This is a genomic window from Pantoea sp. sgz302252 (assembly GCF_047713085.1).
Taxonomy (GTDB): domain Bacteria; phylum Pseudomonadota; class Gammaproteobacteria; order Enterobacterales; family Enterobacteriaceae; genus Scandinavium.
On the sequence record NZ_JBLFJW010000005.1, the window covers coordinates 115,344 to 173,014 of the forward strand.

The 57,671-nt window shown below is 53.1% G+C and carries 47 protein-coding genes, 1 pseudogene and 1 CRISPR repeat array (2 of these 49 cut by a window edge); of the genes and pseudogenes, 32 read left to right on the forward strand and 16 right to left on the reverse strand.

Annotation, left to right across the window (positions count from 1 at the left end):
- The 4 genes from syd to ACLW56_RS05735 form a co-directional block, all read left to right on the forward strand.
- A protein-coding gene (gene syd / locus ACLW56_RS05720; RefSeq protein WP_330982911.1) for a SecY-interacting protein crosses the window boundary here: on the forward strand, nt 1–218 show its end. 328 nt of this gene lie to the left of the window's left edge; the window shows 218 of its 546 coding nt (coding positions 329–546); its start codon lies beyond the left edge, outside the window; its stop codon occupies nt 216–218.
- A gap of 641 nt (nt 219–859) precedes the next feature.
- Nucleotides 860–1,189, forward strand: coding sequence for a YqcC family protein (locus tag ACLW56_RS05725; protein ID WP_330982841.1), 330 nt, complete (start codon nt 860–862; stop codon nt 1,187–1,189).
- Entirely contained in the window at nt 1,189–1,971 is a 783-nt protein-coding gene (gene truC / locus ACLW56_RS05730; protein ID WP_330982842.1) for a tRNA pseudouridine(65) synthase TruC, read from the forward strand. The genes ACLW56_RS05725 and truC overlap by 1 nt, the downstream gene beginning before the upstream one ends.
- A gap of 16 nt (nt 1,972–1,987) precedes the next feature.
- Nucleotides 1,988–2,431: a flavodoxin gene (locus tag ACLW56_RS05735; RefSeq protein WP_330982843.1), complete on the forward strand. Its 444-nt coding sequence runs from the start codon at nt 1,988–1,990 to the stop codon at nt 2,429–2,431.
- A gap of 196 nt (nt 2,432–2,627) precedes the next feature.
- Here the strand turns inward: ACLW56_RS05735 and barA are convergent, their stop codons facing one another.
- Nucleotides 2,628–5,375: a two-component sensor histidine kinase BarA gene (gene barA / locus ACLW56_RS05740; RefSeq protein ID WP_330982844.1), complete on the reverse strand. Its 2,748-nt coding sequence runs from the start codon at nt 5,373–5,375 to the stop codon at nt 2,628–2,630.
- 58 nt (nt 5,376–5,433) lie between these two features.
- Between barA and rlmD the strand changes: the two genes are divergently transcribed.
- The 7 genes from rlmD to eno all read left to right on the forward strand — a co-directional run bounded on the left by rlmD (nt 5,434) and on the right by eno (nt 14,407).
- Nucleotides 5,434–6,732: a 23S rRNA (uracil(1939)-C(5))-methyltransferase RlmD gene (gene rlmD, locus ACLW56_RS05745; protein WP_330982845.1), complete on the forward strand. Its 1,299-nt coding sequence runs from the start codon at nt 5,434–5,436 to the stop codon at nt 6,730–6,732.
- A gap of 51 nt (nt 6,733–6,783) precedes the next feature.
- Nucleotides 6,784–9,018 (forward strand): GTP diphosphokinase, encoded by a 2,235-nt coding sequence (relA, locus tag ACLW56_RS05750; protein ID WP_330982846.1) that lies wholly within the window; start codon nt 6,784–6,786, stop codon nt 9,016–9,018.
- 164 nt (nt 9,019–9,182) lie between these two features.
- Nucleotides 9,183–9,965 carry a DUF4225 domain-containing protein gene (locus tag ACLW56_RS05755; protein WP_330982847.1) on the forward strand — a complete coding sequence of 261 codons (783 nt, stop codon included), beginning with the start codon at nt 9,183–9,185 and terminating at the stop codon, nt 9,963–9,965.
- A 2-nt stretch (nt 9,966–9,967) separates the two neighbouring features.
- Nucleotides 9,968–10,291 carry a hypothetical protein gene (locus ACLW56_RS05760; protein WP_330982848.1) on the forward strand — a complete coding sequence of 108 codons (324 nt, stop codon included), beginning with the start codon at nt 9,968–9,970 and terminating at the stop codon, nt 10,289–10,291.
- A gap of 70 nt (nt 10,292–10,361) precedes the next feature.
- Complete coding sequence (gene mazG, locus ACLW56_RS05765; protein ID WP_330982849.1) at nt 10,362–11,171, forward strand: nucleoside triphosphate pyrophosphohydrolase; 810 nt, start codon at nt 10,362–10,364, stop codon at nt 11,169–11,171.
- 223 nt (nt 11,172–11,394) lie between these two features.
- On the forward strand, nt 11,395–13,032 hold the full coding sequence (pyrG, locus tag ACLW56_RS05770; RefSeq protein WP_330982850.1) for a glutamine hydrolyzing CTP synthase: 1,638 nt from the start codon (nt 11,395–11,397) through the stop codon (nt 13,030–13,032).
- Between the two features lie 79 nt (nt 13,033–13,111).
- A complete protein-coding gene (gene eno, locus ACLW56_RS05775) occupies nt 13,112–14,407 on the forward strand; it encodes a phosphopyruvate hydratase (RefSeq protein ID WP_330982851.1) in 1,296 nt (431 codons plus the stop codon).
- 168 nt (nt 14,408–14,575) lie between these two features.
- On the opposite strand, the gene ACLW56_RS05780 is transcribed toward eno, so the two are convergent.
- Entirely contained in the window at nt 14,576–15,400 is an 825-nt protein-coding gene (locus tag ACLW56_RS05780; protein ID WP_330982852.1) for a MurR/RpiR family transcriptional regulator, read from the reverse strand.
- Nucleotides 15,401–15,566: 166 nt separating this feature from the next.
- On the opposite strand from ACLW56_RS05780, the gene ACLW56_RS05785 reads away from it, so the two are divergent.
- The 3 genes from ACLW56_RS05785 (at nt 15,567) to queE (ending at nt 18,556) form a co-directional block, all read left to right on the forward strand.
- Nucleotides 15,567–17,123, forward strand: coding sequence for a PTS transporter subunit EIIC (locus ACLW56_RS05785; protein ID WP_330982853.1), 1,557 nt, complete (start codon nt 15,567–15,569; stop codon nt 17,121–17,123).
- Nucleotides 17,123–17,812, forward strand: a complete 690-nt coding sequence (locus tag ACLW56_RS05790) for an N-acetylmannosamine-6-phosphate 2-epimerase (protein WP_330982854.1) — start codon at nt 17,123–17,125, stop codon at nt 17,810–17,812. The genes ACLW56_RS05785 and ACLW56_RS05790 overlap by 1 nt, the downstream gene beginning before the upstream one ends.
- A 72-nt stretch (nt 17,813–17,884) precedes the next feature.
- Nucleotides 17,885–18,556, forward strand: a complete 672-nt coding sequence (gene queE / locus ACLW56_RS05795; protein ID WP_330982855.1) for a 7-carboxy-7-deazaguanine synthase QueE — start codon at nt 17,885–17,887, stop codon at nt 18,554–18,556.
- A 107-nt stretch (nt 18,557–18,663) separates the two neighbouring features.
- Here the strand turns inward: queE and ACLW56_RS05800 are convergent, their stop codons facing one another.
- Nucleotides 18,664–20,142: an FGGY-family carbohydrate kinase gene (locus ACLW56_RS05800; protein WP_330982856.1), complete on the reverse strand. Its 1,479-nt coding sequence runs from the start codon at nt 20,140–20,142 to the stop codon at nt 18,664–18,666.
- Between the two features lie 26 nt (nt 20,143–20,168).
- Nucleotides 20,169–21,467: an MFS transporter gene (locus tag ACLW56_RS05805; RefSeq protein WP_330982857.1), complete on the reverse strand. Its 1,299-nt coding sequence runs from the start codon at nt 21,465–21,467 to the stop codon at nt 20,169–20,171.
- A gap of 335 nt (nt 21,468–21,802) precedes the next feature.
- Between ACLW56_RS05805 and ACLW56_RS05810 the strand changes: the two genes are divergently transcribed.
- From ACLW56_RS05810 to ACLW56_RS05830, 5 genes and pseudogenes are all read left to right on the forward strand, one after another.
- Nucleotides 21,803–22,588, forward strand: coding sequence for an SDR family oxidoreductase (locus ACLW56_RS05810; protein WP_330982858.1), 786 nt, complete (start codon nt 21,803–21,805; stop codon nt 22,586–22,588).
- Nucleotides 22,589–22,668: 80 nt separating this feature from the next.
- A complete protein-coding gene (locus ACLW56_RS05815) occupies nt 22,669–24,123 on the forward strand; it encodes an FAD-binding oxidoreductase (RefSeq protein ID WP_330982859.1) in 1,455 nt (484 codons plus the stop codon).
- Between the two features lie 45 nt (nt 24,124–24,168).
- Nucleotides 24,169–25,533 (forward strand): annotated as a pseudogene (locus ACLW56_RS05820) (MFS transporter); the annotation flags it as partial.
- Nucleotides 25,511–26,293, forward strand: coding sequence for an electron transfer flavoprotein subunit beta/FixA family protein (locus tag ACLW56_RS05825; RefSeq protein WP_330982861.1), 783 nt, complete (start codon nt 25,511–25,513; stop codon nt 26,291–26,293). The pseudogene ACLW56_RS05820 and the gene ACLW56_RS05825, both read left to right, overlap by 23 nt.
- Nucleotides 26,290–27,135 (forward strand): electron transfer flavoprotein subunit alpha/FixB family protein, encoded by an 846-nt coding sequence (locus ACLW56_RS05830; RefSeq protein WP_330982862.1) that lies wholly within the window; start codon nt 26,290–26,292, stop codon nt 27,133–27,135. The genes ACLW56_RS05825 and ACLW56_RS05830 overlap by 4 nt, the downstream gene beginning before the upstream one ends.
- Here ACLW56_RS05830 and ACLW56_RS05835 read toward each other — a convergent pair.
- From ACLW56_RS05835 to queD, 4 genes are all read right to left on the reverse strand, one after another.
- A complete protein-coding gene (locus ACLW56_RS05835; protein ID WP_330982863.1) occupies nt 27,132–27,707 on the reverse strand; it encodes a glycerol-3-phosphate responsive antiterminator in 576 nt (191 codons plus the stop codon). The genes ACLW56_RS05830 and ACLW56_RS05835 overlap by 4 nt on opposite strands.
- Nucleotides 27,708–27,726: 19 nt before the next feature.
- The gene (locus ACLW56_RS05840; protein WP_330982864.1) at nt 27,727–27,999 is read right to left on the reverse strand and encodes a ferredoxin family protein; all 273 of its coding nucleotides are present in this window, start codon (nt 27,997–27,999) and stop codon (nt 27,727–27,729) included.
- Nucleotides 27,990–29,258 carry an FAD-dependent oxidoreductase gene (locus tag ACLW56_RS05845; RefSeq protein ID WP_330982865.1) on the reverse strand — a complete coding sequence of 423 codons (1,269 nt, stop codon included), beginning with the start codon at nt 29,256–29,258 and terminating at the stop codon, nt 27,990–27,992. Before ACLW56_RS05845 ends, ACLW56_RS05840 begins: the two co-directional genes overlap by 10 nt.
- Before the next feature lie 80 nt (nt 29,259–29,338).
- Nucleotides 29,339–29,704, reverse strand: a complete 366-nt coding sequence (gene queD, locus ACLW56_RS05850; RefSeq protein ID WP_330982866.1) for a 6-carboxytetrahydropterin synthase QueD — start codon at nt 29,702–29,704, stop codon at nt 29,339–29,341.
- A 304-nt stretch (nt 29,705–30,008) separates the two neighbouring features.
- Between queD and cysJ the strand changes: the two genes are divergently transcribed.
- The 11 genes from cysJ (at nt 30,009) to cas2e (ending at nt 43,748) form a co-directional block, all read left to right on the forward strand.
- A complete protein-coding gene (cysJ, locus tag ACLW56_RS05855) occupies nt 30,009–31,814 on the forward strand; it encodes an NADPH-dependent assimilatory sulfite reductase flavoprotein subunit (RefSeq protein ID WP_330982867.1) in 1,806 nt (601 codons plus the stop codon).
- Nucleotides 31,814–33,526 (forward strand): assimilatory sulfite reductase (NADPH) hemoprotein subunit, encoded by a 1,713-nt coding sequence (cysI, locus tag ACLW56_RS05860; RefSeq protein ID WP_330982868.1) that lies wholly within the window; start codon nt 31,814–31,816, stop codon nt 33,524–33,526. The genes cysJ and cysI overlap by 1 nt, the downstream gene beginning before the upstream one ends.
- A 100-nt stretch (nt 33,527–33,626) precedes the next feature.
- Nucleotides 33,627–34,361: a phosphoadenosine phosphosulfate reductase gene (gene cysH, locus ACLW56_RS05865; RefSeq protein ID WP_330982869.1), complete on the forward strand. Its 735-nt coding sequence runs from the start codon at nt 33,627–33,629 to the stop codon at nt 34,359–34,361.
- 397 nt (nt 34,362–34,758) lie between these two features.
- Nucleotides 34,759–37,452, forward strand: a complete 2,694-nt coding sequence (gene cas3, locus ACLW56_RS05870; protein ID WP_330982870.1) for a CRISPR-associated helicase Cas3' — start codon at nt 34,759–34,761, stop codon at nt 37,450–37,452.
- A gap of 423 nt (nt 37,453–37,875) precedes the next feature.
- A complete protein-coding gene (gene casA / locus ACLW56_RS05875) occupies nt 37,876–39,435 on the forward strand; it encodes a type I-E CRISPR-associated protein Cse1/CasA (RefSeq protein ID WP_330982871.1) in 1,560 nt (519 codons plus the stop codon).
- Nucleotides 39,428–40,024, forward strand: a complete 597-nt coding sequence (gene casB, locus ACLW56_RS05880; RefSeq protein WP_330982872.1) for a type I-E CRISPR-associated protein Cse2/CasB — start codon at nt 39,428–39,430, stop codon at nt 40,022–40,024. Before casA ends, casB begins: the two co-directional genes overlap by 8 nt.
- A 25-nt stretch (nt 40,025–40,049) precedes the next feature.
- A complete protein-coding gene (gene cas7e / locus ACLW56_RS05885) occupies nt 40,050–41,108 on the forward strand; it encodes a type I-E CRISPR-associated protein Cas7/Cse4/CasC (RefSeq protein WP_330982873.1) in 1,059 nt (352 codons plus the stop codon).
- Nucleotides 41,109–41,117: 9 nt separating this feature from the next.
- Nucleotides 41,118–41,843 (forward strand): type I-E CRISPR-associated protein Cas5/CasD, encoded by a 726-nt coding sequence (cas5e, locus tag ACLW56_RS05890; RefSeq protein WP_330982874.1) that lies wholly within the window; start codon nt 41,118–41,120, stop codon nt 41,841–41,843.
- Complete coding sequence (cas6e, locus tag ACLW56_RS05895) at nt 41,843–42,544, forward strand: type I-E CRISPR-associated protein Cas6/Cse3/CasE (RefSeq protein WP_330982875.1); 702 nt, start codon at nt 41,843–41,845, stop codon at nt 42,542–42,544. The genes cas5e and cas6e overlap by 1 nt, the downstream gene beginning before the upstream one ends.
- Entirely contained in the window at nt 42,544–43,461 is a 918-nt protein-coding gene (cas1e, locus tag ACLW56_RS05900) for a type I-E CRISPR-associated endonuclease Cas1e (RefSeq protein ID WP_330982876.1), read from the forward strand. Before cas6e ends, cas1e begins: the two co-directional genes overlap by 1 nt.
- 2 nt (nt 43,462–43,463) lie before the next feature.
- Complete coding sequence (cas2e, locus tag ACLW56_RS05905) at nt 43,464–43,748, forward strand: type I-E CRISPR-associated endoribonuclease Cas2e (RefSeq protein WP_330982877.1); 285 nt, start codon at nt 43,464–43,466, stop codon at nt 43,746–43,748.
- A gap of 93 nt (nt 43,749–43,841) precedes the next feature.
- Nucleotides 43,842–48,689: a CRISPR direct-repeat array (repeat unit 29 nt; unit sequence GTGTTCCCCGCGTGAGCGGGGATAAACCG).
- Nucleotides 48,690–48,871: 182 nt separating this feature from the next.
- On the opposite strand, the gene ACLW56_RS05910 is transcribed toward cas2e, so the two are convergent.
- The 8 genes from ACLW56_RS05910 to ACLW56_RS05945 form a co-directional block, all read right to left on the reverse strand.
- Nucleotides 48,872–49,705 carry a helix-turn-helix domain-containing protein gene (locus ACLW56_RS05910; RefSeq protein WP_330982878.1) on the reverse strand — a complete coding sequence of 278 codons (834 nt, stop codon included), beginning with the start codon at nt 49,703–49,705 and terminating at the stop codon, nt 48,872–48,874.
- A gap of 124 nt (nt 49,706–49,829) precedes the next feature.
- Nucleotides 49,830–50,096 (reverse strand): HPr family phosphocarrier protein, encoded by a 267-nt coding sequence (locus tag ACLW56_RS05915; RefSeq protein WP_330982879.1) that lies wholly within the window; start codon nt 50,094–50,096, stop codon nt 49,830–49,832.
- 45 nt (nt 50,097–50,141) lie between these two features.
- Nucleotides 50,142–51,197, reverse strand: a complete 1,056-nt coding sequence (locus ACLW56_RS05920) for a 2-hydroxyacid dehydrogenase (RefSeq protein ID WP_330982880.1) — start codon at nt 51,195–51,197, stop codon at nt 50,142–50,144.
- A 5-nt stretch (nt 51,198–51,202) separates the two neighbouring features.
- Nucleotides 51,203–52,618: a PTS galactitol transporter subunit IIC gene (locus ACLW56_RS05925; protein ID WP_330982881.1), complete on the reverse strand. Its 1,416-nt coding sequence runs from the start codon at nt 52,616–52,618 to the stop codon at nt 51,203–51,205.
- 176 nt (nt 52,619–52,794) lie between these two features.
- Nucleotides 52,795–53,094 carry a hypothetical protein gene (locus ACLW56_RS05930; protein ID WP_330982882.1) on the reverse strand — a complete coding sequence of 100 codons (300 nt, stop codon included), beginning with the start codon at nt 53,092–53,094 and terminating at the stop codon, nt 52,795–52,797.
- 30 nt (nt 53,095–53,124) lie between these two features.
- Entirely contained in the window at nt 53,125–53,946 is an 822-nt protein-coding gene (gene rhaD / locus ACLW56_RS05935; RefSeq protein ID WP_330982883.1) for a rhamnulose-1-phosphate aldolase, read from the reverse strand.
- Between the two features lie 9 nt (nt 53,947–53,955).
- Complete coding sequence (locus ACLW56_RS05940) at nt 53,956–54,429, reverse strand: PTS sugar transporter subunit IIA (RefSeq protein ID WP_330982884.1); 474 nt, start codon at nt 54,427–54,429, stop codon at nt 53,956–53,958.
- Between the two features lie 263 nt (nt 54,430–54,692).
- Nucleotides 54,693–55,736: an aminopeptidase gene (locus ACLW56_RS05945; RefSeq protein ID WP_330982885.1), complete on the reverse strand. Its 1,044-nt coding sequence runs from the start codon at nt 55,734–55,736 to the stop codon at nt 54,693–54,695.
- A gap of 238 nt (nt 55,737–55,974) precedes the next feature.
- Here ACLW56_RS05945 and cysG point away from each other — a divergent pair, with 238 nt between their 5' ends.
- Both cysG and cysD read left to right on the forward strand, forming a co-directional pair.
- Entirely contained in the window at nt 55,975–57,390 is a 1,416-nt protein-coding gene (gene cysG, locus ACLW56_RS05950; RefSeq protein WP_415377584.1) for a siroheme synthase CysG, read from the forward strand.
- A gap of 9 nt (nt 57,391–57,399) precedes the next feature.
- Nucleotides 57,400–57,671, forward strand: the beginning of a protein-coding gene (cysD, locus tag ACLW56_RS05955; protein ID WP_330982886.1) for a sulfate adenylyltransferase subunit CysD. 637 nt of this gene lie beyond the right edge of the window; only the first 272 of its 909 coding nucleotides appear in the window; the start codon lies at nt 57,400–57,402; its stop codon lies beyond the right edge, outside the window.

Consider the following 57,671-nt stretch of genomic DNA (forward strand, 5'->3'; position numbering starts at 1 on the left):
AGCGTGTGCAGGAAAATCTGATTGGTCATTTGGTCACGCAGAAACGCCTTAAATTATCGCCGACGTTGTTCATCGCCACGCTGGACAGCGATCTGGACATTATCTCTGTGTGTAACCTGACGGGCGAAGTGGTTCTTGAAACACTCGGCACCCGTAATCGCACCACTCTTTCTGCCTCCATTGCGAATTTCCTGACTTACCTCGAACCTGTTCTGTAATCCATATGCCTGGGGTTCTTGTGAGAGATCTCTTACACACGTTGTGAGAGATCGCCCCCGTGTAAGACTGATATTGTCGCTCCGTTTGTACATCAATCTTCATAAATCAACGAGTTATATCGAACCTTCGACGGTTTCGTATGAAGATTATCTTAACGTGTTCGCTGTAAGAGTCTTGTAAGACGATGCGGAATAGAGGACTCTATACACGTCGACAGGGAACACGACAACGAAACGAACATCAGGATGATGACGTTTCAGGCGGATACACCAGGACGGTGCGACAAGGAAGGCTTTCAGGATGAAAGCAAAAGGATAGCGTAGGACGCGCAAAGGACACCTCCAGGATGGAGAACGAGAGCCGGTCAGGATGCCCGGTGGATCAGGAAGATCAGGACACGCTTACGGATAAGTCTAATCGCATCGGGGTGGTGCGGGCAGGATGCAATGGTTTACGGATGAACAGGTCAGGAGACCGCAGGAAAAGTTGTCACGGATGAGCAGGGAGCACTAAAAGTAGCTGGATTGCTGCGAAACGAACCGGGAGCACTGTGAAAACAGTGCTCCCTTTTTTTATTTCTCGCCGCACTGGTGGTATTCTCCGCCGCAGATTTTCATTCGATGTTTCTTTCGAGGTTTCCATGACTCATCACGACAGTGTCCGCCAGCGTTTGCAGGCCATTGAAGCGCAGTTACGCGAGCATCAGCATTGGCAGGATCTTCCGCCAGACGCCAGCGTATTTGAAAGCACGCAACCTTTTTGTATGGATACTCTGGAACCGCTGGAGTGGCTGCAATGGGTGTTGATCCCTCGTATGCACCAGCTTCTCGACAGTGAACAGCTGCTTCCGCAAAGCTTCGCCGTGATGCCGTATTACGAGATTGCCCTTGAGGCCAGCCATCCTTTTCGCGCGATTATTCTGCCAGAGCTTGAGCAACTGGATGCGCTGTTTGCAGGCGTTGACGACTGATGCTCGACATCCTCTATCAGGATCAATGGCTGGTCGCCGTCAACAAACCTTCTGGCTGGCTCGTCCATCGCAGCTGGCTGGATCGTGATGAGAAAGTCGTGGTGATGCAGACTGTGCGCGACCAGATTGGTCAGCATGTTTTTACTGTTCATCGTCTTGATCGCCCGACGTCCGGCGTTTTACTGATGGGGCTGTCCAGCGAAGCGGGCCGTTTGCTGTCGCAGCAGTTTGAACAGCACCAGATCCAGAAGCGTTATCACGCCATTGTGCGTGGCTGGCTGATGGAAGAAGCCGTGCTTGATTACCCGCTGGTGGAAGAGCTCGACAAGATTGCCGATAAATTTGCCCGCGAGGATAAAGATCCGCAGCCAGCGGTGACGCAGTATCGCGGGCTTGCCACGGTTGAAATGCCGGTGGCAACCGGGCGTTACCCCACGACGCGCTATGGCCTTGTCGAACTGGAGCCGAAAACCGGCCGCAAGCACCAGCTACGCCGCCATCTTAGTCATCTTCGTCACCCGATCATCGGCGACAGTAAGCATGGCGATCTGCGTCAAAACCGAAGTGCGGCAGAGCATTTTGGCTGCGATCGGTTAATGCTGCATGCAAGCGAACTGCACCTGACGCACCCGTTCACTGGCGAGCCGCTGGTTATCCGCGCCGGGCTGGATGACGTCTGGACGCACGCATTGTCACATTTCGGCTGGCGTGGTCTTCTCCCTGCTGTTGAAAGGGTTGAGTTTCCCTCTGACAACCGTCAGGATGAGATCATAACTGAATGATTCAGGGAGAAAAGTAATGGCAGACGTAGGCATTTTTGTCGGCACCATGTACGGAAACGCACTGTTGGTGGCGGAAGAGGCGCAAACCCTTCTTAGCGCTCATGGTCACAAGGCGCAGGTGTTTGAAGATCCCGAAGTGGGCGACTGGGAAAAATATCAGGGCAGCTATGCGCTGGTCGTCACGTCCACCACGGGCCAGGGCGATTTGCCGGACAGCATTGTGCCGCTGTATCAGGGCATTCAGGATATGTACCAGCCGCATCTGCGCTACGGCATTATCGCGCTTGGCGACAGTACCTATTCCCATTTTTGCGGCGGCGGTAAACGTTTTGACGCGCTGCTGCAGGAACAAGGCGCGCAGCGCATTGGCGAAATGCTGATGATTGATGCCAGCGAAGATCCTGAGCCCGAAACTGTTTCCAACCCTTGGGTTGAACACTGGGCGACGCTGCTCAGCTAGAAGACGTTGCCCTTGCAAGAGGGCAACTCAGACTGCTGACAAAGAAGGAAAAAGCGTGGTTTTTCCTTCTTTGTGGTTATCGCCGAAAATCAATAAATTGATTTTCCTTGTTTTTTTATTCAGTACCCTATGACAAATCTCATTCGTTAGAGGTTTGTCATCACTCTCCGTTGCCCTTGCAAGAGGGCAACTCTGTTTATCCCAGCATCTTCCGCGCTTCGCGGGTCACATTGTCCATCTCATCCAGCAGTTCCAGAAATTCCGGTTCCATCTCCTCCGGAGAAATGCCGTCCCGCAGCTGCCCTTCAATAAGGTGACACAGGTTTTTCAGCCTTGGCACACCGCTGTAGCCGCAGCTCCCGTGAAGCTTATGAATGGCATCGACCAGTTTTTCAGGTTGCTCGCCGACAAGCTGCTCTTCCACTTTGTTGCGCACTTCAGGCAGGAAGGCAATCAGCATCTGCAACATATCGCGAGCAAGATCCGGCTTATTGGCTGCCTGACGTAACGCCAGTGACCAATCCAGCGTGGTATTGATATTGACCGGTGGCTGCGGTTCGGGGGTCTCCATCAACGGGGCGCTCATGCCGGGTTGATAGCGATGCAACAGATTACGCAGCTTGCTCTCTTCAATCGGTTTCGCCAGGTAGTCATTCATCCCGGCGCTCAGCAATTTCTCTTTTTGCCCCGCCATGGCGTGGGCTGTCACGGCAATCACCGGCGTCTGCTGCTGGTGAGGCAACTGACGAATCAGCTCGCAGGCGCGAATGCCGTCCATATCCGGCATCTGAATGTCCATCAGGATCAGATCGAACTGTTGCTGTTTTGCCTGTTCGATGGCGGCCTGGCCGCTGTCACACAGCTCGACGTTCTGAACCTGATCCTCCAGCAAAGCGCCTATTAGTTTCAGATTGGCAGGATTGTCGTCAACGGCCATGACCGTCATACCCAGACGATGATCGCTGCTTTCCCGGGAGACCGGCAGGTGATTGCTGCGACAATATTCGGTTAACGCCGGGAGCAAACGCGTAGACGTCAGCGGCTTGAGCAGACAGCCAGCAGCGCCGTTTTGCTTGAGCTCTTCAGCATTCACCTGCGCGTGGCAAGGCAGCGCCAGCAGCAGGAAGTCCGTCATGGTGCGTGCGCGTGCCAGTTTGTCTGAATGAATGTTCAAATCGCGCATTGAGACGGGAACGGCGATCAGCAGAATGTCGTAGTGATCGTCAGGTAAGGCCGAAAACGTCGGGCTGTAGACCACTTCCAGCGGTGTGGTTGCCAGTAAATCCATGGTGCATTGCGCCGCCGTGGCGTTGGCTTCCACGTAGGCCAGGCGTTTACCGGCCAGGCTCGTGGTCATTGGGCCTTCGGAGACCACATTCTGGTTCAAATCCAGATTGATGTAGAACCAGAAGGTCGAGCCGCGATTTGGCTGGCTGTGGAAGGAGATATCCCCACCCATCTCTTTGACCAGCTTCTGGGTGATAACGAGCCCCAACCCGGTGCCGCCGTGACGGCGTGAAATGCTGGCATCCGCCTGCCGGAAAGCCTGGAACAGCCGCGACTGATCCTGTTCCGGAATGCCAATTCCGGTATCGCGGATTTGCACTTCAATCTGCACTTTGTTGTTGCTCAAAGAGCGTTTTTCGACCAGCACGTCAATGTTGCCGTGCTCGGTAAACTTGATGGCGTTGCCGACCAGGTTGGTGATCACCTGTTGCAGACGCAGAGGATCGCCAATTACGTTGTCCGGCACGTCATTTTTAATGTTCAGCGTGAGCTCAAGCCCTTTGTCATGGGCGGAATGCGCCAGCAGCGTGACGACTTCATCAAGCGAATTGCGCAGTGGGAAAGGAATGCTTTCCAGAATCAGCTTGCCTGCTTCCAGCTTCGAGAAGTCCAGTACATCGTTAATGATGGTCAGCAGATTATTTGCTGAACGCTCAATGGTGTTGAGGTGATCGCGCTGGGTGGAATTGAGATCGGTTTTCAGCGTCAGCCGCGTAAAGCCAATCACGCCATTGAGCGGCGTGCGCAGCTCGTGTGACATGTTGGCAAGGAACTCTGATTTAATACGCGCGGCTTCCTGTGCGCGTTTCTTGGCGAGATCCAACTCGACGTTCTGGATTTCCATCTGTTCAAGCGTTTCACGCAGGTCAGACGTGGCCTGATCGACGTTGTGCTGCATCTCTTCGTGATAGGCCGCGAGCGACATCGCCATCGAGTTAATGCCGTTTTTCAGCATATCGAGTTCGCCGAGCATAAAGCCTTCCACGCGGCTATCAAGCTGCCCGCGTCGAATTCTGTCGACGGTATTCACCATGTTGCGAATCGGCCCGGTGACATCCCGCATCAGACGCCAACCGAAGATGAGCGCGATGCCGATGCAGAACAGCATCATCACGCTGGAGATAAAAATCTCTTTGTATTGCTGGAGCCGAACAGATTTGAGATCCAGCTCCAGCGCCACGTAACCCAACATATTGACCGGCGTTTTGGCTTCAGACGTGGGTGATTCATCCGGCGAATAGCTTTCAGAGATAATGGGTGTGCGTAAGATCATCAAATCGCCGCTGCGAATGACGCTCAATCGGCGTGGTAGTGGGGCATCTTTCGGCAGTTGGAGCTCGCTGGGGTCGAGATGATAGTTGGAGGTCACGAACAGCCGGTTATGCTCGTCGTACACCGAAATGGCCCGCACGATGTCAGAATGGCGGCGGTGCAGGACGCTTATCAGCTGACCGATTGACTCACGGTTTTGTAAGTTCATGCCATATTCACTGGAGACCGCAAGCGGTTCAATGATGCTGGCACCGGCGTCTTCCAGTTGGCTCTGCAGGTCGTGATAGCGGTGAACGACAAAGAAGATGCTGAGCAGCAAACCGATGAGGACGGTCGGGGCCAGAATCAGGATCATCATGCGCGCACGCAGGCTGTAGTTGGTCATGGAGGTCCGTTATGGGAGAATCAGGGTTAACACTCTACGTTTGAGAAAACTCTCTACAATGGCGCAATTCTACTCTGCAAAACGCCGCGTGACGACGCGCGAGATCATAACCGTGACGGTAAGCGACCTTGACCCTTTTGGCCAGGGGGTCGCGCGTCATCACGGTAAAACGCTTTTTATCAACGGCTTGCTGCCGGATGAGCGCGCTGAAATTAAGATTACAGAAGATAAAAAACAGTATGCTCGCGGGCAGGTAAAACGGCGTCTGAGCGACAGTTCTGAGCGTGAAAAGCCGCGTTGCCCCCATTTTGGTGTGTGCGGGGGCTGTCAGCAGCAGCATGTGAGCGTTGCTCTTCAGCAGCGCAGCAAGCAGGCGGCACTGGCCCGTTTGATGAAGCACGAAGTGGATGACGTGCTCTCGGCATCGCCTTGGGGCTACCGTCGTCGCGCTCGTCTTAGCTTGAATTATCAGCCAAAGACCCAACACTTGCAGATGGGGTTTCGTAAGGCTGGCTCCAACGATATCGTTGAGGTCACGCAATGCCCCGTTTTGGTGCCCACTCTTGAAGCATTCATTCCGGCCGTGCGTGATTGCCTGGCTTCGCTGAAAGGGGCTCGCCATTTGGGGCATGTGGAACTGGTGCAAGCGGATAATGGCCCGTTGATGGTATTACGCCACACCGCGCCGCTTTCTGCCGCCGATAAAGTAAAACTGGAACAGTTTTCGCATACTCACCAGCTTGCGCTGTGGCTGGCACCGCAAAGTGAAACGATTGAACAGGTTAGCGGCGAAGCGCCCTGCTATCACTCAGACGGGCTACGCTTAACATTCAGTCCGCGGGATTTTATTCAGGTCAATGACGGCGTGAATCAGCTGATGGTCGACACCGCGCTGGCGTGGCTTGACGTGCAGCCAGGCGATCGCGTGTTGGATTTGTTTTGCGGCATGGGCAATTTCACGCTGCCACTGGCGAAGCGGGCGGCAAGCGTAGTTGGCGTGGAAGGCGTGCCAGCGCTGGTCGAGAAGGGCCAACAGAATGCGACACTCAATGATTTACCCAATGTGACATTCTTTCATGAAAATCTGGAAGAAGATGTCACGTTGCAGGCCTGGGCAAAAAACGGGTTTGACAAAATTTTACTCGATCCTGCCAGAGCGGGCGCACCGGGTGTGATGCAACATGTCGTAAAATTGGCCCCGCAGCGGGTAGTGTATGTATCCTGTAACCCGGCAACGCTGGCGCGCGACAGCGAGGTGTTGTTGGCCGCAGGCTATCAAATTCAGCGTCTGGCAATGCTGGACATGTTCCCGCACACTGGGCACCTGGAGTCGATGGTGCTGTTTGAGCACAAATAATGAATCAAGGCTTGTCGACTTCGACAGGCCCGGTCCCTAAAGGAGAGGACAATGGTTGCGGTACGCAGTGCACATCTTAATAAAGCTGGAGAGTTTGATCCGGTCAAATGGATAGCAAGCCTGGGCATTTCCAGCCAGCCGTCGTGTGAGCGCTTAACCGGGACATGGACATATTGTCGCGAACAAACTCTCAACCATCCTGAGGCGGATATCGTGCTGTGGCGCGGTGTCGAGATGGTTGAAATTCTCTCCATGCTGAATATGGATATCGATTCACTCCGTGCCGCGCTGCTGTACCCGCTGGTGGTCAGCGAAGTGGTGACCGAAGAAAAGCTGGAAGAGACCTTTGGCAAATCGGTGGTGACGCTGATCCACGGCGTGCGGGATATGGCGGCGATCCGCCAGCTGAAAGCAACCCACACGGATTCGGTGTCGTCAGAGCAGGTGGATAACGTTCGCCGGATGCTGCTGGCGATGGTCGATGATTTCCGCTGCGTGGTTATCAAGCTCGCTGAGCGTATTGCCCATCTGCGCGAAGTGAAGGACGCGCCGGAGGACGAACGCGTCCTGGCGGCGAAAGAATGTACCAATATCTACGCGCCGTTGGCGAACCGTCTGGGCATCGGTCAGCTTAAATGGGAGCTGGAAGATTACTGCTTCCGCTACCTGCATCCGGCGGAATATAAGCGTATCGCTAAATTGCTTCACGAGCGCCGCATCGACCGTGAACACTACATCGACGAATTCGTCGGTACGCTGCGTGCCTCGATCAAAGAAGAGGGCGTTAAAGCCGAGGTTTACGGGCGTCCGAAGCACATCTACAGCATCTGGCGCAAAATGCAGAAAAAGCATCTGGCGTTTGATGAGCTGTTCGACGTGCGCGCCGTGCGTATTGTTGCTGAGCGCTTGCAGGACTGCTACGCCGCGCTTGGTATCGTCCACACCCATTTCCGCCATCTGCCGGATGAATTTGACGATTACGTCGCCAACCCGAAACCGAACGGCTATCAGTCGATTCACACCGTGGTGTTAGGCCCGGGTGGCAAAACGGTTGAAATCCAGATTCGTACGCGTCAGATGCACGAAGAGTCTGAACTGGGCGTCGCGGCGCACTGGAAATACAAAGAAGGTTCCGCATCTGGCGGCAGCCGTGGTCATGAAGACCGCATTGCGTGGCTGCGTAAGCTGATTGCCTGGCAGGAAGAGATGGCCGATTCGGGCGAAATGCTCGACGAAGTTCGCAGCCAGGTGTTTGACGATCGCGTCTACGTGTTTACGCCAAAAGGCGATGTGGTGGATTTACCCGCGGGCTCCACGCCGCTCGACTTTGCCTACCACATTCACAGTGATGTGGGGCACCGTTGCATCGGGGCGAAAATTGGTGGTCGCATCGTGCCGTTCACCTACCAGCTGCAAATGGGCGATCAGATAGAGATCATCACTCAGAAACAGCCAAACCCAAGCCGCGACTGGCTGAACCCGAACCTGGGTTACGTGACGACCAGCCGTGGACGCTCGAAGATCCACGCCTGGTTCCGTAAACAGGATCGTGACAAAAATATTCTCGCCGGGCGTCAGATCCTCGACGACGAGCTGGCTCATCTCGGGATCAGCCTGAAGGAAGCCGAAAAGCATCTGCTGCCGCGCTACAACTTCAACGAAATGGAAGAGCTGCTGGCAGCGATTGGCGGGGGCGATATCCGTCTCAACCAGATGGTTAACTTCCTGCAAGCGCAGTTCAACAAGCCGAGCGCAGCGGAGCAGGATGCCGCAGCGCTGAAACAGTTGCAGCAGAAATCCTACAACCCCCAGCAAAACCGGAAGAAAGATGACGGTCGCGTGGTGGTGGAAGGCGTGGGCAATCTGATGCATCACATCGCGCGTTGCTGCCAGCCAATCCCTGGCGATGAGATTGTTGGATTCATCACTCAGGGCCGCGGCATTTCTGTGCACCGCGCGGACTGTGATCAGCTGGTGGAACTGCAATCTCATGCGCCTGAACGTATTGTTGATGCGGTATGGGGCGAAAGCTATTCCGCAGGCTATTCGCTGGTGGTACGTGTTCAGGCCAACGACCGCAGCGGCTTGCTGCGCGATATCACCACCATTCTCGCCAACGAGAAAGTGAACGTGCTGGGCGTAGCCAGCCGCAGCGACACCAAACAGCAGCTTGCTACCATCGACATGACCATCGAAATCTACAACCTGCAGGTGCTGGGCCGCGTGCTTGGCAAACTGAACCAGGTCCCCGATGTGATTGACGCTCGTCGTTTGCACGGCGGGTAATCATTCAAAGGCCACTGTCTTGTTTGCGGTGGCCTCTCGCAGTGTCGGGCACATTTCCGAATTTTTATCTGATAACTCAAATTTGTATTCTTAAACGAGTAAACTCTCTCCGGTGTTCAGGATTGAATTAATGTCAATATTAATTAATCGCATCGGAGGCTCTTATGTTTTACGGAACGAAAGAAGAGTTTGAAAAGCAGAAGCATGAATTTATGGTTGTTGCGCAGCGATTGTGGATGACAGAACCCTTTTATTTTAAGCGTTCAGATTATTTTGACCGAGTTGTGGATGTTGTCCGACATGTTGAGATGCAAATTCAGATGAATTGCCTGTCATGGTCAGGTGGTGAGGAAATATTAAAATATAAAACAGCGGTTCTGAACTATCAGCGCTCGGTGATTTTAAATAATAAAATTTATTCTAAATGGGTAGCCGAGCAAAAATACAAACACGAACGGGCTGAAGAATTCTATAAGCTATACACTAAAATAATAGGATTCTTATCAGGCATAGGTCAGGTCACCGCAGGAGTAGGAATATGTGTATCGACAGGAGGAAGTGCAACCGTACCGGGGGCGGCAATGATTCTGCAAGGTCTGAACAATATTTATGAGAACGGATATTATCTTGCGGTTTATGAAGAGGCTTCAGGACCACTCAGAGAAGCATACCATTATACTGCGAACAAGGCGGGTTATGGTGGGAATCAGGCTGATATAGCTTACGGTACAATAGATCTTGTTCTATCAGGATATGGTATGGCCAGAAGGGTCTCTACACCGAGAGAAAAATCATGGAATTTGTTTGGGATAAAGTCGCGTCAAACAGATTATGTTCGGGGTGTGAATGACATGACGAAACCTATATTCATGCTTGAAATTATTAGCGATGAAATAACTGTATTATCGTTGATGCCAGCTTTTAATGAAAATGACTTGAGGCGCTAAAGGTGGAACAGGAACTTGTTTTATTTTCAAAGCCATGGCTGCCGGTGGTAGCATATTACTTGGCTGGGATTGCTGCTTTTATTATTTGCTGTTGTTTGTTTCGCTTAGTTAAGCTAAGTTTAAATGCAGGTTGTCGGTTTTTATTCATTATTATCACGACCCTCGTTTGTGCTGTTCACATGATTACGGGCTACTACGATGTGGTGAGTTATCATGGGTATGGTTATAACCTATTGCGGATGTACCATCTTGCTGACTATGAAACAATCCGCTACGGAGTTATTTTATTTATCACTCTGAATGGGATCTTGCTCTGTCGATTATAATATTTGGGGGATGGCAGTCATACGACAACAGGTTATGATGAGCCAAAGTGAAGATGATTAAAGAGATTGTATGACTATCGCCCGCAATAACACCCAAATTGACCGCCTGCTAGGCATCATGAAACGCCTGCGAGACCCGGAAAACGGCTGCCCGTGGGATAAAGAGCAGACGTTTGCCACCATCGCGCCTTACACCCTCGAAGAGACATACGAAGTGCTGGACGCTATCGCGCGCGAAGATTTCGACGATCTGCGCGGCGAGTTGGGGGATTTGCTGTTCCAGGTCGTGTTCTACGCTCAGATGGCGCAAGAAGAAGGGCGCTTTAACTTCGACGATATTTGTGCAGCCATCAGCGATAAGCTGGAACGCCGTCACCCGCATATTTTCGGTGATGCGACCGCTGAGAACAGCACGGAAGTGCTGGCGCGTTGGGAAGCCATCAAAAGCGCTGAACGAGCTGAAAAATCACAGCATTCCGCTCTGGATGACATTCCGCACAGCCTGCCTGCACTGATGCGCTCGCATAAAATCCAGAAGCGTGTTTCTGCTGTTGGTTTTGACTGGACGTCTTTGGGCCCGGTGCTCGACAAAGTGTATGAAGAAATCGACGAAGTGATGCACGAAGCCAAACAGGCTGTCATCGACGAAGCGAAGCTTGAAGAAGAGATGGGCGACCTGCTGTTTGCCACCGTCAATTTGTCTCGTCATTTGGGCGTGAAAGCCGAAACCGCACTGCAAAAAGCCAACCTTAAGTTCGAGCGCCGTTTCCGTGAAGTGGAGCGCATTGTTAGCGAGCGAGGCCTGGAAATGACCGGGATCGACCTCGAAGCAATGGAAAGCGTGTGGCAGGAAGTAAAACGACAGGAAACTGATCTCTAACGCTTTTTTGCGATCAAGCGCGATTTGTGTGATTTTTAAAATGACAAGCGCTTGATTTACGTCAAAAACATTTACCCAAAAGGGGCTATTTTCTCACTCCTTATCTTGCTTGAGCCTGAGAATGGAGACGGAGAATGAATGTTTGTGGCGTTCGCCGTGTTCGGGTATACTACTTTCCCGTCCTGGTTATTCCATCGTTTCACCCTAACTTCTCAGGTTCAGCATGACAACGAACTATATTTTTGTGACCGGCGGGGTCGTATCCTCTCTGGGTAAAGGCATTGCAGCCGCCTCCCTCGCAGCCATTCTTGAAGCCCGTGGCCTAAACGTGACCATGATGAAGCTGGATCCGTACATTAACGTCGACCCGGGTACCATGAGTCCTATCCAGCACGGGGAAGTGTTCGTTACTGAAGACGGCGCTGAAACCGACCTGGACCTGGGTCACTACGAGCGTTTCATTCGTACCAAAATGACGCGCCGCAACAACTTCACTACCGGCCGTATCTACTCCGACGTTTTGCGTAAAGAGCGCCGTGGCGACTACCTGGGCGCAACCGTTCAGGTTATCCCGCACATCACCAATGCGATTAAAGAGCGCGTGATTGCCGGGGCCGAAGGCCACGACGTGGTGCTGGTCGAAATCGGCGGCACCGTCGGGGATATCGAATCTCTGCCGTTCCTTGAAGCGATTCGCCAGCTGGCCGTTGAAGTGGGCCGTGAAAATACCCTGTTTATGCACCTGACGCTGGTGCCGTACATGGCCGCGGCGGGCGAAGTGAAAACCAAACCGACTCAGCACTCTGTCAAAGAACTGCTTTCTATCGGTATTCAACCGGATATTCTGATTTGTCGCTCTGACCGCGCGGTCCCGGCGAACGAACGTGCTAAAATCGCATTGTTCTGTAACGTTCCTGAAAAGGCCGTTATTTCCCTGAAAGACGTCGATTCCATTTATAAAATCCCGGGTCTGTTGAAATCTCAGGGGCTGGACGATTATATTTGTAAACGATTCAGCCTGAACTGTCCGGAAGCAAATCTGTCAGAATGGGAACAGGTTATCTACGAAGAAGCTAACCCGGCAGGTGAAGTCACGATTGGTATGGTCGGCAAGTACATTGAGCTGCCGGATGCTTACAAGTCCGTGATTGAAGCGCTGAAACACGGTGGCCTGAAGAACCGCGTGACCGTCAACATCAAGCTGATTGATTCGCAGGATGTTGAAACTCGCGGCGTCGAAATCCTGAAAGGGCTTGATGCTATTCTGATCCCGGGCGGCTTCGGCTACCGCGGTGTAGAAGGCAAAATCGCCACCGCACGCTTTGCGCGTGAAAACAATATCCCTTACTTAGGCATTTGCCTGGGTATGCAGGTTGCGTTGATCGAGTTCGCTCGTAACGTAGTCGGTATGGAAAACGCCAACTCGACGGAATTTGTGCCAGACTGTAAGTACCCGGTTGTGGCCCTTATCACCGAATGGCGTGATGAGAACGGGAATGTCGAAGTGCGTACTGAAAAGAGCGATCTTGGCGGTACGATGCGTCTGGGGGCTCAGGCCTGCCAGCTCAGCGATGACAGCCTGGTCCGCAAGATGTACGGCGAAGAGACTATCACCGAGCGTCACCGTCACCGCTACGAAGTCAACAACATGCTGTTGAAACAAATTGAAGATGCGGGTCTGCGTATTGCAGGCCGTTCCGGGGATGATCAGTTGGTCGAGATCATCGAGGTGCCGAATCATCCGTGGTTCGTTGCCTGTCAGTTCCATCCGGAGTTTACTTCCACGCCGCGTGATGGGCATCCGCTGTTTGCAGGCTTCGTAAAAGCCGCCAGCGAATACCAGAAAGGTCAGGCGAAGTAAAAAAGTTAGAACGGCAGCGCCCCAGGTTGGGGCGTTGTTTGTCTGGAGTTTTAGTTTAACTTGTACTGAGGAAAACCTAATGTCCAAAATCGTTAAAGTCATCGGTCGTGAAATCATCGACTCCCGTGGTAACCCGACTGTTGAAGCCGAAGTACACCTGGAAGGTGGTTTCGTCGGTATGGCAGCTGCTCCATCAGGTGCTTCTACTGGTTCCCGCGAAGCGCTGGAACTGCGCGATGGCGACAAATCCCGTTTCATGGGTAAAGGCGTACTGAAAGCCGTTGGCGCAGTAAACGGCCCGATCGCTCAGGCTATCCTTGGCAAAGATGCCAAAGACCAGGCTGGCATCGACAAGATCATGATCGATCTGGACGGTACTGAGAACAAATCCAACTTCGGCGCGAACGCTATCCTGGCTGTGTCTCTGGCTAACGCCAAAGCGGCTGCAGCTTCTAAAGGTCAGCCACTGTTCGAACACATCGCTGAACTGAACGGCACTCCAGGCAAATACTCCATGCCGGTTCCGATGATGAACATCATCAACGGTGGTGAGCACGCAGACAACAACGTTGATATTCAGGAATTCATGATTCAGCCAGTTGGCGCGAAATCCCTGAAAGAAGCGGTACGTATGGGTTCTGAAGTGTTCCACAACCTGGCTAAAGTTCTGAAAGCTAAAGGTATGAACACGGCTGTGGGTGACGAAGGTGGCTACGCGCCAAACCTGGGTTCCAACGCAGAAGCTCTGGCTGTTATCGCTGAAGCGGTTAAAGCAGCAGGCTACGAGCTGGGCAAAGACATCACTCTGGCGATGGACTGTGCCGCTTCTGAGTTCTACAAAGACGGTAAATACGTTCTGGCTGGCGAAGGCAACAAAGCGTTCACCTCTGAAGAGTTCACTCACTTCCTGGAAGATCTGACCAAACAGTATCCGATCGTTTCCATCGAAGATGGCCTGGACGAATCTGACTGGGCTGGTTTCGCCTACCAGACCAAAGTTCTGGGTGACAAAATCCAGCTGGTTGGCGACGATCTGTTCGTCACCAACACCAAGATCCTGAAAGAAGGTATCGATAAAGGCATCGTTAACTCCATCCTGATCAAATTCAACCAGATCGGTTCCCTGACCGAAACTCTGGCTGCAATCAAGATGGCGAAAGACGCTGGCTACACCGCTGTCATCTCTCACCGTTCTGGCGAAACTGAAGACGCGACCATTGCCGACCTGGCTGTGGGTACCGCTGCAGGCCAGATCAAAACCGGTTCTATGAGCCGTTCTGACCGTGTTGCTAAATACAACCAGCTGATTCGTATCGAAGAAGCTCTGGGCGAAAAAGCACCTTACAACGGCCGTAAAGAGATCAAAGGTCAGTAATTCATTACTGTCGCTTTAGAAGCTAAAAAACCCGCTTCGGCGGGTTTTTTTATGCCTGTTGATTGCCCGGCGGCGCTACGCTTGCCAGGCCTACAAAACAGGATAATCGGTAGGCTGGCGTAAGGCGAAGCCGCCACCCGGCAAGAGTGTTCACGCCAGTGAGCAACATCAGAGCAGCAACGGTAGCGTCGCGCTAGCCGTTTGCTGATTGACCTCACTGTAATGCTCATCAAGGTTAATCAACGAGGTTGTCAGCAGTTCAACCAACAGCATCACGCCGACTTTGGCATTCAAAGCTCCCGCACTTAGCGGCCCTTCGGGTTTGGCGGCGACCAGTTGAATATCGCTCAGCGAAGCCAGTGGGCTGCGCGGAGTATTGCTTAACGACAGCACTTGCACGCCGCGTTTACGGGCCAGTTTTACCACATGCAGTAAGTCGCGAGTGGAGCCGGAACTGGAAATCGCGACCACCAGCGTATTTTTCGACAGCGTCGTCGCATTCATCGCTGCACGATGCATATCGCTAAAAAGCTGTGCTGGTTTCCCAAGACGCAGCAGCTTGTAATGTAAATACTCGCCAAGGATGGCACTGGCCGCTACGCCGTAGATTTGTACTGCATCTGCTTGATGCAGCGCCTGCGCGGCTTTCTCCAGTAACGCTCTGTCCAGCAACTTCGCCGTGTCCTGTAACGCCTGAACGGATTCATTGACCACGTTATCAATGTCATCCCCGCTCTGCTGCGGCGGTTGCCCCTGTTGAATATCCAGCGCCAGCGCCATCTTAAATTCGTTATAGCCTTTGCAGCCCAGCGTGCGACACAGACGGGTGACGCTGGCCTCGCTGGTGTCGCTTTCACGCGCCAGTTCGGTGATGGTCAGATACAGCACCTTTGCCGGATCGCCCAGCACAAACTCCCCCAGCTTTTGCTGAGTCGGGCTGTACCCGGACACTCCCTGGCGCAGCCTTAACAGCAGATTTTCATTTTCTGACATGCAGGATCCTTAATGCGTTTCTCTGTGGCTAGTGTGGCGGAAAGCAGGGGATCGATGCCAGTCATTTTAAAAAAGTATGATCGGCTTCTGGGTTTGTGGTGATAATTTTCACTTAATATAATTTGTATGGTAAAAATTTTCATCACGACGACGGGGGAATGAAAAAATGAATCAACTCTTCAGTGGCGCCTCCTCAGGGGCCTGGTTTGAAAAAGCGCAGCGGTTTGGTAAATCGTTCATGCTGCCGATTGCGGTATTACCTGCGGCAGGGTTGTTGCTGGGGATTGGCGGCGCGTTGTCCAATCCGAATACCTTAACGGCTTACCCCTTCCTGGATGTCGGCTGGTTACAGGCGATCTTCACCATCATGAGCAGCGCAGGCTCGATTGTTTTCGCCAACCTCTCTGTGTTGTTTGCGGTGGGTGTCGCGGTTGGATTGGCAAAAACCGACAAAGGGACCGCCGGGCTGGCGGCACTGCTGGCGTTTCTGGTGATGAATGCCACGATCAACGCCTTGCTAATCCTCAATGGCACGCTGGCTCACGAGAATCCAGGCGCTGTCGGGCAGGGCATGACGCTGGGCATTCAGACGCTGGAAACAGGCGTTTTTGGTGGAGTCGTGATTGGCCTGGTGACCTGCGCGCTGCATCATCGCTTTAATAAAATTGCGCTGCCGCAGTTCCTCGGCTTCTTTGGCGGCTCGCGCTTTGTGCCGATCATCAGCTCTCTGGCAGCGATCCTGGTCGGTGCCATCATGACGGTGGTGTGGCCGCATTTTCAGAAATTGATTTTTGGTCTGGGCGGGCTGGTTGATGCTACTGGCTATCTCGGCACGCTGCTGTATGGCTTTATCCTGCGCATGCTTGGCCCGTTTGGTCTGCACCATATCTTCTATTTACCGTTCTGGACGACCGCACTTGGCGGCAGTGAAATCGTTAATGGGCAGCTGGTAGAAGGCACGCAGCGTATTTTCTTCGCTCAGTTAGCTGACCCGAATACTCAGCAGTTCTACATCGGCACGTCTCGTTTTATGTCCGGGCGCTTCATCACCATGATGTTTGGCCTGATAGGGGCGTGTCTGGCGATGTATCACACAGCGAAGCCAGAAAACAAAAAGCGCGTGGCTGGCCTGCTGTTATCCGCCGCGTTGACCTCTTTCCTGACCGGCATCACTGAGCCGATTGAGTTCTCCTTCCTGTTTGTCGCGCCGGTTCTGTACGTCATTCACGCCTTCTTTGACGGGCTGGCGTTTATGCTTGCCCATATTCTGCATATCACCATCGGCCAGACTTTCTCTGGAGGATTTATCGATTTCATCCTCTTCGGCGTGCTGCAAGGTGAAGCAAAAACCCATTGGTTGTACGTGCCGCTGGTCGGTGTGCCGTGGTTCTTCCTGTACTACTTCACGTTCCGTTTCCTGATCAATCGCTTTGATTTTCTGACCCCTGGCCGTGAAAAAGAAACGATTGTCGAAAGCGCACTTCCGCAAAGTGAACGTGCGGCGGCAGTGATTGCCGGGCTGGGCGGGCGTGACAATCTGGAAGACGTAGACTGCTGCGCGACACGCTTGCGAGTGACGGTTAAAGACGGCGGAAAGGTCAATCAGGAAGCATTGAAAGCCACTGGCGCACGAGGCGTTATCCTGCGCGGCAACGGAGTGCAGGTCATTTATGGCCCACACGTCACGATCATTAAAAACGAAGTAGAAGAGATCTTATCGTAATGAAAACTGTACTGGATTCCCTCAAAGGTAAACTGATCGTCTCTTGTCAGGCGCTGGAACATGAACCGCTGCACAGCCCGTTTATCATGTCACGGATGGCTGTCGCGGCAGAAGAAGGTGGGGCAGAGGCCATTCGCGCGAACAGCGTAGTCGACATCGCCGCCATCAAACAGCAGGTGTCGTTGCCGGTGATTGGCATCATCAAGCGCGATTATCCTGACAGTAAAGTGTTTATCACCGCGACGCTGAAAGAAGTGGATGAACTGATGAGCGTCGGGCCGGAAATCATCGCGCTGGATGCCACGGCTCGCCCACGTCCTGGCGGGCAAACACTGGCAGATTTCGTGGTGCAAATTCGAGCTCGTTATCCGTCTTTGCTGTTGATGGCGGATATCTCAACGGTTGAAGAGGCCGTCACGGCACAAGCGCTGGGGTTTGATTGCGTCGGCACCACGCTTTATGGCTACACGGAAGAGACAGCAGGCCACGCGCTACCGGAGAATGACTGTGGTTTTCTGAGTGAGGTGCTGGCCGCCGTGACGGTGCCTGTCATTGCAGAAGGGAATGTTGAAACGCCAGAACTGGCGGCCCGTTGCCTGGCGCTTGGCGCGCATACCGTGGTTGTTGGCGGAGCGATTACCCGCCCTCAACAAATTACGGCGCGGTTTGTTGTCGCCATCGGCCGCTAAAGCACCGATCGGGCATGATACTTAGACGGGGATCTGCGATAATTATCGTTTATCCCCTATTCAGAGATGACTATGCAGTACCCGATTAACGAAATGTTCCAGACCCTGCAAGGCGAGGGTTACTTCACTGGCGTGCCTGCCATCTTTATTCGACTGCAGGGATGCCCGGTAGGGTGCGCGTGGTGCGATACCAAACACACCTGGGATAGGCTTGAGGATCGGGAAGTGTCTCTGTTCAGTATTCTGGCGAAGACCAAAGAGAGCGATAAATGGGGCGGGGCGACAGCTGAAGACTTGCTGACTGCCATTACCCGTCAGGGCTGGACGGCGCGTCACGTGGTGATCACCGGCGGCGAGCCTTGCATCCACGATTTAACGCCGCTCACCACGTTGCTTGAGCAGAACGGTTATAGCTGCCAGATTGAAACCAGTGGCACGCACGAAGTCCGTTGTTCGCACAGCACCTGGGTTACCGTGTCGCCGAAGGTGAACATGCGTGGCGGCTATGAAGTGCTGTCTCAGGCACTGCATCGCGCCGATGAGATCAAACACCCTGTTGGTCGTGTGCGTGATATTGAAGCACTGGACGAATTGCTGGACACATTGAGCGATGACAAACAGCGAGTTATCGCCCTGCAGCCCATCAGCCAGAAAGAAGACGCCACGCGTCTGTGCATTGAAACCTGTATCGCCCGTAACTGGCGTTTGTCGATGCAGACGCATAAGTATCTGAATATTGCCTGATGCAAAAAAACCGGTGGCAGCTTCGCCTTACCCGGCCTGCACGTCATGATTTTTGTAGGCCCGGTAAGGCGTAGCCGCCACCGGGCACTCTGCCAGCCGGCAAACAATCAGGCGTTCGACCAACTCTGAATCGCGTCCACGTTATCCAATTCCCCATGGAACACCTGGTACGATTTTTTCAGGATCGGGTCGGTGTGTGCCGTCAGCTCTTTGAAGATCCCTTTGTTCATTGCCTCATAGCGCGCCGCATGTGCCGCTACCGGGACAAACTCATCTTTCACTCGTACCATTTTCGCAACGGCTTGTTGGTATGAAGAATAGAGACCCAGCCCGACTGCGGTGTTAATCGCTGCCCCGAGACTGGCGCAGCCGTTAATCACATTGCGCCTGGCGGGCAGGTTAAAGACATCGGCAAAAATCTGCATAAACAGGTCGCTGTTAGAGCCGCCGCCGGTGATGATGATTTGCTTCGCTGCGTGCTGCATCTCTTCGGTCATGTTGTCGAAATTGTTCTTCAGCGTCAGAGCGATGCTTTCGAGAATCGAGCGATAAATCCACGCATAATCCATCGTGGCGTTAAAGCCAATCATGATCCCGCGCTTGTACGGTTCCCAGGGGTTGGTGAGCCAGTCCAGCACGGTCATCAAACCATCACAGCCAGGGGGAACCAGAGCGGCCTTTTTGTTCAGCAAATCTTCTGGTGAAAGCCCTTGAGCTTTCGCATCCTGAATGAGCGATTCGCCGAGCATGTCGCGCAGCCAGCTGACGGTCCACATCCCTTTGCGAATGCCATAGCCTTCATAAAGCAGCGTTTCGGGTACTGAAGACATGATTGGCCAGTAATATTGCGGATCTTTCGGCAGCGCTTTGCCGTTCATCATCAGCGCAATGTAAGTGCCCAGTGAAATGACAGCTGTGTCATCATCAAGCAAGCCCGCCCCGAGCGCTTCAACCGCTTTATCGCTGGTGCTGCAAACCACCGGAAGGCCCTGCGGGAAACCGGTGAGTTGCGACGCCTGTGCGGTGATGTGGCCCAGCACTGTGCCTGGCATCTGCACATCAAACAGCATCTCACGCGGAATATTAAATTTCTGGAAGACATCCGGATCATCGCTCCAGTTCCAGGTTTTGTAATCCACCGGCCATTGCCCGAAATAGTTGGCAACGTTGTCTTTACGCTCGCCGGTCAGCCGTTGGGCCAGATAGCCCGAGAAGGATGTCACGTACGCAACATCCGGGTTTGTGTGTTCGTAAGGGCGAGTCACGCGCGAGTCCTGCCAGCTGATTAACTGAGCGGCTGGCGTTCCATCTGCTTTTAACAACGCACGGCAGCAGCGAATCGAACCCAGACCAATGCCCACGATATCCGCTTTGTTACCGGTGAACTGGCGCATCAAATCCTTGCCTGCCGAGCAGAGCGAGCTCCAGAGATCGTCATCCGGATGTTCAACCGTGTCGGCATCCGGCGTGTACATCGGCTGCAGCAAGCCTTTGCCTTCGCACACCACATTGCCTTCCAGGTCATACATCACCACTTTGGTACTCTGACTTCCGCCATCAATGCCAATGATGTACTTCTTAGCCATGCTCATTCTCCTTTAAATTAACAGCGTCACTCGCTAACCGTTTCGGTAGCCAGTGGCGCCTCGTTTTCGGTGCGCTGCGTGGCGCGAATTTTTCGGGCCAGCAGGAAGGTGAACACGATCACCATGCAGACTGCGCTCAGGCCCATCAGCCACATATTGCGATAAGCTTCTTCTGCTGGAAGGGTATCCTGCCAGTGGCCAACCACAGGGTAGACAAACACGTCAGGCAGAAAGCCGATGACGGAGCAGATCCCGACGGTGGTACCCATAATGAATGTTGGCGTTTTCGCTTCACCCGGGCAGGCAAAATAGAGCCCGCGTGAGGCATAGCACGTAAAGCCCAGCAGCAGGATCAGGCCAATGCCAATGACAACCGATTGTGGATTGTTGTTGGTCATGAGCAAGGCAACCAACGTCAGAGCGCTGATAACGGAGAGAATTTGAATAACCCGGGTTGGGGATTTAATCCGGCTGTACGTCGTGATAAGTCCACCCAAGGGGCCGCACATGGCGCGGAAAATTTTGTTGATAACAATCCCCATGTAACTCGCCGCAACCAGCGACATACCGTACATTTCAGTCAGATAGTTGGTGGAGTAACTCAGGATGGCATAGATGGTATACACGCCAAAGATTATCAGGCTGCAGTACCAGGTCGTGCTGATGCGTAACACGGAAAGGATATCTGAAAGCTGAAAGCCTTTCTTCTTCTCTGCGCCTGTTGCCGCATCCTGACTTATGCCATCGCTGACGAAGAACCAGCACAGAATCCCCAGCAGAATATAGACCACGCTGTAAATCAGAATAACCGTCTTCAGGCTGTTAGGATCTTCCGGCGCAAAACGGGAGAACGCCCACATGGTGAACACCGCAAGCGACATTACGCCCACCCCGCGCAATCCTTCCATCCAGCCCATGATCTTGCCCTGCTCGCGGTGATCGCCGAGCAGCGAGGCTGCTTTAATCGAGACCGACCACAGCATCAGGATCGTGGTAATAGCAAAAGCCACCTGAATGGTTAGCATCACCCAAAGTGGCGGATAAGTTGCCATCACAAAACCCAGTAAGCCAGTGATAATCATCGCGGAGGTGATCATCTTACGGTGGGAGAATTTATCTGCAATAACGCCACTTGGCGCATAAAGAATAATAGCGGTGATACCGAATGTGCTCATAATTAACCCAATTTCGGTATTGCTGAATCCCATAAATTTTGCCATCGGGATTTGGTAGATATAGCGTAAATAGGCCAAATCAAAACTGACGCCTCCGCTAAAGCTTATAATCGCAAGGGTAATCCAACGTCGCCAGGGTGAATGTTGCATCTCGTTATCTCGCGTTATTTAGTCTGTATGACAGACAAAAAAAAGAGAAAAGTAAACCACCCTTTGGAAGGCGGATTACTTTTCTCCTGGTCTCTAGTAATTGAACTAGAAATAACATGGCGATGCTTTTTTAGGTGTGAGAATTATCACGCTTCTGAGGATTACTCTTTTCTGCTTAAGGTAAATCGTTGTCTGTGAGTTTCATCACATTATCCAGGTGTGAGCCTGTGCTAAAAAATATCCCCAGTTACCAGAGAATATGAGAAAGGTGACTTCCCTCAAGCCGGGGGAAGTTGCCTTTCTTTTTTTTTGCCTAAAGGATTTTGGAGCCCATTATGTCTGTTGAATCTTTAAACGCATTTTCCATGGATTTCTTCTCGCTCAAAGGTAAAACCGCCATTGTCACCGGAGGCAACAGCGGGCTGGGCCAGGCTTTTGCCATGGCGCTGGCGAAAGCAGGGGCTAATCTGTTCATCCCAAGCTTCATCAAGGACAACGGCGAAACCCGCGAACTGATTGAGCAGCAGGGCGTTCAGGTCGAGTTCATGCAGGTGGATATCACTGCCAAAGGCGCACCGCGAGACATCATTGCCACTTGTTGCGAACGTTTTGGTGGCGTCGACATTCTGGTCAACAACGCCGGGATTTGTAAGCTGAACAAGGTGCTGGATTTTGGTCGTGCCGACTGGGACCCGATGATTGACGTCAACCTGACTGCCGCTTTTGAATTAAGTCATGAAGCCGCAAAAATTATGATCCCGCAAAAGCACGGGAAAATTATCAACATCTGCTCGTTATTTTCTTATTTAGGTGGGCAGTGGTCACCGGCTTATTCTGCCACTAAACATGCGTTGGCAGGTTTTACGAAAGCCTATTGCGATGAGTTGGGGCAATACAATATTCAGGTCAATGGTATTGCGCCTGGTTATTATGCAACCGATATCACTTTAGCGACTCGCAGTAATCCAGAAACAAATCAGCGCGTGTTAGATCATATTCCAGCTAATCGCTGGGGTGATACTCAGGATTTAATGGGCGCAATGGTATTTCTTTCCAGTCGCGCCTCTGATTATGTGAATGGTCATTTATTGGTCGTTGACGGCGGATATTTGGTTCGTTAATGACGGTAAGTCTTATTTCTATTGTTAGTTGAACAGGTGGTTCCTGCAATTTTCTACACTTACATCAGAAAGGAAACGTTATGTCTTTATCCCGCGAAGCCATTGTTGAACAGGTCAAAGAGATCGTTGGTCCCGCCCGTGTGGTCACTGACGAAACTGTCTTGAAGAAAAACAGCTATGACCGTTTCAGGAAGTACGCTGATATTCACGGTGTTTATACATTACCGCTGCCGGCGGCGGTGGTGAAACTTGGTTCAACCGAGCAAGTTGCGCAAGTGCTGGCATTTATGAACCAGCACAAGATTGCCGCAGTGCCCAGAACGGGCGCGTCTGCCACAGAAGGTGGGCTGGAAACAGTCGTCAAAGACACGCTGGTGCTCGATGGTTCCGGGATGAACAAGATAATCGACATCGACATCGAGAACATGCAGGCGACTGCCCAGTGCGGCGTGCCGCTGGAGATCCTGGAGAACGCGCTGCGTGCCAAAGGCTACACCACCGGGCACTCGCCGCAGTCAAAGCCGCTGGCACAGATGGGCGGTTTAGTCGCCACTCGCAGCATCGGTCAGTTCTCCACGCTGTATGGCGCGATTGAAGATATGGTGGTTGGCCTGGAGGCCGTGCTGCCAGACGGCACTGTCACTCGTATCAAGAACGTACCGCGTCGTGCGGCCGGGCCGGACATTCGTCACATCATCATCGGTAACGAAGGTGCTTTGTGCTACATCACTGAAGTCACGGTGAAAATCTTCAAATACACCCCAGAAAACAACCTCTTCTACGGCTACATTCTTGATGAGATGAAGACCGGGTTCGAGATCCTGCGCGAAGTGATGGTTGAGGGTTATCGCCCGTCGATTGCTCGTCTGTATGACGCGGAAGATGGCACTCAGCACTTTACCCATTTTGCGGAGGGCAAATGCGTGCTGATTTTCATGGCTGAAGGGAATACACGTATGGCGCGTGCGACCGGCGAAGGCATTGCCGAGATCGTAGCTCGCTACCCGCAGTGCACGCGTGTTGACAGCAAGCTGATTGAAAACTGGTTCAATCATCTCAACTGGGGGCCGGACAAAGTGGCGGCTGAACGCGTGCAAATCCTCAAAACCGGCAACATGGGCTTCACCACAGAAGTGTCCGGCGACTGGAGCAGCATCAACGAAATCTACGAGCGCGTGATCCACCGTATTCGGACGGAGTTCCCGCACGCAGATGACATCACCATGCTCGGCGGACACTCTTCCCACAGCTACATCAACGGCACCAACATGTACTTCGTCTATGACTACAACGTGGTGGACTGCAAGCCAGAAGAAGAAATCGACAAGTACCACAACCCGCTGAACAAAATCATCTGCGAAGAAACCATTCGCCTTGGCGGCTCAATGGTGCACCACCACGGTATCGGCAAGCACCGCGTGCACTGGGCGAAAGCCGAGCACGGCAGTGCCTGGGCATTGCTGGAAGGGCTGAAAAAGCAGTTTGATCCGAACGGCATCATGAACCCAGGCACTATTTATCCGATTGAAAAATAATCCTCACCACGGCTTCCCTTCGCGGGGAGCCGTTCTCTTTTTTAAGGGGGAGCCATGAGCGCGTCACCTGTTCGAATGGACGATCTGCCGCTAACCCGATTTCACTGGCGAATTGCCGGGCTGACCTTTGGCGCTCACCTCACTGATGGCTACGTGCTCGGCGTCATCGGCTACGCGATTATCCCGCTTCAGTCGCAAATGCAACTGACTCCGCTACTGGAAGGGTTGATTGGCGGATCGGCTCTGTTTGGCTTGTTTCTCGGCAGCCTGATCCTGGGCTGGATCTCAGACCATATTGGTCGTCAGCGTATCTTCACGTTCAGCTTCCTGCTGATCACGCTGGCCTCTTTTTTACAGTTCTTTGTGACCTCACCAGAACAGCTTATCTTCCTGCGTGTCCTGATAGGTTTTGGCCTTGGCGGTGACTATTCCGTTGGTCATACGCTGCTGGCCGAGTTCTCCCCAAAACGTTTTCGCGGCATGCTGCTAGGGGCGTTCAGCGTGGTATGGACGTTTGGCTATGTGCTGGCGAGCGTGGCCGGGCATCACTGGATTAACAGTGATTCTGAAGCCTGGCGCTGGCTGCTGGCTTCTGCGGCATTGCCTGCGTTGGCCATCACGTTACTGCGAATGGGCACGCCGGAATCGCCACGCTGGCTGATGCGTCAGGGGCGAATTACCGAAGCGCACGCTGTCGTGCGACGCTTCCTTGGGGCGAATGTCTTGCCTGGGGATGAAATATCTGGGGTGACAACACGCCGTTTCAGCACGCTCTTTTCAGCCCGTTACTGGCGAAGGACGGCATTCAACAGCCTGTTCTTTATCTGTCTGGTGGTGCCGTGGTTTGTGATTTACACCTGGCTACCGTCTATTGCCCGGACTATCGGGCTGGAAGATGCGCTGACCGCGAGCCTTATTCTTAACAGCCTGCTAATTGTCGGCGCGCTGTTTGGCCTGGTGCTGACCTGGTGGCTGTCTCGCCGCCAGTTTTTGATAGGCAGTTTTCTGCTGTTGGCCACCGTGCTGACGGCGCTGGCGTTTACACCTGCCAGTAACAGTGCGCTGATCCTGCTGCTGTTCGTGCTGTTCAGCATGACTATCTCGGCGGCGAGTAATCTGGTGGGCATTCTGCCTGCTGAAAGCTTCCCGACAGATATTCGCTCGCTCGGCGTTGGGTTTGCGACTGCCATGAGCCGCCTTGGCGCAGCCATCGGTACGGGGCTTCTGCCCGTTGCGCTTACCGCCTGGGGCATGAGAAGCACTCTTTTGATGCTGGTGGCGGTGCTGATTATCGGACTGATTGTTTCGCTGCTCTGGGCGCCGGAAACCAAAAACTTGTCGCTGGTGGAGGCAGCGGATTTACCGCCAAAGCCACAGGGAAAGATCAATGAACATTCTGTTGGCGTTTAAAGCCGAACCGGATCTGGCGATGCTGGCGGAAGCCGACTGGCAGGCGGCAGCGCAAGGTATTTCGGGGCCGGACCCGGCGTTAATGCGAGTGGCGATCGGCAATGACGAACAGGGCGCTGCAGAACTAATGCTCCAGGCGCGCGATACCGACCCGTCCTTAACGCTGAATGCCGTCACACTGGGCGATACACGTGCACTTCCAATGTTACGGCAACTTGCGGCGCTTGGATTTGACGATCTCACGTTGCTACAGGCTGAACAGGATCTCCGATTTTCCGCCGCTTTCGTCGCGGAGCAGCTGGCAAATCACGCCCGGAAAACAGAGGCGGGGTTAGTGTTGCTCGGTACACAAAGTAGTGAAGGGCAAAACGGACAGACTGGCTGGCTGCTGGCAGAAATGCTGGGCTGGCCGTGTCTGTCGCAAGTGAGTGGGCTCAGCCCTGCAGAACAAGGATTTGTGGCCGAGTGTGAAGATACAGAGCAGCGCAGCCTTTGGCAGGTGAGGAAACCGACGGTACTGATCGTGCAAAATCGTGGGCAACTGGCGTTGAGAGTACCGGGCATGAGAGCCAAAATGGCTGCCGCAAAAGCAGACATCAGGCAACAGACCTGCCAGCCCTTGCAGCCTGATTTACTCTCCTGCAAGGCCTTAGCTCGCAGCATCCAGCACCGTGAAGGAGAGCTTATCAAAGAGCAAACACCACAAGACGCGGCCCGGCGTTTATGGCGTGATTATCTCGCCGCAAGGAGGTTGTCATGAAAATCGCTCTGGTGCTGCTCAACGCAGAGGAACAGCCAAAGTTTGCCAATTTTATGGCCGATAATTCGCTGACAGAATCCCACATTACCTGCTGGCGAATACCGAATAACAAGGCATCGAGTGAAGCGATGCTGGCTGCATTAGCGGCGAAATATAGGGCCTCTCCCGTGGATATTCTTCTGTTCCCTTCGACGATAAAAGGTGACGAGCTTGCCACGCGGCTGGCCTGGCGTCTTAAAGGAAACGCGGTTTGTCAGGCGCTCACTTGCGATGTGACACAGAAGACGGTGACCAAAGCCGCGTACGGAAATGGGCTCTTAGCCACACTTAGCGTGCAGCGTTTCCCGCTTTGCTTGTCGCTGTCTCGCCAGCTACCGCAGCAAGATGTCGTTCTTTCGTTGCAACCAGAAGAGTGCGATCTTGAAATTGTTCCTCAGCCCGGGGAATTGCCTTCCCCGCAAATCCTCAGTCAATCACAGCATCCGCTGCAAACGGCCAAATGGGTGATGGCGAGCGGACTGGGTGCTAGCGGCGACGCTTTCCAACCGCTGGCTGCGGCACTTGGTGCGGAACAGGGCTTCACGCGGCAACGGGTGATGGCGGGAGGCTGTGATGAACAGCGAATGATCGGCATTTCCGGGCAGAGTGTTGCGCCTGACGTTTGTCTGGTCGTGGGCGCTTCCGGTGCATCAGCTTTTATGGCTGGTGTGCAGCAAAGCCGTCTGATTGTTGCCATCAACAACGATCCCGCCGCGCCAGTTTTTGCCGCGGCGGATGTGGGCATTGTCGGGGATGCCGAGGAAGTGCTTACAGAGCTTGTGCAGTGCGCCGGGCAGGATTAATTCAGCTTTTTGGCCAACTTCCAGACGTCGATATTGGTTGTCGACAACGCTGCTACTCCGGCGGCAATCGCGTTACGGGCATCTTCTTCATCGCAGACCAGGCCGCCTGCAATCAGCGGCTGGCGTACTTTCTCCGTTACCCAGTTCAGCACTTTCGGCATGCAGCCTGGTAAGATTTCAATGCAGTCGGCGTTCGACTGTGCGACCTGCTTATCGATATTGTGGAAGGAAATGGAATCGACGATAAACAAGCGATGGATGCAGAAATACCCCTCAGCCCTGGCGGCTTTCAGCATGTTCGGCTTGGTGCTGATTATGCCGTCTGCCTGGGTCACCAGTTTCAAAAACTGAATCACCACCTCTTTATTGGACGCGCCTTCCAGTAAATCGACGTGGATGAAGCAGAATTTCCCCGCCTGTTTGATCTTCTGCACAATCCCGGTGATGGTGCAGATGTTGCCGTACAGCACCGAAATAAACTGGCAATCGGACTCAATCGCCAGCTGCAGGCTGGCATTATCTTTGACCGCGGCGATCACCGGGTTTTGTCTCAGCAGGTGAAGTAAAGGCACACAGACATCCTTACAGTGGTTAACCAAAACGCAGGGTGATCCCCGCGCCAGAAGAGGGATATTGCCAGTCGTCCAGCAGGTCTTGCCCGGCAATCAGTCGACAGCAGCCACATTCCAGACAGCCCTGAAAATGCACATTTACCCTGCCATTGGCATCTCGCTTAAACAACCCGGCGGGGCAGATTTTTTCCAGCAACGCACATTGCTCGTCGCTCAGCGATTCTTGAACCGCGATATGCGGGGTCTTCGCCGGGCGATAACAATTTCTGGTAAGGCTTTCGTTTACAGACATTTCAGGCTCCTCACAATATCGGCCCCTAATCGCAGCGGGCCGAAGCGACGGCTTTGACGCAATAGCGTTCGCCACACCGCCGGGTTCGCTTCGGCTTCTGCCCTCGTCATTTCTTGCAACACTGCCTGAGTGAACGTGGGCCACTGGCGGTACCAGCTTTCCCGCTGGAGAAGAGCCGGAACGTGTCGATAACGCTGAAGTTGCTGCCAAAGCGCACTGCGAGTGAGATGCTGATTGTAGAGTTGATGCAGAGGTTTTCCCGGCGACTGAAAGTGTGTGATAAGCGTTTCGGCAGCGGCTTTGGCATTCAGCATCGCCATGTCCATTCCGCGGATCGTTACGCCAGTATTGATACAAGTGCGAAGCGTATCCCCCACCAGAAGCCAGCCTTCCCCGGCACGTTGCAGTGGCATACTGTTCAGGCCACCTTCGGGCACCAGATGTGCGCCATACTCCAGCGTTTCAGCCTCGCGCACTAACGGCCGAATAGAAGGGTGATTTTTCAGTTTCGCCAGTAAGGCAGAGGCTTCACCCGGGCCATTGCGCAGCGAAGTGAGCGGCACGACTACACCCAGCGACAGCGTCTGTTTGTTGGTATACAGAAAAGCGCCAGCCGGTTTGGTGCCGCAGACTTGCCCGCTGAACAGCCAGGCCGTGCCTTGATTGGCTTCCAGGTGAAAACGTTCATTGATTCGACCGGCTTCCAGCGACAGCGTTTCTTTAATGCCCAGCGCCATGCTGTGCAGTTCAGGCCGCGGAACAAACCCCTGTTGCTCGGCAAGCAGGCTGTTAGCGCCTTCGGCCAGAACCACAACCCTGGCTCTGATCATTTCGCCTTCACACACCACGCCTGCAACCCGTCCATTTTCACGATACAGTGATTCAACCGTCACGCCGCATAAAAGCTGCGCGCCTGCGGATTCAGCCTGAGCCGCAAGCCACGGATCGAAACGGGCCCGAAGGATACTCCAGGAAGGGCTTACCGGATTTTGTCCACCAAGCGTGGTTCCGCCATCGGCGGTCAAAAGCGTGAAGTTTTCGCGAGTGATAGTGCGCTCAAGCGGGGCGTGTTGCTGAAAATCAGGAAGGATGTCGGCGAGGGCATAACCATACAGTCTGCCGCCAGAGAGGTTTTTGCTGCCCGGTTGTTCGCCGCGTTCCAGCAGCAGAACCGACAACCCGGCACGGGCACAAAGCAGGGCGCAGGTGGAACCTGCTATTCCTGCGCCGATAATAATAACGTCGAAATCGTCCGCCACCTTGCGCTCCTTTTCCTCAGAGCGCACACCCTACCATGGCGGGTTTAAAGGGTGTTTGACCGCTGCCGCAAAGGCAACAATCACTCGCCGCGATAAATGCAGCCAGCGGTGCAGGTCTCTTTAATCATCACCGCGCTCAGCAGTGGAACCAGCGGTTTGATTTCATTCCAAATCCACTTTGCCAGCACTTCACTGGTTGGGTTTTCAAGACCCGGAATATCGTTCAGATAGAAGTGATCCAGACGATCGTAGGTCGGTTTGAAGGCGGCCTTCAGCTCAGCAAAGTCCATGATCCAGCCTGTATGCGGGTCGACCTCGCCGGTAATTTCCAGACGCACCATAAAGGAGTGTCCGTGCAGGCGACCGCACTTGTGGCCTTCCGGCACGTGCGGCAGGTGGTGAGCAGCTTCAAACATAAAATCTTTAAACAGGGTGGTGGACATCATGAACTCTCGAAAAATGCGGAAAAAACCGGCGAATCTTACCGCAAAGGGCGTTTTTTCGCATTAACTAAAACCGCCATTAAAACGAGCACCGCGATGGGAGGCGAGTATTCCCTGAAAAACAGAGAAATATCATAGAGATAATTAACCAGTTTTGCCGATAAAGCTGATAGCTAAAACAGGTTAGTCCATTTGGTTATTTATTATTTCCAACCCTTCTTTAATTGTTATTATTCCTGCCGTTAACCTTACTGTTACTTGAGTTATTACGCTAAAAATTGGCTCTGCTACTGGAACATAACAACGCATGACGACACAGGCCCCACCTTCCGCTTTGCTACCGTTAAACCCGGAGCAACTGGCACGCCTGCAGGCGGCCACGACCGATCTTTCACCGACGCAGCTTGCGTGGGTCTCCGGCTATTTCTGGGGCATGCTGAATCAGCAGCCCGGCGCAACCGTGGCGGCAACGCCTGCGGCGGTTGAAGCGCCGGCTATCACGCTGATTTCTGCTTCACAAACCGGCAATGCTCGCCGCGTGGCAGAACAGCTTCGCGATGATTTGCTGGCGGCCAAACTTAACGTCAAGCTGGTGAATGCGGGCGACTACAAATTCAAACAAATCGCTCAGGAAAAACTGCTGGTGGTGGTGACGTCGACTCAGGGCGAAGGTGAGCCGCCGGAAGAAGCCGTTGCGTTGCATAAGTTCCTGTTCTCGAAAAAAGCACCGAAACTGAACGGCACCGCATTTGCGGTTTTTGGTCTCGGCGATACGTCCTATGAATTCTTCTGTCAGTCCGGCAAAGACTTCGACAGCAAACTGGCTGAACTGGGCGCAGAACGCCTGTTGGATCGCGTAGATACCGACGTTGAATACCAGACGGCGGCGGCAGAATGGCGCGAACGCATTGTTGATGTGCTGAAAGCGCGTGCGCCAAAAGAGACGTCTGCTCAGGCTGCACTGACGGCAGCAGGCGTGGTGAATGAAGTTCACTCCAGCCCGTACACCAAAGAAGCACCGCTGACCGCGACGCTTTCTGTGAATCAAAAAATCACCGGCCGTGATTCCGAAAAAGACGTGCGTCACATCGAAATCGATCTGGCCGACTCAGGTCTGCGTTATCAGCCAGGCGATGCGCTGGGCGTCTGGTATCAGAATGATGCCGCGCTGGTTCAGGAACTGGTCGAACTGCTGTGGCTGAAAGGCACCGAATCCGTCACCGTTCACGATAAAGCAATGCCGCTGAGTGAAGCGCTGGAATGGCATCTCGAATTGACGGTCAACACCGGCAATATCGTGGAAAATTACGCCACGCTGACCCGCAGCGAATCATTGTTGCCACTGGTGGGCGATAAGGCGAAATTGCAGCACTACGCCGCGACGACGCCGATTGTGGATATGGTGCGTTTCTCACCGGCACAGCTGGATGCACAAGCGTTGGTGGATTTACTGCGCCCGCTGACGCCACGCCTTTATTCCATCGCCTCTTCTCAGGCTGAAGTGGAAACCGAAGTTCACGTGACCGTCGGCGTTGTGCGTTACGACATCGAAGGCCGTGCGCGTACAGGTGGTGCTTCCAGCTTCCTCGCCGATCGCGTGGAAGAAGACGGCGAAGTGCGCGTGTTCATCGAGCATAACGATAACTTCCGTTTGCCAGCGAACCCGCAAACGCCGGTCATCATGATTGGCCCTGGCACCGGGATTGCACCGTTCCGTGCGTTCATGCAGCAGCGTGCCGCAGACGGCGCGGAAGGAAAAAACTGGTTGTTCTTCGGCAACCCGCATTTCACCGACGACTTCCTGTATCAGGTGGAATGGCAGCGTCTGGTCAAAGACGGCGTGCTGAGCAACATCTCTCTGGCCTGGTCCAGAGATCAAAAAGAAAAAATCTACGTACAAGACAAACTGCGCGAACAGGGCGCAGAGCTGTGGCGCTGGATCAATGACGGTGCCCACATTTATGTCTGTGGCGACGCTAATCGCATGGCGAAAGATGTCGAGCAGGCGTTACTGGAAGTGATTGCTGAATTTGGTGCGATGGACGCCGAAGCGGCAGACGATTATTTAAGTGAGCTGCGCGTAGAGCGCCGTTATCAGCGAGATGTCTACTAATGAGCGAAAAACACCCAGGCCCTTTAGTGGTCGAAGGCAAGCTGTCAGACGCTGAACGTCTGAAAAAAGAGAGCAATTATCTGCGCGGAACCATCGCGGAAGATTTGCATGACGGCCTGACCGGCGGCTTCAATGGCGATAACTTCCTGCTGATCCGTTTCCACGGCATGTACCAGCAGGATGACCGTGATATTCGCGCTGAGCGTGCAGAGCAAAAACTCGAACCACGTCATGCCATGATGCTGCGCTGCCGTTTGCCGGGCGGGATTATCACCACCAAACAGTGGCAGGCGATCGATAAATTTGCTGAGAACAACACGATCTACGGCAGCATTCGCCTGACCAACCGTCAGACGTTCCAGTTCCACGGCATTCTGAAAAAGAACGTTAAACCTGCGCACCAGATGCTGCATGAAGTTGGCCTGGACGCGCTGGCCACCGCGAATGACGTGAACCGTAATGTGCTTTGTACCTCGAACCCGGTGGAGTCTGAACTGCACGCCGAAGCGTACGAGTGGGCGAAGAAGCTCTCTGAGCATCTGCTGCCACGCACTCGCGCCTATGCAGAGATCTGGCACGATCAGGAAAAAGTGGCGACAACCGACGAAGAGCCGATCCTGGGCGAAACCTATCTGCCGCGTAAGTTTAAAACGACGGTTGTGATCCCTCCGCAGAACGATGTGGATTTGCATGCCAACGACATGAACTTTGTCGCGGTCGCCGAGAACGGCAAACTGGTAGGCTTCAACCTGCTGGTGGGCGGCGGGTTATCTATCGATCACGGTAATAAGAAAACGTATGCCCGCACGGCGAGCGAATTTGGTTTCCTGCCGCTGGAACACACGCTTGCCGTGGCGGAAGCGGTGGTCACCACGCAGCGTGACTGGGGCAACCGTACCGATCGTAAAAATGCCAAAACCAAATACACCCTTGAGCGCGTCGGTGTAGATGTGTTCAAAGCGGAAGTAGAACGTCGCGCAGGCATGACCTTCGCCCCGATTCGCCCGTATGAATTTACCGGACGCGGCGATCGCATCGGCTGGGTCAAAGGCATCGACAGCAAATGGCACCTGACGTTGTTCATCGAGAACGGCCGTATTCTGGATTATCCGGGCCGTCCGCTGAAAACCGGTCTGCTGGAGATAGCAAAGATCCACAAAGGCGATTTCCGCCTGACCGCGAACCAGAACCTGATTATTGCCGGCGTGCCGGAAAGCCAGAAAGCGAAGATTGAAAAACTCGCGCAAGAGCATGGGTTAATGAACGCAGTGAAGCCGCAGCGTGAAAACTCAATGGCCTGTGTGGCTTTCCCAACCTGCCCACTGGCCATGGCCGAAGCTGAGCGTTTCCTGCCATCGTTTATCGACAAAGTGGAAGCGGTCATGGAACGTCACGGCGTGGGCGAAGAGCACATAGTTCTGCGTGTAACCGGCTGCCCGAATGGCTGTGGCCGTGCGCTGTTGGCAGAGTTAGGCTTGGTAGGCAAAGCGCCAGGTCGCTACAACCTGCACCTGGGCGGCAACCGCATGGGCACACGCATTCCGCGTATGTACCGAGAGAACATCACCGAGTCTGAGATTCTGGATTCCGTGGACGAGCTGGTAGGCCGCTGGGCGAAAGAACGTGAAGCTAATGAAGGCTTCGGCGATTTCACCGTGCGTGCAGGGATTGTGCGTCCTGTGCTCGATCCGGCTCGCGATTTCTGGGAATAACGTGATAACGCCGGATGGCGCTAACGCTTATCCGGCCTACAAAGCACGTAGGCCGGGCAAACGCAGTGCCGCCCGGCATCATCAGGCTTGAGAGGTAACCATGTCATTACTCAATCTGAACGCCTTAAACGAACTGCCGAAAGTTGACCGCGTGCTGCAACTGGCGGAAACCAACGCTCAACTGGAAAAGCTTAGCGCCGAAGAACGCGTTGCCTGGGCGCTGGAAAATCTGCCCGGCGAGTATGTGCTCTCTTCAAGCTTTGGGATTCAGGCGGCGGTGAGTCTGCATCTGGTTAATCAGGTCAGCCCGGGTATTCCGGTTATCCTTACCGATACCGGCTATTTATTCCCGGAGACTTATCAGTTTATCGATGAGCTGACCGACAAGCTGAAGCTGAACCTGAAGATTTATCGTGCCGAGCAGAGTCCGGCGTGGCAGGAAGCGCGTTACGGTAAGCTGTGGGAGCAGGGCGTTGAAGGCATTGAGAAATACAATGACATCAACAAAGTCGAACCGATGAACCGGGCGCTGAAAGAGTTGAAAGCGCAAACCTGGTTTGCTGGTCTGCGCCGTGAACAATCCGGCAGCCGCGCCACGCTTCCGGTACTGGCTGTGCAGCGTGAAGTTTTCAAAGTGCTGCCGATTATCGACTGGGACAACCGCACGGTGTACCAGTACCTGCAAAAGCATGGCCTGAAATACCATCCGCTCTGGGATCAGGGCTATTTGTCTGTGGGCGATACGCACACCACTAAAAAATGGGAACCTGGCATGGCCGAAGAAGAAACTCGTTTCTTTGGCTTAAAACGCGAATGCGGGCTGCACGAAGGGTAAGTAACTTTTTTCAGGCGGAGCGTTTGCTTCGCCTTTTTAATGTGTTCTCCACGTCAGTAGGGCAAAGCAGATAAAGCGATTTCCCCTTCCTCCCTCTTCCCGAATGACGAGATGCCGTAGAAAAAATACGTTCAATAATCATATCAGCTCTTTAATTTTTACTTCTTATTTATAGATGAATGTAATTAAATGTTATGAATTATTAATTGTTCAGATGGGGTGAAAATATCCATCATATATGATGTATTTGTTATGCGAACTGGGGAGATCTTTTACAAGGTTGGTTTGATTAATTCTCATCAATTTGATCCAAATCGTAAAATTGTAAATGCGATGAGCTTGTTTCTTGTGCGGTGGAGTATCATTTTCTGCGTTTAAAACTCCACGGATATCAATAATGATCGGCGATGTACCTGATTACCTTTGTTACTGGGGGAAAACCAGTGATTCCTCTTTACAGGAAAGTAGAGACTGGCATTTACTGGCATATCATTGTCTTGATGTCGCTGCTTGTGGATATTTGATTGTTGAGCGGAATATATATTGCGCAAAAAATTCATTATATGAATGTGGTTTAGGTGATGACGAAATTCCTGTATGGATTGCCTGGCTGTTTGCTACGCATGATATCGGAAAATTTGCGCGAGGCTTTCAGCGACTGGTGGAATTCACTGACTCACCTTTAGTGCCTCCGGTCAATGGGGTAAATGCTTTTGCTCGTCACGATTCGCTGGGAATGTATTTATGGCAAAAATTATACCGTGGCTGGTTGGCGGGAAAGAATAATATTCTTCCTGATATCCCTCCTGAAGAACGCGATGAGTATGAAGACGCATTGCATTCCTGGATGTCAGTCAGCACAGGGCACCACGGATTACCTCCCGATAACAGCAATAAAAAAATACCCCTGGCATTTTGTGATGATGATATTGCGGCGGCGGAACATTTCATGGAAGACCTGAGTCAGTTATTTCCAATAAAAATACCGGCACAGTGGAAAGATAAAAACGGAAGGAAAAATATCCGTCAGCAAAGCTGGTTTTTTGCCGGGCTGATGACGTTATGCGACTGGATGGGATCGGATCAAACGCTATTTCCTGTCGTCAGTACGCCAATGCCATTGCCAGAATACTGGCCTCTTGCCTGTGAAAGGGCGCAACGTGCGCTATCAGCTATTCCTTCCCCCTCGGAACCCAATCCCTATTCAGGTTATCAGACACTGTTTCCATTCATTCGTCAGCTAACGCCTCTTCAGCAACGTGCGACGACCCTGGATATCTCCTCGCCGGGTCCTCAGTTGATTATCCTGGAAGATGTCACCGGTGCGGGGAAAACGGAAGCCGCGTTAATCCTCGCGCATCGGCTGTTATCTGCGGGAAAAGGACAGGGGCTGTATGTCGGTTTGCCGGGGATGGCGACCGCCAATGCGATGTACCAGCGGCTGCAGAAAGCGTATCGACAATTGTTCAGTGAGGAATCACAGCCCTCGTTGATTCTGGCACACAGCGGCCGGGAAATGTCAGAGGCCTTTCGTCAATCCATCTGGCAACCGTCAGCGACTGATGCGCAACCCTATTCCGCCAGCGAGGCCACTGCCTCCGGTCAGTGCCACGCCTGGTATGCCGATTCGCGCAAAAAAGCGTTACTCGCTGAAATGGGCGTGGGCACACTCGATCAGCTCCTGATGGCGGTCATGCCTTTTCGTCATCAGTCACTGCGTTTACTGGGCATGCGTGACAAAGTGCTGCTGCTGGACGAAGTCCATGCCTACGATAGCTACATGGTCAGGCTGCTGGAAGGATTGCTCCATTTTCATGCGGCTCAGGGCGGTAGCGCAATTATCCTCAGTGCAACGTTGCCGGCTTCATTACGGGAAAAACTGCTTGCTGCTTTTAACGATGGCGCAGGTTTTCCCCCTCAAACGCCCGATGAAGCCGATTACCCCTGGTTAAGTCATCTCAGTGCCGCTGGGCTATATGAGCAACCACTTCCTACCAGACCCGAGGTTCAGCGCACGGTAGCGGTGAATGCCCTTGTCGAGCCTTCTGACGCCATGGCGTTAATTCATCAGGCCGTCGCTGCGGGTCAGTGTATTTGCTGGATCCGTAACACGGTAGATGAAGCGCTGGACATCTATCAGCAGCTGCTCGCGGCCGGGACGCTTCCGGCAGCCGATATTTTGTTGTTTCACAGCCGTTTTGCCTTTGCCGATCGTCTGGCAATAGAAGAGAAAACCCTCAACTGGTTTGGTAAAGATGCTCCTCCTGTGTCGCGCAAAGGCAAAGTGCTGATCGCCACTCAGGTGGTGGAGCAATCGCTTGATGTAGATTTCGACTGGATGATTTCCGATCTCGCGCCCATCGATCTGCTTATCCAGCGTGCCGGGCGGTTGCAACGTCATATTCGCGATGCTGAAGGCAACCCCAAATCTCAGCTTCCCGACGAACGTCAGCCGCCGGTATTGCATCTTTATGGTCCGCAATGGCAGGAAGATGCTCACCCTGAAGAGTATGCCAAAGCGCTGAAGGGAACAGGCTATATCTACCCCGATCACGGCTGTTTGTGGCGCACTCAGGCGCTGCTGCGTCAGGTGGGAGAAATCCGTATGCCGGAAGGGGCAAGAACGCTGGTCGACGGCGTCTATGAGCAGAAAATTGCTGCGCCAGCAGGATTACAAACAGTTTCCGATCTGGCGTTTGGTCAGGATTTATCCCGCCGTTCGGTGGCCGCACAAAATTTGCTCAGCCGAAATAAGGGCTATGACCGCGAGGCCAGCGATTTCTTGTGGAGTGAAGATCGGGAGTTTTCAACGCGTCTGGGCGAACCCAGTCTCGATGTCTATCTGGCGTGGCCAGATGGTGACGGAATATTGCAGCCCATCGTTCGCGAAGGCGATTTTCGCTGGGAGAAAAGCCGGATTTCGTTACGGGAATCCTGGTGGCGCAAACATCAGGCACAGCTTGAACAGCCGGAAGAAGAGCAACTGGCGCTGTTTCGTAAACAGCAGCATCGCCCTACGGCGCAGGTGGTGTTGGTGTCAGAACAAGGGGAAGCGGCGTATTACAGCAAGCGCTTTGGGTTGACTGGGTGATTATCCCCGCTGACGCGGGGAACTGAAAAGCACTTTCCTACGGTTCATCCCTATGATCATAAGGAACATGAAAATTGTAGCAGAATTCTTGATAAAGAATAATGAACTTAATTTTTTTCTAAAAGCACTTTCCTACTTAATTTGATTATTGTGTTTCATTAGTGGCTGTTGCATAGTTGACCAAGGAAGGGCCGATTTATCAGTAAAGGAGCCCCGGAAGAGGAGATTCCGTACTGAATCTGTATAAGTAACTGCGATCTAAAACGTCCAGGTTACCAGCTACTGAAAGGTATCTTTTATGACGATTTCTTTTGTGCTTAATCAGCCAGAAATGATCATGTTATTTGCATTTCTTCTGTCTGGCTTAAAGCGTCTATAACGTTTGGCTGGCCCAGATGGGCCAGCCCTACAGGAGTGAATTGAATGGATTTGATCACGGAAAGATGGCTGCCCGTTACGCTCACATCGGGTGAGCAAATCAAAATCTCTCTTTCTGAACTACTGGCTGACAACATTGTTGATGCTGCCTATCCCCGTGCCGATTTTCAGGGCGCAGCCTGGCAGATGCTTATCGGCATCATGCAATGCACGGTCGCACCGGAAGACAGGGGAGAGTGGAAGAGTGTATGGAAGAAGGGGATAGACGAATCGCAGTGGAAAAAGGCGCTGGGCGTTATTTCCTCTGCGCTGCAGTTTGGCGAACAGAAACCCTCGTTTTTGCAGAGTTTCGATGCACTGGACTGTGAGGCTGGTCCTGTCAGCGGGCTGCTGATTGACGCACCAGGCGGGAACGCCCTCAAGCTGAATAAAGATCATTTTGTTAAGCGTGGCAATACGGACAGGATCTGCCCTCATTGCGCCGTCATGGCGCTGTTTACCGTTCAGACTAACTCACCCGCAGGCGGTGCGGGATTTCGGGTCGGTATGCGCGGCGGTGGGCCGTTGACTACGCTGGTTGTCCCGCAGGATGAAGCCTCGGTTCCGCTGTGGAAGAAGCTGTGGCTTAACGTGTTAGTGCAGGAGACGGCCCTCACAACTGCACAGCTACCGCTGATTTTCCCATGGCTTGCGGCGACCAGAACCAGCGAAAAACCGGGCAACAGTGTAACGCCGGACAACGCCCATCCTCTTCAGGCTTATTGGGGCATGCCACGTCGCATTGAACTGGATTTTTCGTCAACCGAGCCCGGGCGTTGCTCGCTCTGCGGCGAGACACACGACAATCTGCTGATACAAATGCGCGGCAAAAACTATGGCGTTCAGTATGACAGTTGGCGGCATCCGTTTTCACCCTATCGGGCGGCGCTGAAAGATCCGTCCGCGCCCTGGCTGGCGCTAAAAGGGCAACCTGGCGGGCTAAGTTATAAAGACTGGATGGGCCTGCTGTGGGACAGCGAAGATAACTATAACAAAACGCAGCCTGCAAAAGTGGTCAGGGCCGCGAGCAGAGTCAGCGACACGCACCTGTGGTGTTTTGCCTATGACATGGATAATGCCAAGGCCCGCTGCTGGTATCAGCATCGTATCCCCATGATTAACACCTCCGTCCCTGAACTTTTCAATGGCGTGATGACGAGTGTGATTTCCACGGCATCTGATGCTCTCTTTGTGCTGAAAAAAGCGCTGAAAAGCGCCATGTTTGATGCGCCTTCAGAGGCAAAAGTGGATTTCAGCATGCGGGAGATTGCTTTCTGGCAGGAAACTGAACCGGCTTTTCGTCGGTTAGTGGCGGCACTGACAGCCGATCCTCATTGTGCTGAGCAAAAGACCCGCAAGGCGCTTCGCCTGTGGGACAGCGAGCTGCATCATTATGTGATTACCGCATTCGACCGTCAGATCCTCACGAATGCGGATTGCCCCGACAAAATTCTCATGCGCCAGCTCGACGCCCGTCGCGTGCTGGAGAGTGATTACAGCAAACTCAAGGCGCGCAAGGAATTACTCATGAGCGCAGAGGAAGATAAGGAAACCCGCCATGATTAACAGCAAAACCGATGCCCTGTTAAGACTGACCACGCCGGAAGTTCAGGATATTTTTTTTGAGTGGTTCAGCATTTTATCTGAGCGCTACTCTTCTCTTGATAACCAAAAAGTTAATGGCCGTGCCTGGCGTGCGGAGCTCAAACGGGCAGAAGCGCCGTATGGCGTCATGCTCTGTGAAGGCTATAACGCATTGACTCGCCGTGTGGCGGAAAAGATGACGCTCAGCGAAGTGGACAAAATGGCGCTGTCATTGTTTGTCAGCGTCGCTGTGCATATTAAACGTGATAACGCTGACCGCAGCTTTGCCGCCCAGCTTGGTGAAAAGCGTAACGGTAGCACGTCCTGCGTCTCTTCGCTGCGCTTTGAGCGGATGTTAAAAGCCCGTCAGCCTGACGATTTTTGCCGCCTGCTGATTCAGGCGGTCAGGATCCGCGACAAGGAAGGCTGCAATATTATCTGGCTTGCCGACAGCCTCTTTATCTGGATGAAAGAGTGGGCCGACCGTGAGGCCAATCTGCCTGAATCCAGCAACCCCTTTGAACGCAGCAACGTTCGCTGGGTCAATGAATATCTCTCTACTTCGCGCTAACTCGTTATTTAAAAAGGATCTCATTATGACGACATTTGTTCAGCTTCATTTTCTGACCGCTTATGCGCCTGCCAACCTTAACCGTGACGAATCCGGCCGCCCAAAAACGGCGTTTATGGGGGGCGTGGAGCGCCTGCGTGTCTCTTCGCAAAGTCTCAAGCGTGCATGGCGTGTTTCAGACGCTTTTTATGAGGCGGTGGATGAAAACATCGGTAAGCGTACTCGCCGAATCGGTCTTGACTATGTGTATAAGCCGATGACAACCGCGGGCATCGACAAAGACACGGCAAAAAGTGCAGCAGACGCTATCGCGGGCCATTTCGGGAAAGTGAAGAGTGACAAAAAAGCGCCGGTAGAAAAAAATCTGGAAACCGAGCAAATCGTGCATATCAGTAATCACGAAATCGCGTTGATTCAGGCGTTGGTCGCCACACTGATTAACGAAAACCGGGTACCAACAGAGGAAGAAGTCAAACTGCTGCGTAAAGAGCAGCACGCCGTGGATATGGCGATGTTTGGCCGCATGCTGGCTTCTTCGCCGGAGTTTAACGTGGAGGCGGCCTGTCAGGTTTCTCATGCGCTTGGGGTTAGCGCCGTCACCGTTGAATCAGACTTTTTTACGGCTGTCGACGATCTGAATAATAAAGAAGAGGACGCGGGTTCCGCGCATATGGGGGAACAGGGTTTTGCTTCTGCGCTATTTTACACCTATCTGTGCATTAACCGCTGCCTGCTGGTGGAAAACCTTGGCGGTGATGAAGCGCTGGCAAAACGCACGATCGCGGCGCTGACCCACACTGCGCTGACGGTTGCGCCTACGGGCAAGCAAAACAGCTTTGCCTCCCGCGCTTACGCATCTTATGCACTGGCGGAGATCGGTCAGCAGCAGCCGCGTTCTCTGGCCGCGGCGTTCTTCCAGCCGATTCGCGAAAGCCACCAGATTCAGGCGGCGATTGCGCGGCTGGAAGCGCAGCGCGACAACTTCGACACGGTATATGGCAAATGCGCTGACGCACACCAGTCATTTAACGTGGAGAAAGGGGAAGGTTCACTGGAAGCGTTGCTGGCTTTTGTGCGCCAGTAAGGACGGGCAATGAAGGATTACCTGATTTTTCAGCTCTACTCGCCGCTGGCATCATGGGGGGAAGAGGCCGTCGGCGAAGTGCGGCATTCGGCGACAGTGCCGACACGCTCAGCGTTGCTCGGCCTGCTTGCCGCAGCCGTTGGGATCCGCCGTGACGAAGAGCAACGTTTAGCCGCTTTTCATGACGGCTACTTTTTCACGGTGCATGCCCTGGCGTCTCAGGATCGCTGGTTGCGGGACTATCACACGGTCAGCATGCCCCGGGAAAACAAAAAATATCATTACCACACCCGTCGGGAAGAACTTTGTCTTGCCCCGGATGAAGTGAGTACGTTGATTTCACAGCGGGAGTATCGCTGCGACGCCTACTGGCACGTCGCCGTTTCGGCAAAGCCCAATGCGCCTTATTCGCTTGCCGATTTGCAACAAGCGTTACTCACACCGCATTTCCCGCTCTATCTCGGCAGAAAGTCCTGCCCACTGGCCTTGCCGCTATCGCCGCGTCTGTTAAGCGGTGATGTAAAGCAGGTATTGCAGAGTGCGGCAAAGACGTTGCGTCCGGTGGAGCTGCAAGGCTTTCTTTCGCAAAGCGGCGTTTGCTATTGGGACGATCCGCAGGAAAACAGCCTGAAATGGCAACAAAAGCTGCGCAGCAATAACCAGCCTTTGAGCCGACAGCGCTGGCAGTTTGGTAGTTATCTGCGCTTTAGCGGGCCATTACAGGGAGGCGAATAATGTATCTGTCACGTATTCAACTCCGTTTTAATCAGCTTCGCCCAGAGATGCTGGCAAAATGGGATGCCGCCGCGCCTTATGCCAGCCATCAGTGGCTGTGGCAGCTATTTCCTGAATTGCAAACGCGCCATTTTCTGTTTCGCCAGGAGCTGAAAGGCGGTTTCTTTGTGCTGTCGGCAACACCTCCACTCATTGAACATAACCTTTTTCAGATAGAAACCCGGCCGTTTAAACCGCAGCTGGGGAAAGGGGCATTACTCGATTTCCAGCTACGCGCTAATCCTGTTGTCACGCGAAACGGCAAGCGCAGCGACGTCATGATGGATGCCAAATATCAGGCGAAAGTGCAGGGGATACCGCAACCAAAATGGTGGGCGCTTCAGCAGGAGGCGGCGCAGCACTGGCTGACAATGCAGGGACAGCAACATGGTTTCACCCCCGTTTTCCCTGACAGTGACTCGTTCGCATCCTGGGCGGGGGATGATGACGCCATGGAGCCTGCAAAAACTTGCGTCACAGCCTATACGCAGCATCGTTTTGCGCGCAAAGAGGGCGAAAAGCCCATTGTGTTCAGTAGCGTTGATTTTGCCGGAACGCTGCGGGTTACGGATCCTGTCGCATTTGAACGGGCGTTGTTTACCGGGCTTGGAAAAAGTAAAGCGCTGGGCTGCGGTCTGTTGATGGTCAAACGGAGGACGTAATGGCCTGGCTTCCCCTTAATCCCATTCCATTGAAAGACCGTATTTCAATGATTTTCCTGCAATATGGGCAGATAGACGTTATAGACAGTGCATTTGTGCTTATCGACAAAACAGGTGTGCGAACCCACATCCCGGTGGGGTCGGTCGCCTGTATCATGCTCGAACCGGGTACGCGAGTTTCTCACGCTGCGGTTCGTCTGGCGGCAACCGTGGGAACGTTATTGGTTTGGGTGGGGGAGGCCGGAGTACGTTTATATGCCTCGGGCCAGCCTGGCGGGGCGCGTTCGGACAAACTGCTCTATCAGGCCAAACTGGCGCTGGACGATGATTTGCGTCTGAAAGTGGTGCGTAAAATGTTTGAACTGCGCTTTGGTGAACCTGCGCCAACAAGGCGTTCTGTCGATCAGCTCCGTGGTATTGAAGGCAGCCGTGTGCGGGCGACATATGCTCTGTTGGCAAAACAGTATGGCGTAAAGTGGAACGGTCGTCGTTATGACCCGAAAGACTGGGAAAAGGGCGATACGGTCAATCAGTGTATAAGTGCAGCGACGTCATGCCTTTACGGTGTGACCGAAGCGGCGGTACTGGCGGCGGGATATGCCCCGGCCATCGGTTTTGTGCATACAGGAAAACCGCTGTCCTTTGTTTACGACATTGCCGACATTATCAAGTTTGACACGGTTGTACCTAAGGCGTTTGAAATCGCCCGTCAGGAGCCTTCAGAGCCAGACCGGGAAGTGAGGATCGCCTGTCGGGATATTTTCAGAAGCGGTAAGACGCTGGCAAAATTGATCCCGCTTATTGAGGACGTTCTCGCTGCCGGAGACATTACCCCTCCACCACCCCCGGCGGATGCGCAGCCGATCGCTATTCCATTACCGGTTTCTCTGGGTGATACCGGACACAGGAGTCAGTAATTATGGCGATGCTGGTTGTTGTTACTGAAAATGTACCTCACCGCCTGCGCGGCAGATTGGCGGTCTGGTTGCTTGAAGTTCGTGCAGGGGTTTATGTCGGTGATACCTCACACAAAACCCGAGAGATGATCTGGCAACAGATCCTGACGTTTGCGGAGGAGGGGAATGTGGTGATGGCATGGGCAACCAATACTGAATCAGGGTTTGAGTTTCAGACCTGGGGAGAAAATCGACGCATGCCGGTAGATCTCGATGGGCTCAGGTTAGTTTCCTTTCTGCCTGTTTAAAATCAACAGGTTAGGCTCTTTAAAAAATTGATATTCTTTGGTGGGAATATTTCCATGGGTAATTTCCTTTTAATTCAATGATCTATTTTTAGAGTGTTCCCCGCGCCAGCGGGGATAAACCGCGAGTTATTAGAGGCTTGGTGGTTGCTGTACGGTGTTCCCCGCGCCAGCGGGGATAAACCGAAACTGACCTCCTACGTGACTGCGGGCAAGCTGTGTTCCCCGCGCCAGCGGGGATAAACCGGATGTTGATCCGCACGATGAATATCTGTGCTGGTGTTCCCCGCGTGAGCGGGGATAAACCGCGTGAGCAGGAAATCCGCCGGCAGTTCGCAGCGTGTTCCCCGCGTGAGCGGGGATAAACCGGCGCACGCCGACTTTGAGGCGCTCTATCAGGCGTGTTCCCCGCGTGAGCGGGGATAAACCGGCACAGGCGCTGATTAACGCGCTGCAGGGTCAGTGTTCCCCGCGTCAGCGGGGATAAACCGGCCGCATTCAAACAGGCTGGGCAGGAGGGGGAGTGTTCCCCGCGTCAGCGGGGATAAACCGAGGCGCAACAATCAGCAGAATTTACGTACATAGTGTTCCCCGCGTCAGCGGGGATAAACCGAAAGTGGCACCAATCCCGGGTCTGTTTGAACAGTGTTCCCCGCGTCAGCGGGGATAAACCGCGTTTTGGTCTATTACGTTTGTGCTGCCGCGCGTGTTCCCCGCGTCAGCGGGGATAAACCGCCTAATTCAACGGCCCTTGCGGCGTTCCCCGGGTGTTCCCCGCGTCAGCGGGGATAAACCGACGCATCTGACGCGGACGTCTGCCAAACAGGAGTGTTCCCCGCGTCAGCGGGGATAAACCGCGATCACGAGGTCTTCATATGCAGGCTGAGCGGTGTTCCCCGCGTGAGCGGGGATAAACCGTCTACTTAACTTCATCTATGAGCAGTCGAACAGTGTTCCCCGCGTGAGCGGGGATAAACCGCAGAGGATTAATACGCACCAAGCAAGCCACCAGTGTTCCCCGCGTGAGCGGGGATAAACCGAGGCGCCACAATCTCAGGTGACGGAGTCGCCGGTGTTCCCCGCGTGAGCGGGGATAAACCGCATGGCGATGCAGCAGTAACAACGGACGGTAAGTGTTCCCCGCGTGAGCGGGGATAAACCGCCTAGTTTTCCGTACTTTACCAGCGTGGTATTGTGTTCCCCGCGTGAGCGGGGATAAACCGAACATTCAAGGATCTATGACCTGTCACCTGGGGTGTTCCCCGCGTGAGCGGGGATAAACCGCCTCCAGATACGCCGAACGCCGCCAAATTTCCGTGTTCCCCGCGTGAGCGGGGATAAACCGGGTGGATTCTACGCCACTAACTTAAAACGATTGTGTTCCCCGCGTGAGCGGGGATAAACCGAAAAAACAGAGTATTCATGGTTTCTCCATAGCGTGTTCCCCGCGTGAGCGGGGATAAACCGATGGCCTTCGCCGCGTTCTCCTCGTGAGCAATGTGTTCCCCGCGTGAGCGGGGATAAACCGATATTTTTTGACAAGTCAAGCGGAAAGAATCTGTGTTCCCCGCGTGAGCGGGGATAAACCGCATTACGGCGGAAACTACTCCGGACCGGGCGCGTGTTCCCCGCGTGAGCGGGGATAAACCGCTGGTGGCGTTTGATAACAGGCTGCTGATGCTGTGTTCCCCGCGTGAGCGGGGATAAACCGGCCGTGGTCCAGTGGCCGCACAATATGAAACTGTGTTCCCCGCGTGAGCGGGGATAAACCGCGAGTCCGGCTTTACATCGCACCAATCGCACGGTGTTCCCCGCGTGAGCGGGGATAAACCGCAGAAATGCCAATGCAACGCCTGAAATGAATTGTGTTCCCCGCGTGAGCGGGGATAAACCGGGGCGAGCGAAATAATGCCAGTAGAAACAGCAGTGTTCCCCGCGTGAGCGGGGATAAACCGCGCATTGCTGATCTGGAGAAAGATGCTCAGGGGTGTTCCCCGCGTGAGCGGGGATAAACCGGGGCGAGCGAAATAATGCCAGTAGAAACAGCAGTGTTCCCCGCGTGAGCGGGGATAAACCGCTATTTGCTGGACCGAGACAATTAACGAAGCAGTGTTCCCCGCGTGAGCGGGGATAAACCGCTGGCAGAACGCCTGCACGCCATCAAAGAACAGTGTTCCCCGCGTGAGCGGGGATAAACCGTCTTATAACAGTTTTATGTTATATGCCCCTGTGTGTTCCCCGCGTGAGCGGGGATAAACCGCAGCTTGACAGGTTGGGCGAAGAGAGGGGGGCGTGTTCCCCGCGTGAGCGGGGATAAACCGCCTAGAGCAGCGAATAACGTACAGTGAGCAGGGTGTTCCCCGCGTGAGCGGGGATAAACCGTGATCGATATAGCCAGGCACAGAATACGTTGGGTGTTCCCCGCGTGAGCGGGGATAAACCGTAGATTAAATTTAGCTAGCTGTTTTAGGCGCTGTGTTCCCCGCGTGAGCGGGGATAAACCGATTACATTCGCCCACTGGAGAGGATCCCCGGCTGTGTTCCCCGCGTGAGCGGGGATAAACCGGGTTCAGACGGGAACAGATTGCTGCTACGGAAGTGTTCCCCGCGTGAGCGGGGATAAACCGCAGTAATAGATGACACCCTGGTAGTTTTCGAAGTGTTCCCCGCGTGAGCGGGGATAAACCGCACAGACGGAAACAATACCCGGGCAATGATAGTGTTCCCCGCGTCAGCGGGGATAAACCGCGCAACGTCAATTTGCGCATCATCAAGGGAATGTGTTCCCCGCGTCAGCGGGGATAAACCGGTGGCGGGCGGCGTAACGATTTACGGTGGCCAGTGTTCCCCGCGTCAGCGGGGATAAACCGGTTATCGACATTACCGCCAAGCGCGAAGGCTTGTGTTCCCCGCGTCAGCGGGGATAAACCGCCCATCACCGGATCCCAAACGACGACGCGCTGGTGTTCCCCGCGTGAGCGGGGATAAACCGGCCCGAACATCCAGGAGCGGCAACGGGCAATAGTGTTCCCCGCGTGAGCGGGGATAAACCGGGCATCAGTATTAGTAATTGACATACCGAGCTGTGTTCCCCGCGTGAGCGGGGATAAACCGCGCATATCAAGAGGCGCAAGTTGCTAAAGCTAGTGTTCCCCGCGTGAGCGGGGATAAACCGCCAGCATTGATAACAGCGTTAGAAAAGCGGCAGTGTTCCCCGCGTGAGCGGGGATAAACCGTGAATCATGACAGTGGGGGGTTCCACAAAAGAGTGTTCCCCGCGTGAGCGGGGATAAACCGAATACAAAAAATCGAGGTGAGGAGGGGGGATAGTGTTCCCCGCGTGAGCGGGGATAAACCGTGAGCGTTAAATTATCCGCATACGTCTGGGATGTGTTCCCCGCGTGAGCGGGGATAAACCGCTGTTACGTGGAGCGGTACGGTCTGGATTTCTGTGTTCCCCGCGTGAGCGGGGATAAACCGCACGGCACGGTCAAGGACTTCGTGAAGTTCCGGTGTTCCCCGCGTGAGCGGGGATAAACCGCGATTACCAATCAGTGGTTAGTGGTGATAATGGTGTTCCCCGCGTGAGCGGGGATAAACCGCAAATTGTCGAGCTGCTCAACCAGTTATTCGCGTGTTCCCCGCGTGAGCGGGGATAAACCTGGTTTTCGTCATAATGCTCTCCGGTTATCTGCGTGTTCCCCGCGTGAGCGGGGATAAACCGCCAGATAGCCATCGCTGAAAAATCCCGCCGCAGTGTTCCCCGCGTGAGCGGGGATAAACCGCCGCCGTAAAAGCTGTTGCAAACACCGCGCAGGTGTTCCCCGCGTGAGCGGGGATAAACCGCGACATCGGTGAAAAAATTAGGCTGATTAGGGGTGTTCCCCGCGTGAGCGGGGATAAACCGGGATTGCGATCAGCAGCACCAGCCGGGCAACGGTGTTCCCCGCGTGAGCGGGGATAAACCGGGGATGATATGCGATTACCGGACAGCGTTCAGGTGTTCCCCGCGTGAGCGGGGATAAACCGCTGGCAGAACGCCTGCACGCCATCAAAGAACAGTGTTCCCCGCGTGAGCGGGGATAAACCGGCGCTGAATGAAGCTGTAGAAAACTATCAATCGTGTTCCCCGCGTGAGCGGGGATAAACCGGGGGCAGCGAAATAATGCCAGTAGAAACAGCAGTGTTCCCCGCGTGAGCGGGGATAAACCGTAAAAACACAATCATCAACAACAATCACCGCAGTGTTCCCCGCGTGAGCGGGGATAAACCGCATCCATAGCAGATGTATCAAGCGGGTAATTAGTGTTCCCCGCGTGAGCGGGGATAAACCGACAGAAAAACTCAAGTTCATAGGTACACATCTGTGTTCCCCGCGTGAGCGGGGATAAACCGCAGGTACTGCAAAACACATTCCCAACAGCGACGTGTTCCCCGCGTGAGCGGGGATAAACCGGTTACCTGTCCAGTGCCGTTCGTTGGGAGAAAGTGTTCCCCGCGTGAGCGGGGATAAACCGCATGCAACTGCATGATGTACGGTTCAGTTAGCGTGTTCCCCGCGTGAGCGGGGATAAACCGAGAGTCAGAAGGTGATTTACCTCCGCCAGGGGGTGTTCCCCGCGTCAGCGGGGATAAACCGTTAGAATGAGAGCGCACGGCCACACCGCAAACGTGTTCCCCGCGCCAGCGGGGATAAACCGCCCATCACCGGATCCCAAACGACGACGCGCTGGTGTTCCCCGCGCCAGCGGGGATAAACCGAATACTGGCGTTACGGTACTGCGCTTTAATCTGTGTTCCCCGCGCCAGCGGGGATAAACCGGCGACGGTGTTGAGTTGGCTCTTGGTACCCCTGTGTTCCCCGCGCCAGCGGGGATAAACCGCGTGGACATTGGGTATCGTTCAAGGCTCTCTGGTGTTCCCCGCGTTAGCGGGGATAAACAGCTATTGAGGTTCAGTCCTGGCATGGGCCGAGCAGGGGACAAATTAAGCTTTCCTCATCTTCGTCAGTTCTTTCTCCAAAGGTGGTACAACTTTCACTGTATCGCGGCTACGGCGCCCAATGTGACCAGATAGTGTTTTTCGATGCATGATTAAGCAGCACGGTATTATCGCCGGAGAATAGTTCATTTCCTGAGTTGGCCGTACGGTGAACCCTGCACTTTGACATTCCTCGGCGGAACCCCAAATTCTTTGCGAAAACAGGTCGTGAACCAGGAGTGATCGTCAAAACCACAATCCTGGGCGACAGACGTGATGGCTTTATTGCTGTAAAGCAGTTGGTAAAGTGCATTAAACAATCGGACTTTATTTAAATATCGCTGGGGTGACAGGCCCACATCTTTATCAAGATAGCGATGCATGGTTCGCACTGTAATGGAAAACTGTGAGGCCAGTTGTCCCCAGTCAATATGTTCCTGATAATTGGCATGCAGCCAGCGAATTAATCTCAGGGTTCTTCTCTCGTTAGTATTGTTCTTGTCGTAAAAATAGCTGCAATGCCGCAGGTCTACCAGCAGCCGTAAAAAAAGACTCTCTTGTTCAATGTATCCTTGGTGCTGGCTGGCAATTAATTTATCCAGTGCGTCGTTTATCATGCCTGCACTTTGTCTGTCTAAAAAACGGTGAATATGGTACGAGGCAAATTGTTTTGGGATTAAGGCTTCAAACCCTTTAATCAAATGGAAGTGGGCCGATGGCTGATAATAGATATTAATCACGCTTAGGTTTTGAGTATGCTCATAGATTTGCTGGTCGGTGGCTTGGGTAAAAAAGAGCATTCGTGGATAAATAGTGTAAGGTTTCCCATTAATAATATGCAGGCCGATACCATCAGCGATAAAGGTTATCTTGCTGAAATTAAAATTTGGTTTTGGTGAATAGTGTTGCGGAATGCGTGAGGTAATAATGATGTTTTGATGCTCTGAGATAAAGTGATCTTGAGATGCCAGTTTATTCATAATCAAGATGTATTCTTCAGGTTTTCTCTATTTACAGGGTATACACGCTATCACATAAAGGCTAAAGAGCTAAGCCCTTTAGCCTTTATTATTTGGGCAAAGTGATGATTAAAAACGCTAGCGATTATTTTTCGCCAAACCCGGCGTCGAACAAGGCTTTGATTTCTGAATAAACGGCTTGTTCATCTTCGCCATCACAAAAAACATCAACGCTTGCTCCGCCCGTTATTCCGGCAGTCATGAGTCCTATGACGCTTTTTCCTTTTATGACCTTTTCTTTAAACAGAAACTCTACTTTTGCATGATGTCTGGAAACAACTTTAACGATGGCACTGGCTGGCCGGGCATGCAAACCCGTCGTGTTGTTTACACGTAATGTTTCTCTAATCATTCAACTCATCCTGAAGTGAATAGGAATGCTGATGTCAGCTGTGGGTTACAGCCTGATTAACATATCGCTATGTCCTGTTTTGAAATATTCGTTCAACACAGTTTTCAACAAATAAGGTGCTTTCGGAATAGCATCAATGGTGTCACCCGCAATATGGGGAGTGAGCGTAACGTTATCCAGTTCCAACAAGGGATCGTTGTTTTCAATGGGTTCACACCAGCTGACATCCAGCGCAGCACCGGCGATGCGCTTATTCTGCAATGCGTCGATCAAATCTTCTTTGCAGACGACGCCCGCTCTCGCGGTGTTGATGATATAGCTGCCAGGTTTCATTTTATTAAAGATGTCTTTATTGATCATCCCCTCTGTTTCGGGTGTTAAGCGCATGTGCAAAGACAAAATATCCGCTTGTGATACCACGCTTTCCAGAGGCAGAAGTTCCACCTGAATGCCTTCTTTGCTTAGCATGGCGGCTTCAATAAAGGGATCGTGAGCAATCACTTTTATGCCTAACGCATTGAGTCTTTTAGCCACTAATTTCCCAATGTAACCAAGCCCAATCAGGCCTACCGTATGGTTAGCCAACACGGTTTTGAAGGCATCGTTAGAAAAGCTTTTACACCACTGACCCGTTTTAATCGCATGGTGAGCACGCGCGATATTCCTGGTTTCGGCATACATCAGGCTGAGCGTGAAGTCTGCCACCGGCTCGGCGTTGCGGATCACATGAATGAGCGTAATGCCCTTCTGCTTCACGCTGTCCAGCGCAATATGCTCAAGGCCACCGCGACAGGTGCCAATCAGTTTCAGCTTATTGGCAGCTTGCAGCATGGCGTTTGATACGGGGGCAATGTGCACCAGAAGGTAATCCGCTTCACGCATCGCCTCGATAATGCCGTCTGGCACAGGAACCGCCTCAGGGCCATGCTTTTCTATTTGCAGTATTTTTGCCTGGAACGCTTCTTTATCCAGCTGTGAAAACCATTCGAACGTGGCGATGTCGAGCTCTTCGCCGTTTCGGCCAGCAAAATCAATGCCTTTGGCCGCATCCATTAACGTCGCACTGCTGACCAGCGCATCTCCCACTATGACCAGTTTCATGGTTATTATCCTTTTTCCGTAAGGGTTTTTTGTTCATCATTTACGCTGACCTGTCTTTCAAGATAAGCATGAATGGCCTCTCGTTTGATGCGCACGAAAAGATAGAACACGATGTAAACAATGACGCTAAGCGCAATATAAAGTGGGTTTTGCGTAAGGAAGATGAGGAATAACCCGCCCATAAGATGGTTAGTCATCACGGCAAAGCTGCAAATTAACAACGCGCCAGCCGGGAGAATCACGCCAACACTTTTGGCGACGTCGGTGAAGACCGGAGCCACTGCGGTAATGATATATAACCCGCCAACGCACCAGATTGCGCCAGAAATAAGCGATTTAAAAATGTTGCCACCCGAGATAGCGATAATAAGTTCAATCATATACGGGATAGCAATCAGGTCGACCATGGGGAGCGTCTGATTACCGGGTAAGATAATGGCCAAAATAAAGATGACAGGAATAAGCAACATTCCGGTCAGTAAGGTGGCGGATTCGCCATAGCCTGCGGCATCGTTAATCGCCAGATACCAGACCCGATTCTGGCCACTGCTTTTGGCGGTTTTTCTGGAGGCATCGGTGAGGGTGGTGAAGGCTGAGGCGAAAACCCCGGCGATTTTAGGGAAGATGCACATCACGGCTGCTGTGGCGATCCCCACTTTGCAGACTTCACCCCAGGCTTCTAAGGTCTCCAGGCGCGTATAGTTGCCGGCAAGCCCAATTAAGCAGCCTAATACCAGGCCCAGACTGATGGGCTCGCCCATAAAACCTAATTTTTGCTGTAAGGTTTCCGGGTTCCATTTAACTTTGTTGGCGCCTAACTTATTAAGGATCCAGTCGACGACAATAGCTAAGGGAACTGAGCAGACATGGTGTGGAGCCGTCATGGTGCACCCGGGGTAGCCATAGTAGGTAGACCAGCGTTTGGCGACAATTTCGGAACAGACCAAAGAATATAAATTCGACAACAGCATCAAACCAATGGCCAAATAAATGTTGCCCGTTGCGATATAGAGCATTGACCCCCAGAGCATAAAGGAAAAGTTATTCCACATGTCTGAGGGCATAAAGATATTCGTAAAGCGGGTGATAAATAAAATTGTCTGAAACAGGAGCCCGAGGCCCAAAAAAATCATCCCAACATTGGTTGAGTAGGCGACAACGCTGGTTGCCTGCCAGCCGGTGTCCAGAATACGCAACGAAATGCCTGATGTTTCCACCATACGGGTGATGACGGGAGTGACGACAGGCGTATAGGCACCAATCAGCATGCCGAAGCCGGTTAAACCAATACCGGCATTCAAGCCTGCTTTCAGTGCCTTTTTATGATTCACCTTCATAATCAGCGCGATGATATAAATGATAAATGGAACAATTATCGCCGCGCCAAAGGAGTTCATAATTTTCGACAGAAGATCTAACATTTTCCCCTCTCATGCTTCTTGTGATCAGAATTAAGCTGAGAACGGTTGACTGTTCAGCAACGCTTTCTGATGAATAGATAAAATCTACAGAGATCGTAAGCTGCAACAAAACAGCAGAGTGCAGCGTCGGGTAGACACGCTTTCTCCATAAACTGAGGTTTATGGAGATGTCGTGATTAAATTTTTAATTTCTCTACGGCGTTGAGTAATTCTTCGATAAAACCATCTTCGTCAGTGCCTATTAATAATCCTACGGCATTAATGGTCGGGAGGTCGTAGGTGTCCTTGAGTGGGCTGGTGTGAACAATAATGTCCCACTTTCCTGAACTCAATTGTCCTTCGACGCCGCCTGGATTGACTTCAACCGTTTTGGCTTTGTATCCATTGACGTCAAGAATATCTTTTACTTTTTCGGCAACCATGGAACTGGTCACGGTGCCGGACCCACAAACAGAAATGACATTGATATTTTTCATCTGTGCTTCCTTTATAGGTTTATTGTTGGGTTATAAAATCCCTGCTCGTGGTGTGACATTGAACGTATCAGCCAACGCTCTTAATTCATCGCTCGTAATAGACTGCTTAATTCCGGAGGTTACCGCAGAGGCGCGCAGGTAAATATCTGCGGCTTTGTCGACGGTTTCGACCAGACCCAACGCATCATCCAGATTACAGCCTGCGCCCATAATGCCGTGATGCGCCCAGATGACGATTCGGCAATATTCCATCTTTTCAGCTGAGGCCAGGCCGAGGTCAATGGTGCCAGCCACCATCCACGGCACAATCCCAACGCCTTCCGGGAACACGACCAGGCATTCGGTAATCTGCTGCCACAGCGTTTTTGAAAATTTCTTTTCATCAAGGTCGTGGACAAATGTCATCGCGATAGTGGCTGTGGCATGAGTGTGTAAAATGACCCGATGGCTGGGGTCGTGCTTCAGACGAGTGTCATGACATTTTAAATGGGAGGCTAATTCACTGGTGGGCGTGCCACCGTTAACCAGACCCCACAGGCGGTGGTAATGTCGGCCATCTGCGGAGACTTTCAGGATAACCAGCGTATCGGCAGGATTTTTGATGACATTGCGAAAATACTTCCCGGATCCCGATACCAGAAAGATTTTGTTAGCCAGATCCGGCAGCGCAATAGGCAGCTCGATTTTGTCGAGCAACTGTTCCGTATTCAGGTAAGGGGCAACGTCTTCTTCATTCAGAAGATAGCTGATATTGCCGCCATTTCTTTCCGCCCACCCTTTCTCCCATAATTTAAGAGTAATATCGCTCATCTCTTTGATAAACGGCGCTTCATTAATGTTATAGATAATCATAGTGTCACCTTATAATGAGACTGAATTGAAAAATTCAAAAACGTCATCCGCAGAAGTTAACGCCTTCAGGGCTTCGACTCTCTCGTGATGTGAAAATATGGACATCAATGTCTGCAGCAGGAATATTTGATTTTCTGCCTGGGTGACGCCCAGTGAAAATATCCAGTCGACATTGACGCTTTCATCCGTCGTCCCCATAACAAAAAAGGGCAGAGGGTTTGCCAACTGAGTGATCGCAATAAAAGGCTTCTTAATGTGCTGAGGATCGGTATGGGGGATAGCGATATTCAGCCCGGCTGCCACTAATCCTGTTGGGTACTCTTTTTCTCTGGTCACGATCTTATTGAGATAGCTTGCTTCGACGTATTCCTGCAGATACAAAGCCTGAAAAGAGTGCTTAAAAAAATCATCCTGACAATCATAGGCGGCATTTAAGGTGATCAAAGAAGGCGAGATAAACTCACTTATCGTACTTCCCATCATGTGTTGTCCCTGCGTTTTATGTCCCGGTTAGCGGCTAAGGTCGCCAGATAATGTTGCTGACTGCCATCTTAGGACGCAGAGCGGGGAATTCTTTAAGGCTGTGGACGGGTAACGATAAAAGCTGTCTGTCTGATTAAAATGCGGGTGATACTCATCACAAGTTGCTGATCATTGCTTTCGGGGCGATAGCGGGACGAAAAAAAGGAAGGGAGATGGCTCACCCTTCCTTATATAGCGTGTCGTCAAAAGCTCTGTGGCTGGCTTCAGGCTTTCCTCACCTTAGCCAGCTCCTTCATCAACGGCAGCATCACGCGCATGACATCGCGGCCACGGCGCTCGATCCGCCCCGGCAGGGTTTTGTCGATGTACTGCTGGTTATCCAACTGGACGTTATGCCAGCTGGTACCCTCCGGGAAGGCATGCGATTTTGCGCGCTGCTGGAACCCATCTTTATTACCCAGTGACCAGTTAGTGGCTTCGACAGAAAGCACCGGAATACCCGCTTTATCAAAAATCTCTGCATCGTTACAGCAGCCTGTCCCTTTTGGGTAAGCAGGGTTCAGCCCAGGATTGCTGATGGCTTGAATACCGTGGCTGTGCGCAATTTTGAGCGCCCGATCGCGCGTCAGTTTGCGCACGGAGGCTGGCGTGGTTTTGCCGCTGTTGAAATAGAGTTTGTCGCCTACTACCAGGTTATCGAGGTTGATCACCAACAGGGTGTTCTTTTTCTCTTCAGGGCTCATGCGTTTGAGGATATTTTCTGCGCCCAGTTTCCCCTCTTCTTCACCGCTGGTGGCGATGAAACGAATACTGTACTCGGTGGGAATATCTTTCAGGCGCTCGGCCAGTTCGAGCATCACGCCGACGCCCATCGCGTTATCGTCGATGCCTTGTAGCGTCAAACCGCCGAGGTTCTTTTCCACGTCTGTGTCGCTGTGCGGAGCATAGGTATCAAGATGTGCCATCACGATAATCTGCTGGCTGGCTTTGCCTTCGTGTGCGGCGATGACCGTGCTACCGGTGACGTTATGCCAGTTCTGTCGATTATCTTTGCTGGTATAAATGAAGCGGCTTTTAAACGTGCGGATATCGCTCTCGTAACCCATCAGGGAGAACTGCTGACGGACATAGTCGGCTGAGAGCATTTCGGCCGGGCTACCTGTCATTCGCCCAGGGAAATAGGTGGCGATATGGCGTGCTTGCTCATTGGCAATATGACCGGCGGGCACAACGGCGGCGAAAACAGAGGTCGAAAAACATGCGCCAATCGCGAGCGGCAGCAGGCGGCGGCACAATGCGGCAAACATAATGTGTCCTTACATGAGGGCAAAATAATTAACCGCATTAGTATGAAACTGTGACCGGCTCAACACAATTTCATTTCGTCTTAAACTGCCCAGAAAACGCGCACTAAGCACTTTTTTATCTGAACAATTCTGAAGTGTTATTCCTTTGCGGAACTACTCATTCCATTTCGTAATTTCATTTGCTCTAAGCCTCCCCCTATAGTCGCCCTATGACTGAATGTGAACGAGTTGTCGCCCCGTGGACTATTTGCCTCTCTTTGCTGAACTGAAAGACCGCCCGGTTTTGGTTATCGGCGCAGGCGACGTTGCTGCCCGCAAAATCGTGCTGCTTCGCCGGGCAGGTGCCCGCGTGCGGCTGGTTGCCCGTGAGATCGCGCCGGAAATCGCCGGGCAGGTGGAGAGCGGCGATATCACAATGCTTGCCGAAGAGTTTGACGAGGCCCAAATCGACACTGTGTTCCTGGTGGTTGCCGCGACGGACGACGCTGAACTCAATCAGCGCGTATTTGCTGCCGCGGACGCTCGCCAGCGTCTGGTGAACGTGGTTGATAACCCGCCGCTCTGCTCGTTCATTTTCCCTTCGATTGTCGATCGCTCACCGTTGATGGTGGCTATCTCTTCCAGTGGCACAGCGCCGGTGCTGGCAAGGCTGCTGCGGGAAAAAATTGAGGCGCTGTTGCCAACCAACATTGGGCGCATGGCGCAAGCGGCGAGCTATTGGCGTCATCACTTGCAGACGCGGCTGACCAGTGTGGCTGAACGCCGTCGTTTCTGGGAGCGCGTCTTCACCGGGCGTTTCGCCAGCCAGATGTTGGCCGGGAATGAAGCGGCGGCTCAGCAGGCGCTGGAAGATGAACTGAATCAGCCTGAACGTCGCATGGGCGATATCACGCTTGTTGGCGCAGGGCCGGGCGATGCAGGCTTGCTGACGCTTCGTGGCTTGCAGGTTATCCAGCAGGCCGATGTGGTGTTTTACGACCATCTGGTGACGGACTCGGTGCTTGAGCTTGTTCGCCGCGATGCAGATCTTATCTGCGTGGGCAAACGCGCAGGCAGCCACACCGTACCTCAGCATGAAACGAATCGTCTGCTGGTGGAGGCGGCGCTTGAGGGCAAAAGCGTGGTGCGTCTGAAAGGTGGCGACCCGTTTATTTTTGGCCGCGGCGGCGAAGAACTGCAGGCGGCGGCAGAAGCAGGCGTGCCGTTCCAGGTGGTGCCCGGTGTGACCGCAGCGGCAGGGGCAACGGCCTATGCCGGGATTCCATTAACCCACCGGGATCACGCCCAAAGCGTGACTTTCGTGACCGGACATTACAAAGCCGACAGCACGCCGTTTGACTGGGCGCACCTGGCGCAAAGCCGTCAGACGCTGGCGATTTACATGGGCACCATGAAGGCGGCGGACATCAGCCAACAGCTTATCCAGCACGGGCGCGATGCTTCGACCCCGGTGGCGGTGATAAGCCGTGGCACTCGCGCCGATCAACAGGTCAGCGTCGGCACATTACAACAACTCGAGAGCCTTGCGAAAGACGCCCCAATGCCAGCTTTGCTGGTGGTTGGAGAGGTGGTGCAACTGCATCATCAGCTCGCCTGGTTTCAACACAACCCACAACAGGAGGGCTTTAACTCCTCCGTGGTGAATCTGGCTTAAGGAACGGTTATGGACCAAAAACGACTCACTCACTTGCGGCAGCTGGAGGCGGAAAGCATCCACATCATCCGTGAAGTGGCGGCTGAATTTTCCAACCCGGTGATGATGTACTCCATCGGCAAGGATTCCAGCGTGATGCTGCATCTGGCGCGCAAGGCGTTCTACCCAGGAACCCTGCCATTCCCGTTGCTGCACGTGGATACCGGCTGGAAATTCCGTGAGATGTACGAATTCCGTGACCGCACTGCGAAAGCCTACGGCTGCGAGCTGTTGGTGCATAA

Bases quoted from the DNA above. Each gene is read 5' to 3' on its own strand.
- ACLW56_RS05915 (WP_330982879.1), bottom strand. From the start codon at position 50,096: ATGATTAGAGAAACATTACGTGTAAACAACACGACGGGTTTGCATGCC.
- ACLW56_RS05920 (WP_330982880.1), bottom strand. From the start codon at position 51,197: ATGAAACTGGTCATAGTGGGAGATGCGCTGGTCAGCAGTGCGACGTTA.
- ACLW56_RS05910 (WP_330982878.1), bottom strand. From the start codon at position 49,705: ATGAATAAACTGGCATCTCAAGATCACTTTATCTCAGAGCATCAAAAC.
- mazG (WP_330982849.1), top strand. From the start codon at position 10,362: ATGACTATCGCCCGCAATAACACCCAAATTGACCGCCTGCTAGGCATC.
- cysI (WP_330982868.1), top strand. From the start codon at position 31,814: ATGAGCGAAAAACACCCAGGCCCTTTAGTGGTCGAAGGCAAGCTGTCA.
- ACLW56_RS05780 (WP_330982852.1), bottom strand. From the start codon at position 15,400: ATGTCAGAAAATGAAAATCTGCTGTTAAGGCTGCGCCAGGGAGTGTCC.
- ACLW56_RS05945 (WP_330982885.1), bottom strand. From the start codon at position 55,736: ATGTTTGCCGCATTGTGCCGCCGCCTGCTGCCGCTCGCGATTGGCGCA.
- ACLW56_RS05800 (WP_330982856.1), bottom strand. From the start codon at position 20,142: ATGGCTAAGAAGTACATCATTGGCATTGATGGCGGAAGTCAGAGTACC.
- eno (WP_330982851.1), top strand. From the start codon at position 13,112: ATGTCCAAAATCGTTAAAGTCATCGGTCGTGAAATCATCGACTCCCGT.
- ACLW56_RS05940 (WP_330982884.1), bottom strand. From the start codon at position 54,429: ATGATGGGAAGTACGATAAGTGAGTTTATCTCGCCTTCTTTGATCACC.
- cysJ (WP_330982867.1), top strand. From the start codon at position 30,009: ATGACGACACAGGCCCCACCTTCCGCTTTGCTACCGTTAAACCCGGAG.
- ACLW56_RS05815 (WP_330982859.1), top strand. From the start codon at position 22,669: ATGTCTTTATCCCGCGAAGCCATTGTTGAACAGGTCAAAGAGATCGTT.
- ACLW56_RS05825 (WP_330982861.1), top strand. From the start codon at position 25,511: ATGAACATTCTGTTGGCGTTTAAAGCCGAACCGGATCTGGCGATGCTG.
- queD (WP_330982866.1), bottom strand. From the start codon at position 29,704: ATGATGTCCACCACCCTGTTTAAAGATTTTATGTTTGAAGCTGCTCAC.
- cas7e (WP_330982873.1), top strand. From the start codon at position 40,050: ATGACGACATTTGTTCAGCTTCATTTTCTGACCGCTTATGCGCCTGCC.
- pyrG (WP_330982850.1), top strand. From the start codon at position 11,395: ATGACAACGAACTATATTTTTGTGACCGGCGGGGTCGTATCCTCTCTG.
- ACLW56_RS05805 (WP_330982857.1), bottom strand. From the start codon at position 21,467: ATGCAACATTCACCCTGGCGACGTTGGATTACCCTTGCGATTATAAGC.
- queE (WP_330982855.1), top strand. From the start codon at position 17,885: ATGCAGTACCCGATTAACGAAATGTTCCAGACCCTGCAAGGCGAGGGT.
- ACLW56_RS05810 (WP_330982858.1), top strand. From the start codon at position 21,803: ATGTCTGTTGAATCTTTAAACGCATTTTCCATGGATTTCTTCTCGCTC.
- casB (WP_330982872.1), top strand. From the start codon at position 39,428: ATGATTAACAGCAAAACCGATGCCCTGTTAAGACTGACCACGCCGGAA.
- rhaD (WP_330982883.1), bottom strand. From the start codon at position 53,946: ATGATTATCTATAACATTAATGAAGCGCCGTTTATCAAAGAGATGAGC.
- casA (WP_330982871.1), top strand. From the start codon at position 37,876: ATGGATTTGATCACGGAAAGATGGCTGCCCGTTACGCTCACATCGGGT.
- barA (WP_330982844.1), bottom strand. From the start codon at position 5,375: ATGACCAACTACAGCCTGCGTGCGCGCATGATGATCCTGATTCTGGCC.
- ACLW56_RS05735 (WP_330982843.1), top strand. From the start codon at position 1,988: ATGGCAGACGTAGGCATTTTTGTCGGCACCATGTACGGAAACGCACTG.
- ACLW56_RS05785 (WP_330982853.1), top strand. From the start codon at position 15,567: ATGAATCAACTCTTCAGTGGCGCCTCCTCAGGGGCCTGGTTTGAAAAA.
- ACLW56_RS05930 (WP_330982882.1), bottom strand. From the start codon at position 53,094: ATGAAAAATATCAATGTCATTTCTGTTTGTGGGTCCGGCACCGTGACC.
- ACLW56_RS05830 (WP_330982862.1), top strand. From the start codon at position 26,290: ATGAAAATCGCTCTGGTGCTGCTCAACGCAGAGGAACAGCCAAAGTTT.
- ACLW56_RS05925 (WP_330982881.1), bottom strand. From the start codon at position 52,618: ATGTTAGATCTTCTGTCGAAAATTATGAACTCCTTTGGCGCGGCGATA.
- truC (WP_330982842.1), top strand. From the start codon at position 1,189: ATGCTCGACATCCTCTATCAGGATCAATGGCTGGTCGCCGTCAACAAA.
- cas3 (WP_330982870.1), top strand. From the start codon at position 34,759: ATGATCGGCGATGTACCTGATTACCTTTGTTACTGGGGGAAAACCAGT.
- ACLW56_RS05840 (WP_330982864.1), bottom strand. From the start codon at position 27,999: ATGTCTGTAAACGAAAGCCTTACCAGAAATTGTTATCGCCCGGCGAAG.
- ACLW56_RS05725 (WP_330982841.1), top strand. From the start codon at position 860: ATGACTCATCACGACAGTGTCCGCCAGCGTTTGCAGGCCATTGAAGCG.
- ACLW56_RS05790 (WP_330982854.1), top strand. From the start codon at position 17,123: ATGAAAACTGTACTGGATTCCCTCAAAGGTAAACTGATCGTCTCTTGT.
- cas6e (WP_330982875.1), top strand. From the start codon at position 41,843: ATGTATCTGTCACGTATTCAACTCCGTTTTAATCAGCTTCGCCCAGAG.
- cas1e (WP_330982876.1), top strand. From the start codon at position 42,544: ATGGCCTGGCTTCCCCTTAATCCCATTCCATTGAAAGACCGTATTTCA.
- relA (WP_330982846.1), top strand. From the start codon at position 6,784: ATGGTTGCGGTACGCAGTGCACATCTTAATAAAGCTGGAGAGTTTGAT.
- cysH (WP_330982869.1), top strand. From the start codon at position 33,627: ATGTCATTACTCAATCTGAACGCCTTAAACGAACTGCCGAAAGTTGAC.
- ACLW56_RS05755 (WP_330982847.1), top strand. From the start codon at position 9,183: ATGTTTTACGGAACGAAAGAAGAGTTTGAAAAGCAGAAGCATGAATTT.
- rlmD (WP_330982845.1), top strand. From the start codon at position 5,434: ATGGCGCAATTCTACTCTGCAAAACGCCGCGTGACGACGCGCGAGATC.
- cas5e (WP_330982874.1), top strand. From the start codon at position 41,118: ATGAAGGATTACCTGATTTTTCAGCTCTACTCGCCGCTGGCATCATGG.
- cas2e (WP_330982877.1), top strand. From the start codon at position 43,464: ATGGCGATGCTGGTTGTTGTTACTGAAAATGTACCTCACCGCCTGCGC.